This window comes from Parafrankia sp. FMc2, from assembly GCF_041008525.1.
Classification (GTDB): domain Bacteria; phylum Actinomycetota; class Actinomycetes; order Frankiales; family Frankiaceae; genus Parafrankia.
The window spans coordinates 1-57,671 of the sequence record NZ_JBFLUG010000033.1 but is presented as its reverse complement, the minus strand read 5'-3'; the positions used below and the strand labels follow the sequence as shown (position 1 = coordinate 57,671).

Annotated in this window: 45 protein-coding genes (1 of these 45 running past the window's edge); 24 read left to right on the top strand and 21 right to left on the bottom strand. The window is 73.2% G+C overall.

From position 1 onward, the window contains the following. On the top strand, positions 1-2,027 hold the 3' portion of the coding sequence (locus tag AB1460_RS14200; RefSeq protein ID WP_368961673.1) for a HelD family protein. The gene continues 637 nt to the left of window position 1, outside the view; only the last 2,027 of its 2,664 coding nucleotides appear in the window; the start codon falls outside the window, past its left edge; it ends in the stop codon at positions 2,025-2,027. 124 nt (positions 2,028-2,151) lie between these two features. Here the strand turns inward: AB1460_RS14200 and AB1460_RS14195 are convergent, their stop codons facing one another. Then, positions 2,152-2,394: a hypothetical protein gene (locus AB1460_RS14195; protein ID WP_018640105.1), complete on the bottom strand. Its 243-nt coding sequence runs from the start codon at positions 2,392-2,394 to the stop codon at positions 2,152-2,154. 384 nt (positions 2,395-2,778) lie between these two features. Here AB1460_RS14195 and AB1460_RS14190 point away from each other — a divergent pair, with 384 nt between their 5' ends. The 5 genes from AB1460_RS14190 to AB1460_RS14170 all read left to right on the top strand — a co-directional run bounded on the left by AB1460_RS14190 (position 2,779) and on the right by AB1460_RS14170 (position 13,717). After that, positions 2,779-5,322: a DEAD/DEAH box helicase gene (locus tag AB1460_RS14190; RefSeq protein WP_368961672.1), complete on the top strand. Its 2,544-nt coding sequence runs from the start codon at positions 2,779-2,781 to the stop codon at positions 5,320-5,322. 903 nt (positions 5,323-6,225) lie between these two features. Then, on the top strand, positions 6,226-7,074 hold the full coding sequence (locus AB1460_RS14185) for a helix-turn-helix transcriptional regulator (RefSeq protein ID WP_368961671.1): 849 nt from the start codon (positions 6,226-6,228) through the stop codon (positions 7,072-7,074). Between the two features lie 674 nt (positions 7,075-7,748). Continuing rightward, positions 7,749-11,183, top strand: coding sequence for an MMPL family transporter (locus tag AB1460_RS14180; RefSeq protein WP_368961669.1), 3,435 nt, complete (start codon positions 7,749-7,751; stop codon positions 11,181-11,183). A 188-nt stretch (positions 11,184-11,371) separates the two neighbouring features. Further along, on the top strand, positions 11,372-12,223 hold the full coding sequence (locus tag AB1460_RS14175) for an acyl-CoA thioesterase (RefSeq protein ID WP_368961667.1): 852 nt from the start codon (positions 11,372-11,374) through the stop codon (positions 12,221-12,223). Positions 12,224-12,385: 162 nt separating this feature from the next. Continuing rightward, a complete protein-coding gene (locus AB1460_RS14170; protein ID WP_368961666.1) occupies positions 12,386-13,717 on the top strand; it encodes an alkaline phosphatase PhoX in 1,332 nt (443 codons plus the stop codon). A 98-nt stretch (positions 13,718-13,815) separates the two neighbouring features. Here AB1460_RS14170 and nagA read toward each other — a convergent pair whose 3' ends face one another. After that, entirely contained in the window at positions 13,816-14,997 is a 1,182-nt protein-coding gene (gene nagA, locus AB1460_RS14165) for an N-acetylglucosamine-6-phosphate deacetylase (RefSeq protein WP_368961664.1), read from the bottom strand. 196 nt (positions 14,998-15,193) lie between these two features. Between nagA and AB1460_RS14160 the strand changes: the two genes are divergently transcribed. Next, positions 15,194-16,861, top strand: a complete 1,668-nt coding sequence (locus AB1460_RS14160; RefSeq protein ID WP_368961662.1) for a diguanylate cyclase domain-containing protein — start codon at positions 15,194-15,196, stop codon at positions 16,859-16,861. 81 nt (positions 16,862-16,942) lie between these two features. Here the strand turns inward: AB1460_RS14160 and AB1460_RS14155 are convergent, their stop codons facing one another. After that, on the bottom strand, positions 16,943-17,383 hold the full coding sequence (locus tag AB1460_RS14155; protein WP_368961661.1) for a cold-shock protein: 441 nt from the start codon (positions 17,381-17,383) through the stop codon (positions 16,943-16,945). Positions 17,384-17,480: 97 nt separating this feature from the next. After that, positions 17,481-19,091: an MFS transporter gene (locus AB1460_RS14150; protein WP_368961660.1), complete on the bottom strand. Its 1,611-nt coding sequence runs from the start codon at positions 19,089-19,091 to the stop codon at positions 17,481-17,483. 114 nt (positions 19,092-19,205) lie between these two features. On the opposite strand from AB1460_RS14150, the gene AB1460_RS14145 reads away from it, so the two are divergent. Together AB1460_RS14145 and AB1460_RS14140 are read left to right on the top strand one after the other, a co-directional pair. Beyond that, entirely contained in the window at positions 19,206-19,679 is a 474-nt protein-coding gene (locus tag AB1460_RS14145) for a MarR family winged helix-turn-helix transcriptional regulator (RefSeq protein WP_368961658.1), read from the top strand. 406 nt (positions 19,680-20,085) lie between these two features. Continuing rightward, positions 20,086-20,760 carry a SnoaL-like polyketide cyclase gene (locus AB1460_RS14140; protein WP_368961657.1) on the top strand — a complete coding sequence of 225 codons (675 nt, stop codon included), beginning with the start codon at positions 20,086-20,088 and terminating at the stop codon, positions 20,758-20,760. On the opposite strand, the gene AB1460_RS14135 is transcribed toward AB1460_RS14140, so the two are convergent. After that, the gene (locus AB1460_RS14135; RefSeq protein WP_368961655.1) at positions 20,729-23,002 is read right to left on the bottom strand and encodes a PAS domain-containing protein; all 2,274 of its coding nucleotides are present in this window, start codon (positions 23,000-23,002) and stop codon (positions 20,729-20,731) included. The two genes, AB1460_RS14140 and AB1460_RS14135, sit on opposite strands and share 32 nt — an antisense overlap. 230 nt (positions 23,003-23,232) lie before the next feature. Between AB1460_RS14135 and AB1460_RS14130 the strand changes: the two genes are divergently transcribed. From AB1460_RS14130 to ppk2, 3 genes are all read left to right on the top strand, one after another. After that, positions 23,233-24,210: an aminotransferase class IV gene (locus AB1460_RS14130; RefSeq protein WP_368961654.1), complete on the top strand. Its 978-nt coding sequence runs from the start codon at positions 23,233-23,235 to the stop codon at positions 24,208-24,210. A 46-nt stretch (positions 24,211-24,256) separates the two neighbouring features. Next, the gene (gene larC, locus AB1460_RS14125) at positions 24,257-25,495 is read left to right on the top strand and encodes a nickel pincer cofactor biosynthesis protein LarC (RefSeq protein ID WP_368961653.1); all 1,239 of its coding nucleotides are present in this window, start codon (positions 24,257-24,259) and stop codon (positions 25,493-25,495) included. Between the two features lie 215 nt (positions 25,496-25,710). Continuing rightward, on the top strand, positions 25,711-26,523 hold the full coding sequence (gene ppk2 / locus AB1460_RS14120) for a polyphosphate kinase 2 (RefSeq protein ID WP_368961690.1): 813 nt from the start codon (positions 25,711-25,713) through the stop codon (positions 26,521-26,523). A 256-nt stretch (positions 26,524-26,779) separates the two neighbouring features. Here ppk2 and AB1460_RS14115 read toward each other — a convergent pair whose 3' ends face one another. After that, on the bottom strand, positions 26,780-27,001 hold the full coding sequence (locus AB1460_RS14115) for a hypothetical protein (protein ID WP_026311544.1): 222 nt from the start codon (positions 26,999-27,001) through the stop codon (positions 26,780-26,782). A gap of 373 nt (positions 27,002-27,374) precedes the next feature. Here AB1460_RS14115 and AB1460_RS14110 point away from each other — a divergent pair, with 373 nt between their 5' ends. Further along, the gene (locus AB1460_RS14110) at positions 27,375-28,961 is read left to right on the top strand and encodes an ABC transporter substrate-binding protein (protein ID WP_368961689.1); all 1,587 of its coding nucleotides are present in this window, start codon (positions 27,375-27,377) and stop codon (positions 28,959-28,961) included. Between the two features lie 12 nt (positions 28,962-28,973). Here AB1460_RS14110 and AB1460_RS14105 read toward each other — a convergent pair whose 3' ends face one another. Then, a complete protein-coding gene (locus AB1460_RS14105) occupies positions 28,974-29,966 on the bottom strand; it encodes a ParA family protein (RefSeq protein WP_368961651.1) in 993 nt (330 codons plus the stop codon). Positions 29,967-30,291: 325 nt separating this feature from the next. Between AB1460_RS14105 and AB1460_RS14100 the strand changes: the two genes are divergently transcribed. After that, the gene (locus AB1460_RS14100; protein ID WP_368961650.1) at positions 30,292-31,395 is read left to right on the top strand and encodes a DUF2637 domain-containing protein; all 1,104 of its coding nucleotides are present in this window, start codon (positions 30,292-30,294) and stop codon (positions 31,393-31,395) included. 82 nt (positions 31,396-31,477) lie between these two features. Here AB1460_RS14100 and AB1460_RS14095 read toward each other — a convergent pair whose 3' ends face one another. Together AB1460_RS14095 and AB1460_RS14090 are read right to left on the bottom strand one after the other, a co-directional pair. Beyond that, complete coding sequence (locus tag AB1460_RS14095) at positions 31,478-32,473, bottom strand: NAD(P)-dependent oxidoreductase (protein ID WP_420497266.1); 996 nt, start codon at positions 32,471-32,473, stop codon at positions 31,478-31,480. A gap of 37 nt (positions 32,474-32,510) precedes the next feature. After that, positions 32,511-33,116, bottom strand: a complete 606-nt coding sequence (locus tag AB1460_RS14090) for a MarR family winged helix-turn-helix transcriptional regulator (RefSeq protein ID WP_368961647.1) — start codon at positions 33,114-33,116, stop codon at positions 32,511-32,513. Positions 33,117-33,250: 134 nt separating this feature from the next. Here AB1460_RS14090 and AB1460_RS14085 point away from each other — a divergent pair, with 134 nt between their 5' ends. Next, positions 33,251-34,765, top strand: coding sequence for an MFS transporter (locus AB1460_RS14085; protein WP_368961646.1), 1,515 nt, complete (start codon positions 33,251-33,253; stop codon positions 34,763-34,765). Between the two features lie 9 nt (positions 34,766-34,774). Here AB1460_RS14085 and AB1460_RS14080 read toward each other — a convergent pair whose 3' ends face one another. The 3 genes from AB1460_RS14080 to AB1460_RS14070 form a co-directional block, all read right to left on the bottom strand. Further along, positions 34,775-36,262: a histidine kinase gene (locus AB1460_RS14080; protein ID WP_368961644.1), complete on the bottom strand. Its 1,488-nt coding sequence runs from the start codon at positions 36,260-36,262 to the stop codon at positions 34,775-34,777. After that, complete coding sequence (locus AB1460_RS14075; protein ID WP_368961642.1) at positions 36,259-38,037, bottom strand: sensor histidine kinase; 1,779 nt, start codon at positions 38,035-38,037, stop codon at positions 36,259-36,261. Before AB1460_RS14075 ends, AB1460_RS14080 begins: the two co-directional genes overlap by 4 nt. Positions 38,038-38,280: 243 nt before the next feature. Beyond that, the gene (locus tag AB1460_RS14070; RefSeq protein ID WP_368961640.1) at positions 38,281-38,415 is read right to left on the bottom strand and encodes a hypothetical protein; all 135 of its coding nucleotides are present in this window, start codon (positions 38,413-38,415) and stop codon (positions 38,281-38,283) included. A 328-nt stretch (positions 38,416-38,743) separates the two neighbouring features. Between AB1460_RS14070 and metK the strand changes: the two genes are divergently transcribed. Next, positions 38,744-39,967 carry a methionine adenosyltransferase gene (gene metK, locus AB1460_RS14065; protein WP_368961688.1) on the top strand — a complete coding sequence of 408 codons (1,224 nt, stop codon included), beginning with the start codon at positions 38,744-38,746 and terminating at the stop codon, positions 39,965-39,967. A gap of 79 nt (positions 39,968-40,046) precedes the next feature. Here metK and metX read toward each other — a convergent pair whose 3' ends face one another. Together metX and AB1460_RS14055 are read right to left on the bottom strand one after the other, a co-directional pair. Continuing rightward, positions 40,047-41,303, bottom strand: coding sequence for a homoserine O-acetyltransferase MetX (metX, locus tag AB1460_RS14060; RefSeq protein WP_368961638.1), 1,257 nt, complete (start codon positions 41,301-41,303; stop codon positions 40,047-40,049). Next, entirely contained in the window at positions 41,300-42,595 is a 1,296-nt protein-coding gene (locus AB1460_RS14055) for a bifunctional o-acetylhomoserine/o-acetylserine sulfhydrylase (protein ID WP_368961636.1), read from the bottom strand. The genes metX and AB1460_RS14055 overlap by 4 nt, the downstream gene beginning before the upstream one ends. Before the next feature lie 486 nt (positions 42,596-43,081). Between AB1460_RS14055 and AB1460_RS14050 the strand changes: the two genes are divergently transcribed. Together AB1460_RS14050 and AB1460_RS14045 are read left to right on the top strand one after the other, a co-directional pair. After that, on the top strand, positions 43,082-44,242 hold the full coding sequence (locus AB1460_RS14050) for an isopenicillin N synthase family dioxygenase (RefSeq protein WP_368961634.1): 1,161 nt from the start codon (positions 43,082-43,084) through the stop codon (positions 44,240-44,242). Beyond that, positions 44,239-45,711, top strand: a complete 1,473-nt coding sequence (locus AB1460_RS14045) for a bifunctional o-acetylhomoserine/o-acetylserine sulfhydrylase (RefSeq protein WP_368961632.1) — start codon at positions 44,239-44,241, stop codon at positions 45,709-45,711. The genes AB1460_RS14050 and AB1460_RS14045 overlap by 4 nt, the downstream gene beginning before the upstream one ends. 20 nt (positions 45,712-45,731) lie before the next feature. On the opposite strand, the gene AB1460_RS14040 is transcribed toward AB1460_RS14045, so the two are convergent. Continuing rightward, complete coding sequence (locus AB1460_RS14040) at positions 45,732-46,565, bottom strand: TauD/TfdA dioxygenase family protein (protein ID WP_368961631.1); 834 nt, start codon at positions 46,563-46,565, stop codon at positions 45,732-45,734. Between the two features lie 194 nt (positions 46,566-46,759). Here AB1460_RS14040 and AB1460_RS14035 point away from each other — a divergent pair, with 194 nt between their 5' ends. Beyond that, positions 46,760-47,815, top strand: coding sequence for an aldo/keto reductase (locus AB1460_RS14035; RefSeq protein ID WP_368961630.1), 1,056 nt, complete (start codon positions 46,760-46,762; stop codon positions 47,813-47,815). 67 nt (positions 47,816-47,882) lie between these two features. Here the strand turns inward: AB1460_RS14035 and AB1460_RS14030 are convergent, their stop codons facing one another. Then, positions 47,883-48,794 (bottom strand): NAD(P)-dependent oxidoreductase, encoded by a 912-nt coding sequence (locus tag AB1460_RS14030; RefSeq protein ID WP_368961628.1) that lies wholly within the window; start codon positions 48,792-48,794, stop codon positions 47,883-47,885. Positions 48,795-48,990: 196 nt separating this feature from the next. Next, positions 48,991-49,755 carry an SDR family NAD(P)-dependent oxidoreductase gene (locus AB1460_RS14025; protein WP_368961627.1) on the bottom strand — a complete coding sequence of 255 codons (765 nt, stop codon included), beginning with the start codon at positions 49,753-49,755 and terminating at the stop codon, positions 48,991-48,993. 207 nt (positions 49,756-49,962) lie between these two features. On the opposite strand from AB1460_RS14025, the gene AB1460_RS14020 reads away from it, so the two are divergent. After that, complete coding sequence (locus tag AB1460_RS14020) at positions 49,963-50,616, top strand: TetR/AcrR family transcriptional regulator (protein WP_368961626.1); 654 nt, start codon at positions 49,963-49,965, stop codon at positions 50,614-50,616. A 64-nt stretch (positions 50,617-50,680) separates the two neighbouring features. On the opposite strand, the gene AB1460_RS14015 is transcribed toward AB1460_RS14020, so the two are convergent. Together AB1460_RS14015 and AB1460_RS14010 are read right to left on the bottom strand one after the other, a co-directional pair. Next, complete coding sequence (locus tag AB1460_RS14015; protein ID WP_368961625.1) at positions 50,681-50,821, bottom strand: hypothetical protein; 141 nt, start codon at positions 50,819-50,821, stop codon at positions 50,681-50,683. 111 nt (positions 50,822-50,932) lie between these two features. After that, positions 50,933-51,577, bottom strand: a complete 645-nt coding sequence (locus AB1460_RS14010) for a class I SAM-dependent DNA methyltransferase (protein WP_368961624.1) — start codon at positions 51,575-51,577, stop codon at positions 50,933-50,935. 216 nt (positions 51,578-51,793) lie between these two features. Here AB1460_RS14010 and AB1460_RS14005 point away from each other — a divergent pair, with 216 nt between their 5' ends. Together AB1460_RS14005 and AB1460_RS14000 are read left to right on the top strand one after the other, a co-directional pair. Next, a complete protein-coding gene (locus tag AB1460_RS14005) occupies positions 51,794-52,135 on the top strand; it encodes an ArsR/SmtB family transcription factor (protein ID WP_368961622.1) in 342 nt (113 codons plus the stop codon). Further along, on the top strand, positions 52,132-52,605 hold the full coding sequence (locus tag AB1460_RS14000) for an SRPBCC domain-containing protein (protein WP_368961621.1): 474 nt from the start codon (positions 52,132-52,134) through the stop codon (positions 52,603-52,605). Before AB1460_RS14005 ends, AB1460_RS14000 begins: the two co-directional genes overlap by 4 nt. Positions 52,606-52,674: 69 nt before the next feature. Here the strand turns inward: AB1460_RS14000 and AB1460_RS13995 are convergent, their stop codons facing one another. Next, the gene (locus AB1460_RS13995) at positions 52,675-53,079 is read right to left on the bottom strand and encodes an SSI family serine proteinase inhibitor (protein WP_368961619.1); all 405 of its coding nucleotides are present in this window, start codon (positions 53,077-53,079) and stop codon (positions 52,675-52,677) included. Positions 53,080-53,621: 542 nt separating this feature from the next. Between AB1460_RS13995 and AB1460_RS13990 the strand changes: the two genes are divergently transcribed. Next, on the top strand, positions 53,622-54,821 hold the full coding sequence (locus AB1460_RS13990) for an esterase-like activity of phytase family protein (protein ID WP_368961618.1): 1,200 nt from the start codon (positions 53,622-53,624) through the stop codon (positions 54,819-54,821). 136 nt (positions 54,822-54,957) lie between these two features. On the opposite strand, the gene AB1460_RS13985 is transcribed toward AB1460_RS13990, so the two are convergent. Further along, positions 54,958-56,829, bottom strand: a complete 1,872-nt coding sequence (locus AB1460_RS13985) for a protein kinase domain-containing protein (RefSeq protein ID WP_368961617.1) — start codon at positions 56,827-56,829, stop codon at positions 54,958-54,960. A gap of 260 nt (positions 56,830-57,089) precedes the next feature. On the opposite strand from AB1460_RS13985, the gene AB1460_RS13980 reads away from it, so the two are divergent. After that, a partial coding sequence (locus AB1460_RS13980; protein ID WP_368961616.1) for a pyridoxamine 5'-phosphate oxidase family protein occupies positions 57,090-57,671 on the top strand: 582 nt, incomplete at its 3' end.

Sequence of the window (57,671 nt, the reverse complement as noted above, 5' to 3'; positions counted from 1 at the left end):
CACTGCTCGCCACCCTCGGCGCCCAGCGCACGGGCCGGATGCGCGACATCGTCGCGACCATCCAGTCCGAGCAGGACCGGATCATCCGCTCCGACCAGGACGGCGTCCTCGTCGTCGACGGAGGGCCGGGCACCGGCAAGACCACCGTGGCACTGCACCGCGCCGCCTACCTGCTGTACTCGCGCCGGGAGCACCTCGCCCGCCGCGGTGTGCTGATCATCGGGCCGAACCCGGCCTTCCTGCGCTACATCGAGCAGGTGCTGCCCTCCCTCGGCGAGACCGGCGTGCTGCTGTCGACGATCGGCGACCTGTTCCCCGGGGTGCGCGGGCGTTCCAGCGAGAGCACCCTGGCCGCCGAGGTCAAGGGACGTTCGATCATGGTGGACGTCCTCGGTGCCGCGGTGCGTGACCGCCAGCGGCTGCCGGAGCAGCCGCTGGAGATCACCGTGGCCGACGGGGTGGCGCGCCTCGACGAGACGATCGTCGTGCCGGCGCGGGCCGCCGCGCGGCTCACCGGCCGGCCGCACAACCTGGCCCGGCCGGTGTTCGTCCGCGAGGTCATCGCCGGGCTGACCCGCCAGATCGCCGATCGCTACGAGGCATCCATCGACGAGGTCGACATCCCGGACTTCGTCGACGACTTCATGCTCTGGCCGGACACGGACGCCGCCCGCGAGCACCAGAACGACAGCACGGCCGTGGGCGCCGACTGGTCGGACACCGCCCTCGCCGCGGCCGCGGCCGCCTCCGAGCGCCCGGTGCTGGATGCCGCCGACCTCGCCGACCTGCGCCGGGACCTCAGCTCCGACCCGCGGCTGGCCGAGGCGATCGACAGTCTGTGGCCGCTACTCAGCCCGCAGGCACTGCTGACCGACCTGTTCGCCGACGCCGACGCGCTGGGCCGCGCCGCCCCGGAGCTGACCGGCGACGAACGGGCGGCGCTGCTGCGCCCGCCGGGCCGCCAGGACTGGACCGCCACCGACGCCCCGCTGCTCGACGAGGCCGCCGAACTGCTCGGCGACGACCCCCGGCTCGCGATCGACGCCGCGGTGTCGGCGCATCTGGAACGCCGGGAACGCATCGAGTACGCCGGCGGAGTCCTCGACATCCTCGCCCGCGGCGACACCGAGGATCCTGACGGGGAGGTGCTGATGGCCAGCGATCTCATCGACGCCGACCGTTTCGGCGAGCGGCACGCCGAGATCGACGCCCGCACCACCGCGGAGCGGGCGGCCGCCGACCGCGGCTGGGCGTTCGGCCATGTGATCGTCGACGAGGCGCAGGAACTGTCGCCGATGGCCTGGCGGATGGTGATGCGCCGCTGCCCGAGCAGGTCGATGACGCTGGTCGGCGACGTCGCGCAGACCGGCGACGCGGCCGGGACATCCTCGTGGGAGCAGGTCCTCGCCCCGTATGTCGGGCAGCGGTTCGTCCTCGAGCGGCTGACCGTGAACTACCGCACCGGCGCCGAGATCATGGAGGTCGCCGGAGACGTCCTGGCGCTGCAGGGCCGAGGGCTGCGGGCACCGCGGTCGGTCCGCCGGTCGGGCCACGCACCGTGGCGCCTCGCCGTCACCGAGCAGGAGCTGACCGCCCGCCTCGCCGACCTGGTCGCCGAGGAGCACGACGCCTGCGGCGGTGGGCGGCTCGCGGTGATCGTGCCGACGGCGCGCCGCGACCAGCTGGCCGGTCTCGCGCGGGCGCTCACCGAGGGCGTGCCCGGCACCGTGTCCCGCGACGGAGCGGCGGGTGACGGGGCGGCGGGGCCCGACCCGGAGCAGCCGGTGGTGGTCCTCACGGTGCGGGAGTCGAAGGGGCTGGAGTTCGACGCGGTGATCGTGGTGGAGCCCGAACGGATCCTGGCCGAGTCCCCGCGGGGCGCCGGGGACCTGTACGTGGCGCTGACCCGTCCGACGAACCAGCTTGGCGTCGTTCATGTCGGTGGGCTGCCGGCCGCGCTCGGGCGGCTGCGCCCTCGACCGACGATGTCCGAGGAGGTGCCGATCGGTCCGTCCCAGGGCGGGTGAGAGTGCGCCCGCCCTGGGACGGAGGGGACATTTCAAGATCAGATTTCACCATGGGCGGCCGTCAACAGCGTTGACTATCTTGTGCCGGAACGGGCCGGCGATCAGACGATCAGCTCACCGCTGATCACCCGCTTCGGGCGGTCGAGGCCAGCAGGCGGTGCCACCGGTCAGGCTCGAGGTTCAGCCACCGGTCGATGTCCTCGCGCCACCAGATACGGGTCCCGTTCCAGGCGGACGTCCGGTTCACGACCCCCGCGGCCGCGGGCGCCGCCGGATCACTGCGCAGACGGTGATCGACAGCCTGTCGGGTCACGCCCAGCGCACGGGCGATGTCACCCGACCCGACGAGCAGAGGGAGCTCATCCACCTCGCCGACGCTAACCGCACACCGGGCATCACCGGCCGCCCGCGGACCCCGGTAGGTGGGGCGGGCACCTCATGCCAGAACCAACGGACAACACACCAGCACACACCTGCCCTGCTCACCCGCGGTCGCCGTGCCGCGCCGCGGGAGCTGTGACGACTCCGTCACGACACCGCCAGGGAACCGCCCCGGAACCGCCGTGGGCGCCCCGCGCCCCGCGGAGCGGCGGCGTGCGGCACGATCGAGGACACCATGACGTACCAGCCCCAGACCCCGCCCCGGACCCCGCCACCGAGCAGTCCCCGCAGCGAGCCCCAGCCCGAGGCCGGACCGCCGGCCGGGCCACAGACAGCGCAGCCCCAGCAGCCGGTGGCCCCGGTGGCCCCGGTGACGCTGACAGCGCGCCTGCCCGCCGGTGGGCCGGACCCGGAGGCGGACGCCGACGCGCTGTTCGACGCGTTCGGCGCCTGGGTGGTGGATCAGGGCCTGGAGCTGTACCCGGCGCAGACCGAGGCGCTCATCGAGGTGGTCAGCGGCTCGAACGTCATCCTGGCGACGCCGACCGGCAGCGGGAAGAGCCTGGTGGCCACCGGCGCGCACTTCGCGGCACTCGGCTGGGGCCGGCGCACCTTCTACACCGCGCCGATCAAGGCGCTGGTGTCGGAGAAGTTCTTCACGCTGTGCGCGGTGTTCGGCGCCGCCAGCGTCGGGATGATGACCGGTGACGCCTCCGTCAACGAGGGGGCGCCGATCATCTGCTGCACGGCCGAGATCCTCGCGAACATCGCGCTGCGTGACGGGGCCGCGGCGGACGTCGGCCAGGTCGTCATGGACGAGTTCCACTACTACGCCGACCCCGATCGGGGCTGGGCCTGGCAGGTGCCGCTCATCGAGCTGCCGCACACCCAGTTCCTGCTCATGTCGGCGACGCTGGGCGACGTCACCCGCTTCGAGGAGGACCTGACCCGGCGCACCGGGCGGCCGACGGCCGTCGTGCGCTCGGCGCAGCGACCGGTGCCGCTGTTCCACCGCTATGTGATCACCCCGCTGCACGAGACGATCGAGGAGCTGCTCGAGACGCGGCAGGCCCCGATCTACGTCGTGCACTTCACCCAGGCCTCGGCGCTCGAGCGGGCGCAGTCGCTGATGAGCATCAACGTCTCCACCCGGGCGGAGAAGGACGCGATCGCGCAGATGATCGGCGGCTTCCGGTTCGCCTCCGGGTTCGGCAGAACGTTGTCGCGCCTGGTCCGGCACGGGATCGGGGTGCACCACGCGGGGATGCTTCCCAAGTACCGCCGGCTGGTCGAGCTGCTCGCGCAGGCGGGGCTGCTCAAGGTGATCTGCGGCACCGACACCCTCGGGGTCGGCATCAACGTGCCGATCCGCACGGTCGTGTTCACCGCGCTGTCCAAGTACGACGGGACCCGCACCCGGATCCTGACCGCGCGGGAGTTCCACCAGATCGCCGGTCGGGCCGGCCGGGCGGGGTTCGACACGGTCGGCAACGTGGTCGTGCAGGCGCCCGAGCATGTCGTCGAGAACGAGAAGGCCCTGGCGAAGGCCGGCGACGATCCGAAGAAGCGGCGCAAGGTGGTGCGCCGCAAGCCGCCGGAGGGTTTCGTCTCCTGGGGCGTGCCCACGTTCGAACGACTGGTCGGCGCCGAGCCGGAACCGCTGGTGTCCCAGTTCGCCGTGAGCCACTCGATGCTGCTCAACGTGGTCAACCGCCCCGGGGACGCGTTCACCGCGATGCGCCACCTGCTCACCGACAACCACGAGCCGCGCCCGGCGCAGCGCCGGCACATCCACCGCGCGATCGCGATCTACCGGGCGCTGCTGGCCGCCGGGGTGATCGAGAAACTCGACACTCCGGACGAGACCGGCCGCTCGGTGCGGCTCACCGTCGACCTGCAGCTCGACTTCGCGCTCAACCAGCCGCTGTCCCCGTTCGCGCTGGCCGCCATCGACCTGCTCGACCGCGAATCCCCCGCCTACGCGCTGGACGTCCTCAGCCTGCTCGAGTCGACGCTGGACAACCCGCGGCAGGTGCTGTCCGCGCAGCAGTTCCGCGCCCGCGGCGAGGCGGTCGCCGCGATGAAGGCCGACGGTGTCGAGTACGACCGGCGCATGGAGCTGCTGGAGGAGGTCACCTGGCCCAAACCGCTCGAGGAGCTGCTGCACGCCGCCCTGGCCACCTACCGGCGCGGCCACCCCTGGGTCGACGACTACGAGCTGGCGCCGAAGTCGGTGGCCCGCGACATGTTCGAGCGGGCGATGACCTTCGCCGAGTACGTCGACTTCTACGGGCTGGCCCGGTCGGAGGGCCTGCTGCTGCGTTACCTGGCCGACGCGTTCAAGGCGCTGCGCCAGACGGTGCCGGAGGAGGCACGCACCGAGGAGCTCGTCGACCTCACCGAATGGCTCGGGGAGCTCGTCCGCCAGGTCGACTCCAGCCTGCTCGACGAGTGGGAGGCGCTGCGCGACCCCGATGCCGGCGACGGAGCCGGCACCGGCGGTGGCCCGGGGGCCGCGGGCATGCTGGTGGAGCGGACCTCCGCCGTCACCGCGAACACCCGCGCGTTCCGGGTGCTGGTGCGCAACGCGCTGTTCCGGCGGGTGGAGCTGGCCGCACTGCGCCGCTACGACCTGCTCGGCGAACTCGACGCCGAGGCCGGCTTCGACGCGCAGGCCTGGCGGGAGGCGCTGGAGCCCTACTTCGAGCTGTACACCGAGATCGGGACGGGGCCGGACGCCCGCGGGCCGGGTCTGCTCATCGTCACGACCGCCGCCGACCGGTGGACGCTGCGGCAGATCTTCGACGACCCGGCGGGTGACCACGACTGGGGAATCAGTGCCGAGGTCGACCTCGCCGCCTCGGACGAGGCGGGAACAGCCGTCCTGCGGGTCACCGCCGTCGACCAGCTCTGACGCCGAACCGTATCGCGGCAAAGGCGGGCGGCGGCAAAGGCACAATGGGCATGGCACCGAAGTGTTCACACCCGTTCGGGCCGCCCCGCAACCGGCACTTTCGGTCCAGCCCTCTCGCGTAGGTTCGGGAAAGGGCGCCAACGCGGTGCGGTGTGGCGCAGTGACCGAACGACGCCGGGAGGTGGGCCGACCGGCCGGTGTGGCTTTCCCGCGGGCGCCGGTCCGACCGGGCCGCCCATCGCCCACCGGCGTCCACCCACGACCAGGGGTGACGGCGGCAACGGCACCGGCGGCCGACAGCGGCGGCCACCGGCTGGTATTTACCCACCTTCCACCACCGACATTCCCATCCCGAAGACACCGGATTCACAACCGCCGTGTGCCCCAATAGCGGATTCACCCACCTGGCGACGGCCCTCGTGGCGCTGTATCAACGGAGAACGAACGCAGGATCACCGGCACCCCCGCCCCGGCCGGTCGACGGGGAGCCGGCCTGGGCGGGGCGGACGGGCCCGCGGCGGCCAGGAGCCGGCCGAGGCGGCGGCGACCGCGACGGCCCTCGCCCACCGGCCGGCCCGGGCGGGCGCGTCCGGGCCACCCCATACACCTCCGCCCGATCACAACCCTCACTGCGCGCGTTCGGCACCACGGTGCACAATGCGCCGATTGCCGGGACGAAGATCCCCTTGCTAGTGTCATTTCTCGGCAAGGAGATTTGTCTGTCGTAAAGGGCAGCGCCGACCCGGCTGCGCCGGCCCCTCGACACGGAACCGGTTTCCGCGGCCCACCTGCGTCCCCGGCCGCTTCAGGCGGCGGAAACCGGGCAGGCCGGCAACACCTTTTGCCTGCTTTTCCGTTTTGTTTCGTTCTTAGTCCGCGAGACCCCCGGACGAGAGGAAGACGATGACATCGGGCACTACCGATGGCTGCTCGGTCGAGGCGATGCTGCCTCGGGCCGTCACCCGGCTGCGCGCCCGTACCGGCGCCGATCTGGCCTACGGCGGATCGGTCGATCCCCGCTCGCGCTACCTGACCATCAGCGCGCTTGACGGGAACCGCACGAACGCGTTGCGCGGGATGTCCCTGCCGCCGGGCCACGGCGTGGGCGGACGGGTCGTGGCCCTGGGCCGCCCCGTCGTGATCGACGCGGGCACCCGCCCGCGCTATACCGAGGACCAGCGCGACTGGGCCGTCCTCGGCGAGGACATCTCCTCGGTCGTCGCCGTGCCGGTGCGCGCCGGCGGCATCGTGCACGCGGTGCTGTACTGCGGGGTGCGGGCGGACAACCCCGTTCCGCCGGCCGCGGTGGAGACGGCGCTCGGTGTCGCGCGCCGCTTCGAGGCGCTGCTCGCCGAACGTGCCATGGCCGCCCGGCCCGACACCGCCGCGGCGACGCCGGGCGCCTCCCGGCTGCGGACACTGTGCCGCGTCGACGCCGAACTGGAGGAGCTGACCTTCCAGACCAGCGACCAGGCGCTGCGGGAGCGGATCGTCGCGGTCCGCGACCTGCTGGAGGACCTGTTCCCCGACGCGGCGCCGCCCACCCGCGCGCAGCCGTTCGGCCTGTCGCCGCGCGAGCTGGACGTCCTGCGGCTGGTCGCGGAGGGCATGTCCAACGCCGAGACGGCCCGCCGCCTCGCGGTCAGCCCGGAAACGGTGAAGGCCTACCTGCGCAGCATCATGAACAAGCTCGGCGTGCACAACCGGACCGCGGCGGTCAACGTCGCGCGCCGCTCCAGCCTGCTGCCGTGAACACGGCACCGGGCCGGTCCTAACAGGTCCGAAACAAAAACCGGGTGCGGGCGAGATTCTCGCCCGCACCCGGTGGCTTTCACACGGCACTGGTGCCCGTAACCTGCGGGACAAACGCCTTTCCCGCCCCGGGACGTCCTTCACCTGGGGCGGCTCGGCCTGGGGCAGAACGGACGCCCGACGGGGCGTCGGGCCGGGCCGCCGGCCGCGGGCCCCGGTGCCGGCAGGGCCAACGGCCCGGTGATCGCGGGGCTGCCCGCGCCGCCCGACTCGCCGGCCGCTCCCTGCTCCTGACCTGGTGGTGGCGCCTGACCAGGGCCACCGCGTCGCGGCTGGGCGCCGGGGCGCGGCCGGTCGGTGTTGTCCGAGCCGGCCTCCTGGCCCCGCTGGGCATCGTCTGGACGGCCCGCCCGCTCTCCCGTACCACCCCCGTGCGGCTGGGCTCCGTACCGCGGCCGGGGACACCTCCCCCGATGCGACGGCGATCCGCCGCTGTTGTGCCGTTCGAACTTGTCTGCCACGACGAACTCCCCCTCCTCCGGATACCGACTGGCGTGACTCACGACGTCATCGCGGTACTGGCGCCATCGGCGTGAACATTAAAGAGGTATTCGCGGCTTTGGTACCCCTCTCCGGGGGTAACACCAAATCTTTTGCACTTCTACGTTGAACTCATGCCATTTCCCGTCGATGTCACGCGGCGGTTCAGGGGCTCGACGGGGCGCCCCGACAGCCACCGGTCACCCGCCCACGCGGGAACGGTCGGCGCGGCAGCGGAGGCATCGCCGCCACCGTTCACCGCGCACACACCGCCGCCCACCGCCACCGCGCTGCCGGCGGCCACCGCGCTGCCCGCCGGCGGCGTCCGGCCGTCGGCGACCCTGACGGCCTTCACCACCGGCCTGCCGGCAGCCACCACGCTGGCGCCGGCTCCGGAGCCGGCGCACGGTTCCGCCCGTCCCGGCTCCGCGCGGCGGGGCACGTCCCGGCCCGGTGCGCGGGCCGGTGCCGCCCGCCCGGGGCACCGGCGAGCGGACCGGATCCACGAGCCGGCCGGCCGCACGCCGGCCCCGCCGGGCAGCTCGGGCCGATCCGGCGGGGCCGGCAGGTCCGGCAGGTCGGGGCACTCGGGCGGCGGCGGCACGATCGGCGACGCGGGTGGCGGGAGTGGCGCGGCCTCCGGCAGCGCGGGCGACGCGGGCAGCGCGGGCAGCGCCGGTTCCGGCAACGCGGGCAGCGCCGGGAACGCGGGAAACTCGGGGCGGTCCGGCGGGGCTGGTGGGCCCGCCAGCGCGCCGGCGGGAGGGCGTGGCGGACTGTTCGCCCTGCTCGCCCGGCTGGCGGTCAACCGCCCGGGACGGGTCCTGACCATCACCGGGCTGCTCGTCATCTGTCTGCTGCCGTGGGCTGGCGGTGTCTTCGACCGGCTCTCGACCGGCGGCTTCTACGCCGCCGGTGACTCCGCCACTCATGCCGAGGCGCTGCTGGACGCCGAGTTCCCCGGCGCCCCGCCGAACGTGGCCATCATGGTCACCGCACCCGGCACCATCGAGGGGCCGACCGCGCGGCGGGTCGGTGAGAACCTCACCAGCCAGCTGCAGCGCGAGCCCGGCGTCAGCGCGGTGACCTCCTACTGGTCACCGGACGCGCCGGCGGGCCTGCTGCGCTCCCAGGACGGGCGCAGCGCCCTCGTCCTGTTCCGGCTGACCGGCTCCGAGGACGCGATCGCGCGCCATGTGGCCGACCTGCACGACCGCTACGCCCACGACGGGCCCGGGGTCACCGTCCGGTTCGGCGGGGCACCCGCGGTGATGCTGGACGTCACCGAGCAGAGCCGCGCCGATCTGGAGCGGGCCGAGCTGGTGACCGCACCGCTGGTGCTCGGCGTCCTGCTGTTCGCCTTCGGGGGGACGGCCGCGGCGCTGCTGCCGGTGGTGGTGGGCGGCAGCGCGGTCATCGCCAGCCTCGCCCTGCTGCGGCTGCTCTCCGAGATGACCCACATCTCGGTGTTCTCGCTGAACCTGACCACCGCGCTCGGGTTCGCCCTGGCGGTGGACTACTGCCTGTTCATCCTCCGGCGGTTCCGTGAGGAGCGCGAGGCCGGTGTGCAGCGGGAGGTCGCCCTGCACACCAGTCTGCGCACCGCCGGGCGCACCGTGCTGTTCTCCGGGCTGACGGTGGCGCTGTCGCTGACCGGCGCGCTGCTGTTCCCCCTGCCCTACCTGAAGTCCTACGCGTACGCGGGCATCGCGGTGGTGGTCACCTCGGAGCTCGCCGCGCTGCTGGTGCTCCCGGCGGCGATCATGCTGCTGGGCGAGCGGGTCGAGCGGAGCCGCCGCCGTGGGCTCCGTCTCGGCTTCGGACGGCGCCGGGGCGGTGCCCGCAAGCGCCGCGAGCCGGGGGCGGTGTGGACGGCCGTCGCCCACCGGACGATGGCGCACCCGCTGCTGTTCGGCGGGGCGGCGGTGGCGCTGATGGTCGTGATGGCACTGCCGCTGGGCGGCCTGCGCGTCGCCCTCGCCGACGACACCGTGCTGCCGACAACGGCGCACTCGCACGTCGTGAACGACGCGATGCGCGACGACTTCACGGTCTGCCTGCCCTGCCAGATCCCGGTCGTGGTCCCCGGGGTCGACGCCCGCGAGCCGACCGTCGTGGCCCAGCTGGGCGGGTACGCCGCCGCCCTCTCGGACGTCCCCGGCGTCGCCCGGGTCGACACCGTGGCCGGCAGCTTCACCGACGGGCGGATGATCGCGCCGGCACCGGCCGGCGGCCAGCAGTTCGTCGGCACCCACGGTGGTGCCTGGCTGTCGCTGTGGCCGACCGAACCGGACCCGATCTCGGCCGCGGCGCAGCGCACGGTCGGCCTGATCCGCGCCATCCCGACGCCCTACCCGGTCGAGATCGGCGGCCTCGCGCCGCACCTGGTGGAGACCCGCGACACCGTCATCCGCGGCCTGCCCGGCGCGATCGCCGTGGTGGTGACCGCGACGTTCGTGCTGCTGTTCCTGTTCACCGGCAGCCTGCTGCTGCCGCTGAAGGCGCTGCTGCTCAACGCGCTGAACCTGGCGGCGGTGATGGGGGTGATGGTGCTCGTCTTCCAGGACGGGCACCTGCAGTCGCTGGTCGGGCACTTCCAGGTCTCGGGGACGGTCGAGCTGACCAGCCCGGTCCTGATGTTCTGCGTCGCGTTCGGGCTCAGCATGGACTACGAGATCTTCCTGCTGGCCCGTATCCGGGAGGAGCACCTGCGCGGTGCCGGCAACCGGCGGGCCGTCGCCCGCGGCCTGGCGGCGACCGGCCCGCTGCTGACCTGCGCAGCGCTCGCCCTGATCGTCGTCATGATCGGCGTCGCGACGTCCCAGATCAGCATCATCAAGATGGTCGGGCTGGGCCTCGCGCTGGCCGTGCTCCTCGACGTGACCGTGATCCGCGCGGTGCTGGTCCCCGCCTTCATGGCCCTCGCCGGCCGCTACAACTGGTGGGCGCCGACGCCGCTGCGTCTCCTCCACGAGCGCCTCGGCCTGCGCGAAGGTGCCGAACCCGGCGAACCCGGCGAGCCGGACGGGCTGGCCGTCCCCCGCGGCGTGTTCCCCGCGGTCCTGCCGGCTGTCCTGCCCACCCGGGGAACCGCGGCATCCTCACCCCCCGCCGGGGCGCCGCCCGTCCGGACCCCCTCGGCGGCGGAGACGGCCGCGGCGGGACAGCCGGCCCACGCGGGCGGGGACGTCCTGGCCGGGTCGCCCCGGCACAGCGGCCTCGGTCCGCCCGGACCACGGCCCCCGGCCCGATCCGACGGCGCCGGGCCGGCCCTGTTCTCGGCGAGTACCTACGGCCGGGCGGAGGACGGGCTGTTCGATCCCGACGGGTACGGCAGTCTGGCCGGGCCCGCCGAGCCGTCCGGGGTGCACCGGCCGTCGGACCCGCCCGCGGGCCCGGCCCGATCGGGCCAGGCTCCGGAGCGGACCGTGGGTGAGCAGGACGCCTCCCCCGAGAAGTACGTGCCCACGCTGGGTGAGCGGGAGAAGGCCGAGGGCTGCTGGTCGGCGGACGCCTGGTTCTCCCCGCACGGCGACGCCCCGGCCGCCGATCCCCGCCGGGACGGCTGACGCGGAGGGTGGGGTACGGCACAACGCCGGGTGCCGGGCGGCCGTGGTGCAGTATTCCGGAGCTGTGGCCCGCTCCGCGCAGGGCCGCGACCGGGGACGTTCCCGCCGCACAGGGTTGGCGGGGCTCCCGGGCACCCGGCCGGCCGGGTGCCCGGGTGACCCGCGCCCGGCCGACCCGAAGGTGGAAGATGCGACCTGCTGCCGTCACCCGTCCGGTGAGCGTCACCCCGTCCGCGCCGACGGTGCTGGACCTGATGGACCTCGAGGAGATCGACCGTGATCTCTTCCGGGTCCGGGTGGTGTTCGACGACCGGTACGCGCTGTACGGGGGGCAGGTCGCGGCCCAGGCCCTGCTCGCGGCGGGGCTCACCGTGCCGGAGGGCCGGGTGCCGCACTCGCTGCACGGCTACTACCTGCGCCTCGGCGACGCCTCCCGACCGACGATCTTCCGGGTGGACCGTGACCGCGACGGCCGCTCCTTCTCCGCCCGCCGGGTGGTGGCCGTCCAGGGCGGCAAGGTGATCTTCAACATGTCGGTGTCGTTCCAGGTTCCCGAGCCGGGCGTCGACGTCACCGCCGAGCCGATGCCGCCGCTGGCCGCGCCGGACACCCTCACCGAGGTCAGGCTGTCACGGCCGGTGTCCTTCGAGGCGCGGGCGGAGCGGGCACCCGCGCCCGGTGTCGACTTCCCGACCCGGCTGTGGGCACGGTGCACCACCGCGCTCCCCGACGACCCGCTGCTGCACGCGGTCATCCTGACCTACCTGTCCGACAGCGTGGCGGGGCTGGCGCCCTACCATTCCGCCACCGCCCGTTCGGGCTCCAGCCTGGACCACGCGGTCTGGTTCCACCGGCCCATCCGCATGGATGACTGGGTGCTGATGGACCATGTCCCGCGCACCATCGCGGGCGGCCGGGGCTGGTACACGGGCACCATCCACGCGCGGGACGGTGTGCTGGGCGCGAGCCTGGCCCAGGAGGCGCTCTTCCGCCCTCCGGTGGATCACCCGCGGCGTCCCTGGAGCGGCGACCAGCCCTGACACCGGCGGGGGCAGGGACGGGGCGCGGGGCGCGGCGTCCCGCGGGCGTGCCGGAGTTGGCGAACCGGACCGCCGGCCGTGCATGTGCGTTTGCATCCGGGTCGCGTCCTGGTCATCTGCAACTGCGAACGTGCGGACCGTCCTTGCTAAGGAGGGTCCTACATGGCAGTCAACCGCCGCCAGGTGGTCATGGGCACCGGCGCGGCCGGCCTCGGCTTCACGCTGTCAGGTGCCGTGAGCTCGGTCTTCAGCGGCACCGCGAACGCCGGCGCACCGAAGAAGTTCAAGGGGTACGGCGAGCTCGTCGCCGACCCCCGAGGTCTGCTCGACCTTCCACGCGGCTTCCGGTACACCGTCCTGTCCCGGGCGGGCGTCGACCAGCTGCCCCGCGACCAGGGCCCGCTGCCGGGCGCACCGGACGGGACCTACGCCTTCGCCGCCGGTTTCGGCCGCAGTGTCCTGGTCCGCAATCACGAGCTGTCCGGCTCGGCCGTGCCCGTCCCGCGGCTGCCCGGGATCACCTACGACCCGGCGGCGCCGGGCGGCACCACCACCGTCACCGTCGCCGGGGACCGGGTGCTGTCCACGGTCCCGAGCCTCGCCGGCACCATCCGTAACTGCGCCGGCGGGAACACCCCGTGGCAGACCTGGCTGTCCTGTGAGGAGACGGAGGACACCCCGGCGACCGTCCCCGCGCTGACCAAGCGACACGGGTATGTGTTCGAGGTCGACCCGTTCGGCCGGCTGCGGGACCGCGAGGCGGTGCCGCTGACCGCGCTGGGCCGCTTCGCCCACGAGGCCGTCGCCGTCGACCCGCGCACCGGAGTGCTGTACCTGACGGAGGACGCCTCCGGCCCGTACGGGCTGATCTACCGCTTCCTGCCGCACCGGCCGCTCGGCGGCCCCGGCAGCCTGCGCGCCGGCGGGAAGCTGCAGGCGCTGAACATCCCCGGTGTGCCGGACCTCTCCGCCCCCAGCGCCCTGGGCACCAGGCTGAAGGCGACCTGGGTGGACGTCCCGGACCCGGACGCCACGACGGTGTCGATCCGCCGGCAGTTCGGGACGGGCAAGGTCACCCAGGTACCCAAGGGCGAGGGGATCTTCTGGTCCGACGGGCACGCCTACATCGTCTCCAGCTACGCGGAGACCTCCGGCGGGGCGGCGCGCAACCACGCCGGGCAGGTCTGGAAGTTCGACCCGAAGCACTCCACCCTGACGCTGATCCTCATCATCGAGCCGGGCGGCCGCTTCGACGGCCCGGACAACATCACCGTGTCGCCGAACGGCGGCATCGTGCTGTGTGAGGACGGCGACGGCGAGCAGTACCTGGTCGCCGCCTCCGAGGACGGCACGCCCTACCCCCTGGCCCGCAACGCCGGCAGCGGCAGCGAGTGGGCCGGCGCCACCTTCTCCCGGGACGGCCGCTGGCTGTACGCCAACATCCAGGGCGACGGCATCACGGTCGCGATCACCGGCCCGTGGTGGCGCGGCTGAGCGGCGCCGACGAGCCGGGCTCCGGTGGCGTCACAGCGCGGTGACGCCGGGGCCCGGCCACCGACCCGCGGCGGATGCGGGGGGACATCCGCCGCGGGTCACCCACCTCCGGCGCGGGGCGCCCCGCGCCCGCCGACCCAGCGCCCGCGTGCCATCACGGCGGTGACGGCAAGCTCGGCGTCGAGGACGACGAGGTCGGCGTCCAGGGCCGGGGCGATCGCCCCGCACCGGGTGTCCAGGCCGAGCACCCGCGCCGGGTTCGTCGCCGCGGCGGCGGCCGCCACCTCGATCGGCAGACCGGCGGCGACGGACCGGCGCACCGCCTGGTCCATCGTCAGGGTGCTGCCCGCGAGCGCGCCGCCGGCGACCAGCCGGGCCTGCCCGTCGCGCACCCGCACCGGGTGGCCGCCCAGCACGTACTCCCCGTCGCCGGCGCCGGCGGCGTCCACCGCGTCGGTGACCAGCACCAGCCGCTCCGGTTCGGCGGCGATGAGCCGCAGCAGCGCCGGGTGCACGTGCACCCCGTCGTTGATGAGCTCGCAGGCCACCCCCGCGTCGAGGGCCGCACCGGCGGTGCCGGGCTCCCGGTGGTGCAGCGGGCGCATGCCGTTGAAGACATGGGTCGTCAGCGTGATCCCGGCGGCGAAGGCGGCGCTGGCCTGCGCGTAGGTGGCATCGGTGTGACCGGCGGCGGCGACCACTCCCGCCTCGAGCGCGGCCGCGACGACCGCGGCGGCGCCGGGTAGTTCCGGGGCGACGGTGATGACCCGCAGCGCACCGGCGGCCGCGGCCTCGAGGTCGGCGAACACCGCCCGGTCGGGCCGGCGCAGATGCTCCGCGGGCTGCGCCCCGCGGCGCTCGGCCGCCAGGAACGGACCCTCCAGATGGGCCCCCACGACAGGGCCGTCCGGCCCGGGCCCGGCCGCGGCCAGCGCCGCGACCCAGCCGAGCTGCTCGGCGAGCCGGGCCACCGGCGCCGTCACCAGTGAGACCAGGGTGCGGGTCGTCCCGTGGGCCTGGTGGAAGGCGACCGCCCCGGCCATGTCCGCCGCCGACGCGGCGACATCGTGCCCGCCGCCGCCGTGCATGTGCAGGTCGACGAAGCCGGGCAGCAGCCAGGCTCCCGTCAGGTCGACGCGCTCCACCTGCTCCACCCGGCGCGGGTCGAGGTCGAGGTCGCCGCGGCCCACCTGCGCGATCAGCCCGTCGCGGACCAGCACCCGACCCGGGTCGAGGACACCGCCCGGTGTGACCACCTTCGCGCCGGTCAGCAGGGTCATGGCGCCACGTTAGCGAGGCCGTACGGGCGCCCGCCGTCCGGTGCCGTCCGGTTGAAGAACCGCCCGGTCGGACGTCCACTGGAAGGCGAGGTCCGGGAGGGCCCGGTTCCGGGAGATGCGGTGTCCGCCGGCACATCCGTGCCGGTGGGACCCGGCCACGGCGCGCCGCTCGCCGGTGACGCCGGACGGGAGGGCGATGCCGGACGGGACGGAACACGCGGCCCGGCGCCGCGACGGCTCGGCGGACGCATGCGCGGTGGCGCCCGTCCGACCACGCACCTTTCGCACGATCGCCGTCGTGGGTCTCGCCGTCGTGGCGGGGGCGCTCCTCGCGACGCTGCTGCTGCCACCGCACGCGGCCCGGCAGACCGCGCAGGCCACGATCGGTCTGGTGGCCGTGGCCAGTGCATGCTGCTGCACGGCCACTGCCCGCCGGGTCCCGCGTGGGGAGCGGGCCTGGCGGCTCTGCGAGGCCGCGGCGATCTTCTCGAGTGTGGCTGCCGGCATCGTCATCTCGCTGACAACGGTCGGGGCGGCGGTCATCCCCGAGTTCGCCTCGACCGGGGCCGCCCCGCTGCTCGGCTACCCGCTGGGCCTGGCCGCGCTGCTGACGTTCCCGACCGCGCGGGCGTCCCCCCGCCACCCGCGGCCACACCGCGGCCTCGGCGCGACCTGGTACCTGGAGACTCTGCTCGACTGCCTGCTGGTCGTCGGCTCGATGCTGCTGCTCGCCGGGGTGATCCTGGTCCGCCCGCTGATGGAGTCCCGGGACCTGGCCGGTGCCTCGCTGGGATTCGCCATCGTCAGTGCCGCCGGCAAGCTTGTCCTGCTCTGCACCGTGATCTTCATCATCATCTTTCGCCGGCCGACGGGGTCGGGCTCGCTCAGCCTGCTCAGCGCCAGCCTGCTGGTCTTCTCGGTGACGGACGGTGTCTCGCTCAACGCCTACGCCCAGGGTTACGACGGCCCGGCCCCGTCCGTCCTGCTGGGGTTCGCTGGCGGCAGCCTGCTGACGGCGCTGGCCGTCTCGGCGCCGCGCGACCACCTGCTCACCTGGATGCGGCACGGGCCACCGGGCATCCGGGTGCATGTCACCATCCCGAGCCTGCCGCTGGGCTGTGTGTGCGCGCTGCTGGCCGCGCAGCTGATCACCGAGGCCGACATCTCGGGACGTCAGATCATCGGGATGTTCGTCCTGGTGCTGCTGGCCCTGGCCCGCCAGCTGATCACCGCGGTGGACAACGCCCGGCTGCTCGCCCGCTTCGAGGGCAGCCGGGCCCAGCTGCGTCAGCAGGCCTTCCACGACCCGCTGACCGGCCTGGCGAACCGGGCGCTGTTCTTCCACCGGCTCCGGCGCGCGACGGCGCGGCACCGGCGCACCGGCCAGCCGGTCGCGCTGCTGTTCTGCGACCTGGACAACTTCAAGACCATCAACGACAGCCTGGGGCACGGGGCCGGCGACAAGGTCCTGCGGACGGTCGCGGACCGGCTGCGCGGTCTCGCGGGACCGGCGGACACCGTCGCCCGGCTCGGTGGCGACGAGTTCGCGGTCCTGCTCGACACCACCCGCGCCGCCGGCCCGGACGGCTGGGCGCCGGACCGGGGACGCCCCGGCTGCCAGCAGCCGGATCTCGATCTGCGGGCCGCGGCGGAGCGGGTCCGGTCAGCGCTGCGCGCGCCGGTGGACCTCGCCAGCCCGCCCCGGACGGTCGGCGCCAGCATCGGGCTGGTGGTCATCGGCTCCGACCATGAGGCGGTGGAACCCGACGAGGTACTCAGGGAAGCCGACCATGCCATGTACGCGGCGAAGCGCAGCGGCAAGGGCTCGCGCGCCGCACGGGCGGACGGGGTCGGGCGCGCCTGACCTACCGCCGGAAGCGGCGTCCACCGCGGTGGACGGCCGAGCCGGCCCCGCCGCGGCCTGGCCGGGCGGGGCCGGCTCCGGTCAGTTCTCGACCCAGCCGTACTTGCGCGCCACGCTCGCGAGCTGGCGGCGCACATGCAGGATCTGCGTGCCGGTCAACGCCGGCTCGGTCCCCAGCAGCACCTCGGTGATCTCCTGCGTGAACTCGTCCAGCGGCAGGACGTCACACAGCCCGTCACCGCCGTCGTCCGGCCGCACCGGTACCGACACCGGGCCGGCCCCGCCGATCGAGGAGACACCCGCGGGCACCGCCGCGGGGCTGCGCAGGATCCTGGCCGACGACGCCTTCCGGCCGCGGTCACTGTCCTCGACGTCGAACTCCATCACCACGCCCGGGACCACCAGGCTCTTCTCGACGAGGAGGTCGTTCGCGTGCAGGAAGACGTCCTCACCGCCGTCACTCGGGGCGATGAAACCATAGCCACGGACATGATCAAAACGAAGAACTTTACCCGTACTCACAACTCACCCACAACCCCTAGGAAAACCCCATATCGGCACACTGCCGACCGCGCCCGCCCGTCACCACGAGACCGGACCGTGGCAGTCGCCCGACATCTTAGGCAAGCCACGCTCCGGCGTCGCCCGGTTTCGACGCCACGGGGGCGGCGGGGTGGGTCGCAGGGGTGGCGGGACGCCGCGGGGCCGGCGTGACCGCGCCGGGACCCACGTCCTGCCGGGCGTCGCTCCCGACCACGGCGGCCACGGCGGGCGCCGGCGCCCGCGCCGCCTCGGGCCCGGGGCCCGGACCGGGAATGCACAGGCCGAGCAGCACCGCCAGGCCCGCCGCACCGGCGCCCAGCAGAAAGACCGCCTGGAATCCCGCCGCGGACGGCACCTGCCGACCGTCGAAGGCGACGGTCATGCTCGCGAGCATGGCGCCGACGACAGCGGCCGACGACGAGGTGCCCAGGGAGCGCATCAGTGTGTTCAGGCCGTTCGCCGCCGCGGTCTCGGTGTCGGGCACCGCCGCCATGATCAGGGTGGGCATCGAGGCGTACGCGAGCGCGACCCCGACCCCGGAGATCAGGCCGATCAGTACCGTCTGCCAGATCGCGTGCATGAACCACGCGCTGACGAGGTAGCCGACACCGATGATCCCGGAGCCCAGCACGAGGGTCACCCGGGCACCCCACCGCGCGGAGACCCGGGCGGTGAACGGCGAGGCGAGCATCATGACGACGCCGAACGGGGCGAAGCACACCCCGGCGACGATCATCGACTGGCCCAGCCCGTAGCCGGTGGCCGTCGACAGCTGCAGGATCTGCGGCACCGCCAGCCCCATCCCGTACATGGCGAAGCCGACGACCACCGAGGTCAGGTTGGTCATCAGCACCTGGGGGCGGGCGCTGACCCGCAGGTCCACCACAGGGGACGGGTGCCGCAGCTCCCAGGGCCCCCAGAGCAGCAGGAGCACGGCCACCGCGGCGAGGGCCGTACCGACGGTGGCGGGAGACAGCCACCCCCAGGTGCCGCCCTTGGAGATCACCAGCAGCAGGCAGCTCACCCCGGCCGCGAGCCCGATCGCCCCGACGACGTCGAAGCGGCCCGGCGCCGCCTCGCGGACCGGCGACTCGGGCACGACCCGCCAGAGCAGGAGCAGGATCGCCAGGCTGAGCCCGGCGGCCATCCAGAACAGAACGTGCCAGGTGAAGGTCTGGGCGATCACCGCGGCCACCGGCACGCCGAGCGCGCCGCCGATACCGAGCGAGGAACTCATCAGGCCGAGGGCGGAGCCGAGCCGTTCGGCGGGCAGCTCGTCGCGCAGCAGGCTGATGCCCAGCGGGATCAGCCCGGTCGACAGGCCCTGCAGCCCGCGGCCGACCACCATCGGCGCCAGCGAGGTGCTGAGCGCGCAGACCAGCGAGCCGAGGACGAGCAGCCACACGCTGCCGAGCATGACCCTGCGCTTGCCGTACATGTCGCCGAGCCGCCCCGCGACGGGCGTCGCGACCGCACCGGCGAGCAGGGTGATCGTGATGATCCAGCTGGTGTCGGCTGCCGGGGCGTGGAACAGCCGCGGCAGCGCCGGGATGATCGGCACGACCAGGGTGTGCATGAACGAGGCGACGGTACCCGCGATGGCCAGCACGGCGATCAGCAGCCGGGGGCCGGGGGTGGTGGAACGGGACCGCCGCCCCCGGAAGGCCGATTCCGCTTCTGCCGTCACAAATATGTATGGTACACGCACCATGCATCATGCACATCCGCGAACCCGTCGCCGTAGACTGGGGAAAAGTCACACCCTCCGCCCCGGCCGCGGAGGCGTCGCACGGAGGCACGGGTGCAGGACAGCCTGCGGGATCTCGAACGAGAGCTGATGCTGCTCAGCCGGCATCACATCCTGCCCGCGGCGGCCCGCCGCCGCACCCCGCACCTCGACCGCTCCGCCTACCTGCTGCTCAGCCGGCTCGAGGCGGAAGGGCCGATGAGCATCGGCCAGCTCGCCGAGGCGTTCTCGCTCGATGTCTCCACCGTCAACCGGCAGACCGCCGCGATGCTGCAGGCCGGCCTGGCGGAACGCATACCCGATCCGGACGGCGGCCTCGCCCGCAAACTGGCGATCACCCCCGAGGGCACCCGCCGGGTCGCCGAGAACCGTGAGATCGTCCTGAGCCACCTCGGCGACCTGGTCGGCGACTGGTCACCGGACGAGGTACGCACCTTCGCCGACATGGTCGAGCGCCTCAACGCCGGCATCGAGACCCGGCACGGGCAGCGCGTCTGGCCGCGCCCCGCGCGGCTGCCCGCACAGTAGGAACCCACCAGCACCCACGAGGACGTCCACCCGACAGAGGCGGGCGCCCGTCCAGCGCACGCCACGGAGGGTGAAACCAGGGCACCCCTGGGCTACCCTTCGGCCCTCCCCGATGGTCCATGTGCCTCTGCCGGCAGGACCTTCGACGTTCCGTGGAGGACAAACGGCGCGGACCTGGCAGGTTGTTCTCCGTCCAGACTCGAATTAGACCTGATTTGCGCTGAATAGCCGCAATTTGACGGGACGCCATCGCCGTCCTGAGCAGGGCCTGGGCACGTCACCCGATCGCACGACACACCCGCAGGACACACCCGCAGGACACACCCGAACAGCACACCCGCAGCACACCCCCGACCGCATGACGTACCCGAGCGCACGGCGCATCGGAACCACGGAGGACGACACGGTGAGCGACGACAGCCCGACCGGCACGACTCCGCTGCATCTCCAGGGCCGGGACGCGGTCATCGCCGCGTGCCCCGACGCCCGCTGGCGCCACGGCGCCCCGCCCGACTACCACCTCTCCCGGGAGGTCATGCCCGGCGAGCGCACCACCCGGCACGAGCCCGGATCGCTCGCCGACGTCGTCGAGCAGCTCGTGCAGGTCTTCGAGATGGAGCTGTCCCACAAGGCCGACCCCGCGCAGTGGGTCAGCATGGTCACCGACCGGATCAAGGTCAGTCTCAACGGCGGCCCGCCCGCGGACGCCGCCGAGCTCGCCGAACGCGGCAGCTACAACATCCTGATCGGCGAGAACCCCTACTACTCGGCTGCCGAGGAGAGCTTCGAGTCCTCGCACCAGGTCTTCCACCAGGCCTTCCCCGGCGGTTTCTTCTGGGAGGTCCTCGAGGTGTACTCGCCGCCGCCCGTGATCACCTTCAAGTGGCGCCACTGGGGCACCTTCAGCGGCCCCTACAAGGGCACCGAGCCGACCGGTGAACGCATCGAGCTCTACGGTGTCACGGTCGCCCGCTGCGCACCCGACCTGCGCCTCGTGGAGACCGAGCACTTCTACGACAACACGACGTTCCTGGGGAGCCTGTCCGGCGTCACACCCCGGCCGGGGTCGGCCCAAGCCTGAAGATCGTCCGCCGGATGTCGTCGATGGTCGAGTCGAGTCCGGTGATGGCGGCGTTCAGCCGGGCCGCGGTGACGTCACCGACGGCCCGGCTCAGCGACTGCAGGTGCAGGCCGATCGCGAACAGCCGCTGGATGACGAGGTCGTGCAGGTCCCGGGCGATGCGCTCGCGGTCCTGGACGACGGCGGCGCGGGCACGGTCGCGGTGCGCCTCGGCGAGGTGCACCGCCATCGCGGCATCGTGCGCGAACGCGCCGGCGAGCTCGGTGTCCCGCGCGGCGAACGGGGTGGCGTCCGAGCTGTTCCCCAGAACGAGCGCACCCATCGGTCGCTCCGCGGCCGTGAGCGGGATGACCAGCGCCTCCCGCAGCCGCGCAGCGGTGCCCAGGTTCACCGGCCCGTCCTGATCCGCCTGCCCCCGAGCTGCCCTCCCGCCCCGTGCTGTGTTCCCGTTCCGGCCGGGCTTCCCGTCCCGGGTTCTCGCATCGTCCCGGGTGGGCGCGTCCTGGGCGGCCGGGAGCGGGATCGGGCCACTCCAGGAATCGGAGTCGTCCAGCCCGTCGACGTGGACGGGCCGGCCGGCCAGGAACTCCGCCCGGCTCTCCGCCGCCTCCAGTGCCAGCGCCAGACCGTGCAGCGTCTCCGGATCGCAGTGCCGGTGCGGAGCGGCGTCGACCTCGGTGGCGATCAGGTTGCCCGCCTCGTCGGGCAGCGCGACAGCACCCACGTCCGCGGACGTCACTCCGCGCGCCAGCGATGCCAGCAGCATCAGCGCCTGCTGCTGGCCGGCGACCATCGCCCCGGCGGTGACCTCGGCACGGGCCGCGAGCCACGCCCGGCCCCGCTCGGCCTCCTCGTGGCGCGCCCGGGCGTGACGCTCGGCCGCCTCCCGGTCGGCCGCGGCACCGAGCAGATGCGCGACAGCCTGGACGAAACGGGCCTCGTCGGCGGTGAACCGGCGCGGCATCGTGCTGGCCGCGGCGAGCACCCCGAACGGCGCGGCGGACGAGCCGACCCGGGCCGCGAGCGCCGCCTGCGCCCGGCCCGCGTCCGACCATCCGCTACGCAGATGCGGACTGGCATCGAGGTTGTTCGCGACGACCGGCTCGTCGACGTCGAGCGCGAGGTGGACGAGGGACCGGGCCTCGATCGCGAGCGGCCCGGTGAGGTAGATCGGCCCGGTACCCAGTGCGGCGGGCGTGGCCGACGCGGGCGGTTCAGCCACCCGGGCGAGCCCGCCGGACGCCGCGGCGGCGCGGGCATCGCCGGCCTCGCGGATGACCTCGCAGACCGCGACCTCCAGGGTCGCGGATACCAGCTCGACCGCCTCGGTGAGCAGCGCCGGCAGATCGGCGCCCGCCAGCGCATGCTGCCCCAGCCGCGCCAGGCCCGCCTGCTGACGCTCGGCACGGCGCAGATCGGTGACGTCACACAGCGACACCGCCGCCAGCTCCTCGCCGCCCTCCTCGTACGGGATCACCGAGACCCGCAGTGACCGGCCGGCCCCGCCCGCACCGACCAGCTCCAGGTCACCGAGCTGGGCACGGCCCGTCCGCAGCGCGACCGGAACCAGCCCCCAGTCCCCGCTCAGCGAGCGGGACCGCCAGTCCGCCGGGCGGGCCCGCTCGGCGAGCCGGTCCAGCGGGTCGCCCACCCGCAGCGGTACGTCGACCAGCCGTTCGACCGCGCCCGAGGACCGGCGCAGCCGCAGGTCCCGGTCATAGACGGCCACGCCGGTGGGCAGCTCGTCGGAGCGGCCGGCGGTGACGGACTCCAGCAGCGTGGCGTGCTCCCCGACCACCTGGGCCGCGAACCGTGAGCCGGACACGTCGACGATCGTCCCGGTGTTGCCGAGTACCTCCCCGGCCGGGCCGCGCAGCACCGTCGCCCGGATCTGGACCCGCCGGTAGCCACCGTCACGGGTCCGGTGGCGGGCCTCGTACAGGCACTGGCCCGTGGTGCCCCGCGCCAGGTCAGCGAACACCGCGGACGCGTAGGCGGCCTCGTCCGGGTGGACGTAGTCCAGGAACCGCGCACCCAGGCTGGGGCCGACCTCGTAGCCGGTCAGATCCGTCCAGGCCCGGTTCAGGTAGGTCCAGCGGCCGTCGGCATCGGTCCGGAAGACGACCTCGCTCAGCAGGTCCAGCAGGTGCACGGCCGACGTCTCCGCCGCCGCCCGCCCCGCCCCGCCGCCGCGGGACCAGGGCCGGCCCGCCGCCTGCGCGTGCCTTGTCTCGGACGTCACCGAAGACCTCCATCCATCACGGCTGCAGTCGTCGCCCGCACCCGGCGCGAGGGAACGGGAGATCCTCTTCGGAAATGCCACCGTACGCGCCGGCGGAAGTGCCCGCCGGCAGAACAACATCCTCCTCGGTTCACTCCGTGTGATCTCCCCCGGGGCTCCCCGCCCGCGCCCCGAAACCACTGCGGCCGCAGGCCGCGGAACCTCGCCGGTCACAGCCCGGGCGGTCTACCGTGAGCGCCGTGGAGCGGACGCCGTACATCGAGGTCGACGGCCGTCCCGCCGACGGAACCGGCCTGCGTGACCTCGCGCTGTCCAATGACGGGCACCTGACCACGATGCAGGTCCGCGCCGGCCGGGTCCGCGGACTCGCCCTGCACCTGAGCCGGCTCGACCACGCCAACCAGGAGCTCTACGGCACTCCTCTGGACGCCGGCCTCGTCCGCGACCGGATCCGCCACGCGCTCACGGCCACATCGGCTGCCCCGGCACCTCCTCCGGCCGTGACGGCACCTCCGACCGTCACGGCACCAGACGAGACCGGGCAGGCAGCCGGGGCCGGGCGGGTGGCCGGCGTCCCGGCCGGCGGCGTGGACGCGACCGTGCGGGTGGTGGTCTTCCCGACCGGGGAGGCGGGCGCGGTCTCGGTCCTGGTCTCCGTCGGCCGGCCCGCCGAGCCCGCCACCGCACCGCTGCGGCTGTGCTCGCTGCCGTACCAGCGGCCGTTCGCGCACCTCAAGCACCTCGGCACCTTCGGCCAGCTCCACGGCGGCCGGCTCGCCCGCCGGCGCGGCTTCGACGACGCCCTGCTCGTCACCGCGGACGGCCGGGTCTGCGAGACGACGGTCGCCACCATCGGTTTCGTCGCCGCCCCGGCCCGCCACCGCCCGGCGGACCCGGCCACGGTGATCTGGCCGGAGGCGCCGTCGCTGTGCGGCGTGACCATGACGCTGCTCGACGACCAGCTCCGTGCCACCGCCCTCACCAGCGCGTCGGCGTCCGTGTCAGGCACGGGGCCGCCGACAGTCGCGGGAACGCGGCGGGAACCGGTCCGGTTGGCGGAGGTCGGCGGGTTCCACACCGTGTTCGTCGCCAACGCGCGCGGGCTGGCAGCCGTCGAGCGCATCGACGACACCCTCGTCCCCCCCGACCCCGAGGTGATGGCCGCACTGCGCCGCCTGCACGCCGCCGTCCCCTGGGACGAGATCTGACAGCGGGCGGCAGGGGCCTGCCCGCCGCCGGCCATGATGAGGGGCCATGACGGGCGACTCCCCCGCGGTGACGGTCGGCTGGCTCGACGCCACCGGCGGCATCAGCGGCGACATGTTCCTCGGCGCCTGCGTGGACGCCGGGGCCGACCTGGCTGTCCTGCACTCCGTCGTGGCCGCTCTCGGGCTGACGGACGCCATCACCCTGGACGCCCGGACCGTGCACCGCGGCGGCCTGCGGGCGACGCAGGTTCTGGTCAGGTGCGCGCCGGCGGCCGAGCAGCCCGCGCGCGGGCTCGGCGACATCCTCGGCCTGCTCGACGCCTCCGGCCTCGACCCGGTCGTGCGGCGACGGTCCGCGGACGTGTTCCGCGCCCTGGGAGCCGCCGAGGCACACGTGCACGGCCGCCCGGTCGAACAGATCCACTTCCACGAGGTCGGCGCGCTCGACAGCATCGCGGACGTCGTCGGAGCCGTCGCCGCCCTGCGGGCACTGGGCATCGAGCGCCTGGTGTGCAGCCCGCTGTCACTCGGCGGCGGGCGGATCGGCACCGCCCACGGGGCGATCCCCCTGCCTGGACCAGCGGTGCTCGAGCTGGTCCGTGCCAGCGGCGCGCCGGCAGCCGGCGGGCCGGTCGACACCGAGCTGGCCACCCCGACGGGTGTCGCACTGGCCGTCACCCTCGCGGAGAGCTTCGGCGCGATGCCGCTGATGCGCACCACCGCCGTCGGCCTCGGTGCCGGCGGCCGCGAGATCCACGGGCACCCGAACGTCGCCCGGCTCGTCGTCGGCCAGTCGGATCTCGCCGGGGCCGGGCCGGCGCACGGCGCCCGCCACGGCAACAGCGTCATCCTGGAAACCAACGTCGACGACCTGGACCCACGGCTGTGGCCGCCCACCCTCGAGGCGCTGCTGGCCGGCGGGGCGGCGGATGCCTGGCTCACCCCGATCCTGATGAAGAAGGGCCGGCCCGCACACACCCTCTCGGTGCTGTGCGAGCCGGACGCCGTCGACCGCGTCCGCGACGTGCTCTTCCGCCACACCACGTCGATCGGGGTCAGGGAGCACAGTGTCACGAAGACCGCGCTGGCCCGCCGCACACTGCGGGTCGAGGTGGCCGGCGGCCAGGTCGGCGTGAAGGTCGCGTCCTCCCACGGCGAGGTCGTCAACGTCTCGGTCGAACACGACGACGTCCTCGCGCTCGCCGCGTCCTCCGGCCTGCCCCCGAAGGTCATCCTGGACCTGGCCCACGCCGCGGCGACCTCACACCTGCGCCCGGGCTGCTGATCCGCTCGGGGCGCCTGAGGGCCGCAGGTCCTCCGCCCACGGCCCGGTCCCGCCGGTCCCGAGGTCGCCCGAGGGACGGACAGTCGGGCGGGCCGCGCCTACGCTGGCGGGACTGCCGCGTTCAGCCCGGGGCGAGGGTGCTCCGGAGCCGATCTTCCCGAGGGGCCGCCGTGACCGTCCATCCGAGCCAGGACGGCGCCGCCGTTCCGAAGCACGTGGCCGACAGCGCCGCCGTGGCCGCGCCCGTCCGGCTGTCGAAGGGCGGGTACGAGAAGGAGCTCGTCCGGCTGCAGACGGAGCTGGTGCGGATGCAGGAGTGGATCGTCGCCACGTCGACCCGTCTGGTCGTCGTGATGGAGGGCCGGGACACCGCCGGCAAGGGCGGCACGATCAAGCGGATGACGGAGCGGCTCAACCCCCGGCACTACCGGGTGGTCGCGCTGGGCAAGCCCGACGAGCGGGAGCGGGGTCAGTGGTACTTCCAGCGGTACATCACCCATCTCCCGGCCGGCGGGGAGATCGTCTTCTTCGACCGCAGCTGGTACACCCGCGCCGGGGTGGAGCGGGTGATGGGCTTCTGCTCCGACGAGGAGTACGAGGAGTTCCTGCGGTTCTGCCCGCAGTTCGAGCGGGCCCTGGTCCGGTCGGGCATCAGGCTGGTCAAGTACTGGCTCTCGCTGAGCGACGCCGAGCAGGAGCGCCGCTTCACCGAGCGGATCAGGAACCCCGAGAAGCGGTGGAAGCTGTCGGACCTCGACCTGCAGGCCCGGGCGCACTGGGTCGACTACGCCGAGGCCAAGGACCAGATGTTCGCCTACACCGACATCCGGGAAGCGCCCTGGTCCGTGGTGGACGCGGACGACAAGCGCAGCGCGCGGCTGAACCTGATCAGCCATCTGCTGTCGACGGTGCCCTACGAGCGGGTCTCCCACCCGGAGGTGACGCTTCCGCCGCGGCAGAACCGGGGTTACCAGCGACCGCCGATCGACAGCCAGACCTGGGTCCCCCGCCGTTACCTCGTCGGATAGGCCGGACATCTCGCCGGGTGGACCAGACGGTCACCGAACTCGGCGCCGACCGACCTCGGCGCTCGCCGAACCGGGCCTTCGCCGGGCGCAGCGTTCGCCGGGTAGGGCGCGCTCACGGGACACGGCGGCCCTCGGGACCGGCACCGGTTTCCGGCGTCGCCGAAGGCCGGCGGCACCCGACCCGCGGCGCCGCCTGCTGACTGCACCGGCCACCGACGTCGCCCAGTGAACGGACGGCGCCGGTGCGCCGGCGGTGTCAGAGGTGGGACATGCCCTCGAAAGGGCTGGGGATGCGTTCCTGGCGGGAACCGAAGTCCACCAGGACGGCGCTCTCCCCCTCGACCCGGGTGACCCGACCGAGCCCGTAGGAGTCATGCACGACCCGGTCACCCTCGGCGAACCGGGGGGTCGGCACCACCACGGGTGCCTTGAACGGGCTGGTCGGCAGGTGGCGTCTGGGAACTGCTGACTGGCTCATCTCTGCCAGTATGCAACGCGTGGGCCCGGCGCGGTTGGTGGCACACCGCCGGATCCGGGCCACCGGCCCCTCCGCACCGCGTCCGCAGCGCATCCGCCCTGGTCACCAGCGTCTCAAACGGTCGTTCAGCATTTCGCGAATGTTGCCGGATCGGACCCGGTGCTCCGTCTACGCTGTGACAGACAGGTGACTTACCGCCAGCTGGCCCCGGGCCCGCCGCCTTCCCGGAGTGCTCCGGGCGCACGGCCGGCTCCCCCGCCCCGGTGACGCTGCCCGGTGCGTGCCGCACCGAGCACGCGCCTGGCACGCACCGGGCAGCACCGCGACGACCCGGACGACCCGGACGACCGCCGGCACCCACGAGAGGACGACGATGATCCGTCGAGGACGATTACTCGCCACTGCCGCCGCCTGCTGCGCCGTGCTGGCCCTCGGGGCCGCCTGCGGCGGCGAGAGCGGTTCCACCGCGGCGCCGGGGACCGGCGGCACGGGCGGGCCGGGTGGCGCACCGGTGGCCGGTGGCACCGCGCAGGTCATGCAGATCCGCGAGCCGTCCTCGATGGACCCGGTGACCATGACGAACGCCTGGCAGATCAGCGGTTTCCTCGGCAACGCCCTGTACGGCACGCTGCTCGTCAACGACGCGCGCACGGACGAGATCCACCACACCATGGCCGAGTCGTTCGCCTCGACCGACAACGGCGCTACCTTCACGCTGCGGCTGCGGCCCGGCCTGCGCTTCTCCGACGGGACCGCGCTCGACGCCGCCGCCGTCAAGGTCAACTGGGACCGGCACCGCGACCCGGTGCTCGCCTCGCCGTACCTGTCCGAGGCCTCCCTGATCGCCGCGACCGAGGTGGTGGACGCGACCACCCTCGCGGTGCGGATGACGGAGCCGGTGCCGAGCTTCCCGCGCGCGTTGCTCACGACGTCCCTGAACTGGATCGCCTCCCCGGCCGCGCTGGCCGGTGACCGCGCCGCGTTCGACCGGGCCCCGGTCGGTGCCGGGCCGTACACCCTGAAGAGCTGGACCCGCCAGGACCGCATCCAGCTGACCCGCAACGCCCGCTACTGGGACACCCCGCGCCCCTACCTGGACGAGATCACCATCCGTACCTCGAACGACGCGGGGCAGCGCTACAACACCCTGGTCAGCGACGGCGCCGACATCGTCATCGAGACGAACGCGGACAGCCTCGCCCGCGCGTCGGAGGCCGGGTACACGACGGACGTCACCCCGCTGAGCGGCGGGCTCTTCCTGGCGATGAACATGCGGCGGCCACCGTTCGACGACCTCCGCGCCCGCCGCGCCGTCGCCGCCGCGATCGACCTGGAGGCGTTCGATCTCGCGGTCTACAACGGTGCGGCGACGACCGTCGACACGTTGTTCTCCGAGACGTCGCCGCTACATGTCGACACCCCGCTGCGCCGGGAGGACCGGGCCCTCGCGCAGCGTCTGTTCGACGAGCTGGCCGCCGAGGGCAGACCGGTGTCGTTCACGTTCACCGGTTACAACACCTCGGAGATGAAGGACACCGCCGAGAACATCCAGGCGCAGCTCAGCTCGTTCGACAACGTCACGGTGGACGTCCGGGCGGTCGACTTCGCCGAGAACACCCGCCTGGCGACCACACACGACTTCGACATGCTCGTCTGGTCGTCGAGCTTCATCGACCCGGACCCGCGGGTGTGGACGGCCTTCCGCAGCGACTCTCGGGGCAACTTCCCCGGTGTCGACGACGACCAGATCGACGCCGCCCTGCGGACCGGCCGCACCGCGACCGCCCCGGAGCAGCGCCGGGTCGCCTACGGGACGTTCCAGGACCGCCTGGTCGCCCTGGTGCCCGGCGTCTTCACCGTCCGGGTGAACCCGGGCGTGATGGCCGCTCAGGACGTCGGCGGCGTCACCCAGTACGGGCTGGGCTCACTGCTCCCCGAACGGCTGTGGATCACCCGGTGACGCGGCGGGCGGTCAGGACATCCAGGCGGAGGTGACGGGCACGGCGGCGTCCCCGATCGGGGCGGCCTCGCCGCGGGCCGCCCCGATCCGGACCAGGAACTCCTCGACCAGGCCGAACAGCTCGCGGGCCAGGTCGAGAGTGAGGTCCGGGGAGAGCACCGCCGGCAGCGGCAGGTCGGCGGCACCGGCGAAGCCGCGGTTGTTCACCCGCAGCATCGCGTCGAAGACCGGGATCCCGAGCTGGCGGGCACCTTCGATGTGCGGGCGCAGGAAACGGGTCGGTGCCCCGCGGTAGTACTGCACCATCGTCAGGACGACCCCGAGCAGTCTCGGTTCGAGCGGCTTCACCACCGGGTGCAGCCCGGACTGGAGCTCGGCGACCCGGTTGTACTCCCAGACGAAACGGCCGAGCCGGCGCATCAGGTGCTCGACGCCGAGGGTCGACTGGTTGTCCGGCCGGGACGGGATGAGCAGGTGGTCGCAGGCGGCCACGGCCGCCCGGGTGATCACCCCGAAGTGGGACGGGCAGTCGAGGATGACCAGGTCGTAGTCGGACGGGTCGAAGGACGCGAGCCCCAGCGCGAGCTGCTGGTAGACGTCGAAGTAGTATCGGGTGGACCGGTGCGCCTGCGCCCCGCCGAGCCGCCCGACGAGATCCATCTCGATGTCGCCGAGGGCGGTGTGCGATCCGAGCAGGTCCAACCGGCCCCCGCCCTCGGCGATGACGGCGGCCGCGGCCGGCGGCGTCGTGACATACCCGGCCAGCGGCGGCGGGGTGGTGTGCGGGCGCCAGGACTCGAACCAGGCCTTGACGGTGCGGCGCCGGTCCGCGAGACCGGCCTGCCAGGTCTCGGCGTCGTAGAAGTTCAGTGTCAGGTTCGCCTGCGGATCCAGGTCGACCAGCAGGACCCGCCGCCCCATCCGCGCGATCGCCGCGCCGATGTTGGCGGACAGTGTGGTCTTGCCCACCCCACCCTTGTAGCTGGTGATCGTCACGACCTTCACCGCAGCCTCGCTCCCGGTCGCGCGCCCTGACGAGATGCACACTACGGCCCATTCCACCTCTGTCACGCATTCCGTCCGCAATCGTCACGCATTCCGCCGGCAATACGGCAACACCCGGACAGCGGGCCGCCGCGGCGGGATGCGTGTGCCGCCTGAGGTCACGGACCGGGTACACCCGGGCGCGCACACGCACGGACCGCTGATGCGGAGGGCACCGGAGTGGTGGCCGGCCCGGCCCCGATTTCGCATCGTCCGTACTGCGTGTCATCGTTTGCGGGGAGAACTGCCGGACTTACGGCTCTAAGCCGGAAATCAGGTGATCGGTGTGGAAAACGGCAATGCGGCGGCAGCACCACGACGGGCCGCGGGACGCTCCGACCGGGCGATCCGGATCACGACCGTGGTGGCGGTGGCCACGGTCGCCGCCGTCGCGGCGTTCGTGTCCTATCGGCACATGCGCGGTGTCGCTCTCCTGCACGGCGAGGACACGGTGACCGCCACCGTCCTGCCGTTCAGCGTCGACGGCCTGATCGTGGCAGCCTCCATGGCGATGCTGGCGGACCGGCGGGCCGGGCGGCGGCGGTCGTGGCTGTCCGCCACCCTGCTGGCGGCGGGCGCCTGCGCGTCGCTTGCCGCGAACGTCCTGCATGCCGACCCGACAGCGACCGCCCGCATCATCGCCGGCTGGCCGCCGCTGGCACTGCTCGGCTCGTACGAGCTGCTCATGCGCCAGATCCACCCCGCGCGCCGGTCATCCGCCGCGACCGCTGAGACCCTCACGGACGCCGAGACCGTCGCGGACGCCGAAGCCGCGGCGGACGCCGGGGTCGGCACGGCCGCCGCCGAGTCAGCCCCTGCCACCACGACCGCCGTGGTACCCGTCACGGCCCAGGCGGCTCCCGCCACCCCCCCAGCCGACTCCACGGGCATCCCGGCGGGTTCCGCCGCGGCCGCGGCCGCAGGGGCCGCCGCGGCGGACGCGCAGTCCACGGCGGGGCTGACCGCCACCCGCACGGAGGCCGACCGGCTCGCAGTCGCGGCATCCCCCGCCGCCGAACCAGCCGAACCAGCCGTCCCGGCTGCGCCGGCCGCGTCAGCTGACACGCCCGCGCACGTCGGTGGGCCGCGGCGCCTCACGCCGGTTCCGTTCAACGGTCTCGACACGACGGATCCGTCGGTGAAGCGGGCGGCGATCATCCGGGCACTCGACGAGACCGGTGGCTCGGCGACCGCGGCGGTCGCGCTGCTGGGCCGGTGGGGCGTCACCGTCAGCAAGAGCTGGGTGTACCAGGTCCGCAAGGAGACCCGGTACGCGAACCTGCAGACCGGGCCGCTGCCGGTGCCCGCGCCGCGGGCGCCCCGCGGCGGGAGTACCGGGCGGCGCCGGGGCATGGCGGCCGCACCGTCACTCACGGTCTCCTCCCGCTGACGCCCGCACCGCCGCCAGCCGCGTCCATCCCGCCGGCGCCGGCACCGACGCGGGTGTCAGCCGGCGCCGTGGCGGACGAGTCTCAGGAGCTGACCGCCCCGTCGGAGTCGTCGGCAGCGCGCGGACCGGTCGTGGCTCCGGTGGCTCCGGTGACCTGGGTGCCATGGGTGGCGTCGGAGGCGCCAGGGCCGGCGGCGAGGTGCGGCGGGTGCGTCTCGGAGCGGCGCAGGCGGATGACGGCGGTCGCGTCGAGGCCCCCGTCACCGCGCTCCTGCGCCGCGGCGCAGTCGGCCTCGGCGCGGGCGGCGAACGGGAGCGGGATGCCGCGGCGGGCCGCCTCGGCCAGACAGATGCGCAGGTCCTTGCGCATCCAGTCGACGGCGAAGCCGAAGTCGAACTCGTCGCGGACCATGGTGTGGCCGCGGTTGTTCAGGTACCAGCTGCTGGCCGCGCCGCCGCCGACGGCTGCCAGCACGAGATCGGTGTCGAGGCCGGCCTCGACGGCGAAGTTGAGGGCCTCGGCGGCGCCCGCGATGGCGGCCGCGACGAGGATCTGGTTGACCATCTTGGTCAGCTGGCCGCTGCCGACCGGCCCGATCCGGGTGATCGTGCTGCCGTAGGCGGCCAGGACCGGGCGGACCGTCTCGAGCGTCCGCGGGTCGGCGCCGCACATGATGCTGAGCCGACCGGCCTGCGCCCCCGCCTGACCGCCGGAGACCGGGGCGTCGACGAACCCGACACCGGCCCGCGCCGCCTGGCCCGCGATCTCGACGGCGAGCTCGGCGGAGGTGGTGGAGTGGTCGACGACGGTGGCGCCGGGGCGCAGCGCAGCGAGCGCGCCCGCCGGGCCCGTGAGCACCTCGCGGACGTCCGCGTCGGCACCGACGCAGACACAGACGACGTCCGCGCCGGCCGCGGCCGCGGCGGGGGTGGGAGCGGTGGTGCCGGAGTGGCGCTCCAGCCACCGGTCGGCGGTCGCCGCGGTGCGGTTGTGGACGACGGTGGTGAAGCCCGCCGCGGCGAGATGCCCCGCCATGGGAAAACCCATGGTGCCGAGACCGATGAAGGCCACCTTCATGCCGGCACGCTCCTGTCCCGCCGCCACAGCGGCTCGGTCACCGCTGATGCCCGGCGTGCCCGGCCGTGCCCTCGGTCTCGGTCGCCCGGGCCGGCGCCGGCGCCGGCCAGAGGACACCCAGCAGGGTGCGCAGGGCATCGTCCAGATGCTGGCGCTGTTCCGGTGTGAGATGGTCGGCCAACCGGGCGAAACGTGTCACCTGCTCGGTGAACGCCGCGTCGATGATGACACGCCCCCGCTCGGTGAGCCCCACCCGGAAGCTGCGCCGGTCGGCCGGGTCCAGCCGACGCTCCACCAGCCCGGCGTCCTCCAGCCTGTCGAGCCGGTTGGTGATGCCGGCCCGCGACATCATCAGCTTCTCGGAGAGCTGGGAGGGGATCAGCACGCACGGTGGGCCGGACGCGCGGAGCGCGGCAAGCACCTCGAAGTCGCCGGGTGTGAGTCCGTACTGCTCCAGGGGGTCGCGCTGCGCGCCGAGCGCGGTGACGAACACCTTCATCCGCGCGAAGGTTCCGAGGGCACTGATGTCGAGGTCGGGGCGCTCGCGCTGCCAGTGTTCGACGAGGTCGTCGATCTGGTCCGGAGCATGCCCACCGATACATGCGTTCCAGGCGCCGTCCACGGCACGAGTGTATTTGATCATTGCCCTCTCGCGCGAGAAATTAGTTTGATGCAGTACTATCGACCCTCGTACTGTCTCGTGTCGAACCAACGGCGGCCGCCCCGTAGTGGCCACTCCCGACAGACCGCAACCACCGGACATCAGGAGATCTTTCCGTGACCGCATCCACCGACATCGTCGGCGACGGGCAGTCAGTCGCCTCGGGCGGATCACCGGGGACGAGCCCGCAGGTCGACCCTCGGCGCTGGCTCGCGCTGGTGATCATCGCCATCGCCCAGCTGATGGTCGTCCTCGACGCGTCGATCGTGACCATTGCGCTTCCCCACGCCCAGGCTGACCTGGGCATCTCCACCGCCGACCGGCAGTGGGTCATGACCGCCTACACACTCGCCTTCGGTGGCCTGCTGCTTCTCGGCGGCCGCATCGCGGACTTCCTCGGCCGCAAGCGGATCTTCATCTGGGGGCTCATCGGCTTCGCCGGGGCCTCCGCGCTCGGCGGCGCCGCCCCGAACGCCGAGTTCCTGTTCGCAGCCCGGGCGCTGCAGGGTGCCTGCGCGGCGCTGCTGGCACCGGCGGCACTCTCGCTGATCACCGTGACCTTCACCGAGGGCAAGGAGCGGGCCCGGGCGTTCGGCGTCTACGGCGGTATCTCCGGCGGTGGCGCGGCCATCGGCCTCATCGTTGGTGGTCTGCTCACCGAGTACGCGTCCTGGCGGTGGTGCCTGCTGGTGAACATCCCGATCGCGCTGGTCGCGGCGGCCGCGGCACTGCCGATCGTGCGGGAGAGCAAGGCCGAGGGCAAGGCCAGCTATGACATCCCGGGCGCGGTGACCGTGACCGCCGGCCTGGTCGCGCTGGTCTACGGCTTCACCGTCGCCGCCGAGGACGGCTGGGGCTCCGCCACCACGATCGGCCTGCTCGTCGGGTCGGCAGTGCTGCTCGCCGCGTTCGTCGTCATCGAGACCCGCACGAAGGCCCCGCTGCTGCCGATGCGCGTCCCCCTGGAGCGCAACCGAGGCGGGTCCTTCCTGGCATCGCTGCTCATCGGCGGCGGGCTCTTCGCGATGTTCCTGTTCCTCACGTTCTACTTCCAGTCGACGCTGGGGTACAGCGCGCTGCGCAGCGGCTTCGCCTTCCTGCCGTTCAGCGTGGGCATCATCGTCTCGGCCGGTCTGTCCAGCCAGTTCCTTCCCCGGGTCGGCCCCAAGGCACTGATGATCGGCGGCAGCGTGCTCGCCGTGGCCGGCCTGCTGCTGCTCAGCCAGATCGGCGTCGACTCCAGCTACGTCGCCCTGGTGCTGCCGGCGGAGCTCCTGATCAGCTTCGGGATGGGCTTCGCCTTCGTCCCGATGTCCAGCGTGTCGCTGCTGGGGGTCGCCGAGCACGACGCGGGTGTGGCCAGCGCCCTGGTCAACACCACCCAGCAGGTCGGCGGGTCGCTCGGGGTGGCACTGCTCAACACCGTCTACGCCACGGCCGTGACCGACTACCTCACCTCGCACGGCACCGGCCCGGCCGCCCAGGCGCAGGCGGCGGTGGAGGGGTACACGACCTCGTTCCTGTGGAGCGCGGCGCTGATCGCACTGGCTCTGATCGCCGTGATCGTGCTCGTCAAGGCCGGCCGGGACGACGTGCCGCAGGGTGACGGGATCCCGGTCCACGCCGGCTGACGCCGGTCATCACGGCCTGATGGCGGACAACGGGTCAGGCGGCGGTGGCCATCCCGGCCCGGGGGTGTGTGGCGGTCCGTCCGCCGCATCCCCGGGACCGAGGCCGCGGCCCAGGTCGCGGACCTCCTGGTTGGCGGCGAGCAGTCCCTCGTGCAGCTGGCGGAGCACCGTCCGGGTACCGGCCGGGTCGGCGGGCTGGGCCTGGGCATCGGCCGCGACCAGCACGAGCTCCATCAGCCGCCGCTGCATGCCGTCGTGCAGGTCGGCGGCCATCCGGCGGCGCTGGGCGGCCCGCGCGCCGGCTACCTGCTGGTGGGCCGCGTGCGCCTCGACGAGCCGGGCCCGGGCGGCGACCTGGAGCTGGGCGTTCTCCAGCGCCAGCTGCCCGGCCCGCAGGGCGGCCTCGGTGTAGGCGTTGTCGGTGCCGAGGGCCGGGTCACCGGTCATCACGGCGAGCACGGCGCCGTCCCTGGTCCGCACCTCCCGGGCCCAGCGGGGCTCCGCGGCCAGGCCACGACCGCCCACCTCCGCGAGGTCCCTGCCGGCCAGGTTGAGGTCGGTCAGGTGCAGGTGGGCGGGGCGGCCGTCGACGTCCACGTAGCCGGGCAGGTCGGGCAGCCGGAACCAGATCTCGACCGTCGGGTCACGCAGCACGGTCCGCAGCGCCTCCCGGACGCTGCGGACGGTGGCGGGGTCGGCGAGGCGCAGCACCCGGTCGGCCGCGGTGACCACCCCGAGTGCCCGGCGCGCGGCGGCGACCACGAGCACCACCGGGAACACCGCGAGCACGATGCTCTGGACCGCGATCCCCCGCATGACACTGTCCAGGCCGTCCACCTCGATCGGCGGGGTGAGCACCGCGACGGTGACGATCGCGCCGCCCACCATGCTCAGGACGAGCGGGGCCACCACCCGCTCCGGGCCGCGCAGGCTGCGGACCCGCCGGAACAGCAGGACCGCGAAGCCGACCGCCAACAGCGGGATGATCACCTGGAATCCGTCGCTCAGCATGCCGAACACCGACCGGTGCACGAACCAGCCGGGCCACCAGGCGTCCGCGGCGTAGCCGTTCCACTGCGGCCGGGAGGTGACCACGCTGAGGGCCATCACCGGGCCGAGCGCCACGGCCATCGCGACGGCGAGCACCCGGTCCGCCCGGCCGGCCAGCCGCCCCTGGGGGTAACGCAGCAGTGCCAGGCCGAACAGCACGTAGAAGGCGCAGTTCCCGGCGATCCCGAGCACCGGCAGGATCCCGGTGTTCCAGCTCATCGCCCAGGTCGCGAGCCAGGACAGGCCCGCGCCGACGAGCGGGCGGCCACAGCCACGCAGCGGCCCGGCGCGCAGCATCAGCACGCCGGCGCCGGTCAGGCCACCCGCGATCAGGACGTTCACCACCGCGATCGCCGGGGCACCTCCCAGATAGGGCCACCCGACGGCCAGCGTCGCCGCGCCAGCCGCGGCACCCGCACCGGCCGCGGCCACCACTTGGCCGTTCACGGCGCCGCGGCGGTCGGGACGGTGACCCGCACCGTCGTCCCGCCTCCCGGCGGGCTGGCGAGGTCCACGCTGCCGCCGGCCGCCTCCGCCCGGTCGCGCAGACCCGCCAGTCCCCCGGACGTCCCCTCGGCGGCGCCGCCGCGCCCGTCGTCCCGCACCTCCACCACCAGCCGCTGCGCGCCTCCCGACAGCCGCACCCGCGCCGAGGTCGCCCCCGCGTGCTTGACGACGTTCGCCAGCAGTTCCGAGACGGCGAAGTAGACCGTGCGCTCGGCCAGGTCACCGTAAGGCCCGGGCCCGGTCAGGGCGATCTCGACGTCGACCGGCAGTGTCAGCCGACCGGCGGCGGCGCGCACCGCCCCGGCCAGGCCCCGGCTGCGCAGAATCTCCGGGTCCAGGCCGCGCGCGATCGTGCGTACCTCGTCGTTCGCGGCGAGCAGGCCGGCGCGGATGTCACCGAACACCGTCTCCGCCGCCCCCGGGTCGTCCGCCGACCACTCGGCGGCACTGACCATCATCGCCAGTGCGAGCAGCCGCTGCTGGACGCCATCGTGCAGGTCACGGGCGATCCGGTTGCGCTCGGCTGCCTCGGCCTCCTCGACCCGCCGCTGCGCCGCCCGGGTCTCGACCAGCTGCGCCTGGATGGCCACCTGCAGCTGGGCGTTCTGCAGCGCCAGCCGGGCGGCCCGCAGCGCCGACCCGGTGAACGCGGCGTGCCCGCGGCGCAGCACCGACCGGCCAGTGACGAGGGCGAGCATCTCACCGGACGGAGCTGACACCGGCTGACGCCAGGCCGGTCCGGGATCGCCGTCGGGCTCGGCGGGCTCCCCGTCGACGTCGACGAAGCGGCGCTCGTCCGGCAGCCAGAAGTACAGGTCGACGGTGTCGTCACGCAGCACCCGGCGTAACGCGTCCCGGACGGTGGTGACCGTGGTCGGGCCCCCGCCGGGGCGCAGCATCCGGTCCGCGGACGTCGCGACCGTGACGGCGCGCCACAGCTCGCACAGCACCAGCGCGAGCGGAAGCACCGCCAGCGTGGCGCCCTGCTCGGCGACGTTGTCGGCGTTGTGGCCGGGTTCCCGGTTGTCCAGGGTCGGCGAGAGCACCGCCAGGCTGATGACGACAAGACTCAGCGCGGCCAGCGCCGGGGCGAGCACCGACCGCTCCAGGCCGTACAGCCGGGCCCAGTGCCGGCCGACCAGCCCCACGTACACGGCTGCCAGCACCGGGTTGGCCACCAGGTAGCCGTCGCTGATCGCGCCGAACAGCGCCTCGCTGGCCGCCAGCGTCGGCCAGGACGCATCCGCGTCGAAGCCGTTCCACTCCGGCTGGGAGACCAGGATCGACAGCGCCGCCAGCGGGCCGTAGACGAGGGTCGTGAGGGCGCCGGCCCACCAGTCCAGGCGGCCGGTCGGGATCCCGTCCGGGTAGAGCAGAACGCCCCAGCCGAAGGCCACGAAGAACAACGCGTTGGCGAGGAGGCCGAGGGCCGGCAGCGGGCCGACGTCCCAGCCCAGCAACCAGGTGAGGGCCCAGCACAGGCCGGCGGCCACGGCCATCCAGCCTGTTCGGCGCAGCGCCGGGTTGCCGGCGAGCAGGACCCCGGAAACGACGAACGCACCGGCCACGAAGGCGTTGACCGCCGCGAGGGCGGGCTCGCCGCGCCAGTAGGGCCACCCGGCGGCCACGGTGAGCGCCGCGGCCGCCGCCCCGCAGGCGATCGCGGCCAGCAGCAGGCGATACCGGGACCAGCGGGGGACGGAGCTCGTCGACACGGATCCCTTCCTCAGCCAGCCGGCACCGCTGTCCGGACGACCGGGGCCGCCATACGCGCCGGGGCCGCCGCTCCGTGCGACGATCATTCCACGCACACCCGGCTGCCGGCCGGCCGGGGAGCACAGGTCGGGCATCCGGGACGTCGCCGATCCGCACAGTTGACCGGGTGTCCCTTCCGATGGTGCAATCGGGCCCATGTGGAGTTCGGCGCGACTGAACGCGCCCCGACTGGTCACCCGGAGTCACATCGACTTCGGCCGGGTCAGCTCCGCCGTCTGTACCGCCGCCGTCTGCACCGCCGCGTCGGCGCTCCGGTAGCGCGCGCCTCGACCGCCCGCCACCCGGCGGCCCGGCCGGCGGGTGTCCTCCCTGGGCACGTCGGCCCCCTCCTCAGGCACGCGCGCCGCGGGTCGCGGCCGCCCTGTCGGGTTCCGGCCGGGTAGCCTGCCTCCTCACACGCGCGAGCCGGCTGCCCGCAGCCCTGTTCCGCGCCGCGGTCGCGCTGCCCCCTGTGCCGCCCCCGCGACGTCCCGTACCGGCCCTGCGGCGTCCTGCACCGGTTCCACGGCGTCCACCCCCTTCCACCGGTCGCGCCGGTGCGCCGGTGCGCCGGTGCCGCCGTTCCGCGCCTTCGTCCCCTGTCCCGCGGGCAACGACTCCGCTCCGGCCCTGCCCGCGCCGCCGAGAAACAGAAAGCAGGTCATGATGCCCCGTCGGTTGTTCACCTCCGAATCCGTCACCGAAGGCCACCCGGACAAGCTGGCCGACCAGATCAGCGACGCCCTCCTGGACGCCTATCTGAGCGCCGACCCGACCTCCCGGGTCGCGGTCGAGACGCTGCTGACCACCGGCCACGTGCACGTCGCCGGCGAGGTCACCTCCGCGGCGCTCATCGACGTCACCGCGGTCGTGCGCCGCACGCTGATCGAGATCGGCTACAACGCGGCGACCGGCTTCGACGGGGCGACCGTCGGTGTCCTGGTGTCGATCGGCGCGCAGTCCCCCGACATCGCCCAGGGTGTCGACCACGCCTACGAGGCACGGCGGTCCGCCGCCGCCGGCGGGACGGCCGCCGACGACGCGCTCGGCCGGCAGGGCGCGGGCGACCAGGGGATCATGTTCGGCTACGCGACCGACGAGACCCCGGACCTGCTGCCACTGCCGATCACGCTGGCGCACCGGCTCGCCGAGCGCCTCTCCCGGGTCCGCCACGACGGGGTGCTGCCCTACCTGCGCCCGGACGGCAAGACCCAGGTCACCATCGAGTACGACGGCGATCGGCCGGCGCGGCTCGACACCGTGGTGGTCTCCGCCCACCACGCCGCCGGGGTCGACCTCGAGGGCCAGCTCATCCCGGACATCCGCACCCAGGTCGTCGAACCGGAGCTCAAGCGGCTGGCCGAGGAGAGCCTGGGCCTCGAGGTCGACGGCTACCGGCTGCTCGTGAACCCGACGGGCCGGTTCGAGATCGGCGGCCCGCAGGGTGACGCCGGCCTCACCGGCCGAAAGATCATCATCGACACGTACGGCGGGTACGCCCGGCACGGCGGCGGTGCCTTCTCCGGCAAGGACCCGTCCAAGGTCGACCGCTCGGCGGCCTACGCGCTGCGCTGGGTGGCCAAGAACGTCGTCGCCGCGGGCCTGGCCCGCCGCGCCGAGCTGCAGGTCGCCTACGCGATCGGGAAGGCGGAGCCGGTCGGGTTGTTCGTGGAGACGTTCGGTACCGAGCAGGTACCGGTGGAGCGGATCGAGCGGGCCGTGGACGAGGTGTTCGACCTCCGCCCCGCCGCGATCATCCGGGATCTTGACCTGCTGCGCCCCGTCTATCGGCGGACGGCCGCCTACGGCCACTTCGGCCGTTCGCTGCCCGAGTTCACCTGGGAGCGCACGGACCGCGCCGACGCGCTGCGCGCCGCCGCCTCCGCCTGACCGCCTCCGCCTGACCGCCTGGGGCGCAGCGGCCTCGGCGCGAGCGACACCGGCCGCGAACGGCACCGGGCTGGCCGCCTCAGCTACCGGCGTCGGCGAGGGCGGCGCGCACGAGCTGGCCGACCGCCGCCGTCTCCAGCAGGAAGCCGTCATGGCCGAACTCGGACGACACCAGGTGCGCCTCGGTGCCCAGGTGCCGGGCGAGCTCGGCCTGCAGCCGCGGCGGGTAGAGCCGGTCACTGTCGATGCCGGCGACCGTGACCGGGACCCGGCAGCCGCGCAGGGCTGCCGGGACCCCGCCGCGGCCGCGGCCGACGTCCTGGCTCATCATCGCCGTGGTGAGCGTGACGTAGGTGCCTGCGTCGAAGCGGCTGATCAGTTTCGCCCCCTGGTGCTCCACGTAGGACGCGGCTGCGTAGCGGCCGTCGCTCTGCACGGTGTTGCCGAACCGGTGGGCGAACTCGGCCTCGCTGCGGTAGCTGACCTGGCCCATCTGGCGGGCGAACGCCAGACCGGTGTGCGGGCCACCACCAGCCGGCCGGTGGTGGTAGTCCCCGCCCAGCCAGTGCGGGTCGGCGCGGATCACCGCGAGCTGGGTCGCGTAGAGCGCGATCTGCTCGGCGGTCGCCGCCGCGCCGCACGACAGCACGACCGCCCTGGCCACCCGCTCGGGCAGTGCCACCGCCCACTCCAGTGCCCGCATACCGCCCATCGAGCCGCCGACGACCGCCGCCCAGCGGGTGATGCCCAGCGTGTCGGCGAGCAGCGCCTCGGCCCGCACCTGGTCACCGACGGTGATCTCCGGCCACCGGCTGCCCCAGGGCTGGCCGTCGGGGGCCGGTGCGGCCGGTCCGGTGGTCCCCTGGCAGCCCCCGAGGACATTCGGGCAGACGACGAAGAACCGCTCGCTGTCCAGCGGAGCGCCCGGGCCGATCAGGGCATCCCACCAGCCCGCGGTGGGATGGCCCGGCCCGGCCGGGCCATGGACGTGGCTGTCCCCGGTGAGCGCGTGCAGCACCAGCACCGCATTTGACCGGTCCACGGCGAGACGCCCCCATGTCTCGTAGGCGATTGTCAGGCCGGACAGCGAGCCGCCCCGTTCCAGCGCCAGCGGGCGGGCTGGTGTGGCGAACCGCCGTAGCCCGACCGGGTCACCGACCCGCCACGCGGCGGAGGCCGGCGGCCCGGCTGCCGCGGGCGCGGGCGGTGCGGGCGCAGCCGCGGGCGGTGCGGGCACGGAGGCGGTCCGGCGCTCGGACCCGGATTCGGACGAGCGCGGTCGCGCGGGCGGCTCCGGCGGGACGGCGAGCGGGCGGTGCCCGGGCTGCGCGGTCATCCGGCCTTCGCGGCGCGGAACCCGGCGTCGAGGTCGGCGAGGATGTCGTCGATGTGCTCGATGCCGACCGACAGCCGGATCAGGTCCGCCGTCACGCCGGTCGCCGCCTGCTCGGCGTCGGTGAGCTGCGAGTGGGTGGTCGTCGCCGGATGGATGACCAGCGAGCGCACGTCCCCGATGTTCGCGAGGTGGCTGAACAGTTCCAGCCCCTCGACGAACCGGCGGCCCGCCGGCGCGCCACCGGAGATGCCGAACGCGAGCACCGCCCCGGCACCCCGCGGGAGCACCTGCTCCGCCCGCCCGTACCAGGGCGAGCTCGGCAGCTTCGGGTAGGCGACCCAGCTCACCTCGTCCCGGGCCGCCAGCCACTCGGCGACCCGCAGCGCGTTGGCGCTGTGCCGCTCCAGGCGCAGCGACAGTGTCTCCAGGCCCTGTAGGAAGAGGAACGAGTTCAGCGGCGCGATGGCCGGCCCGAGGTCACGCAGGAGCTGCACCCGCGCCTTGGCGATGTAGCTGCCGTGGCCGAGCGCGTCCCAGTAGACCAGACCGTGGTAGCTCGGGTCGGGGGTGGTGAAGTTCGCGAACCGCCCGCTCGCGCCGTAGTCGAACCGGCCACCGTCGACGATGACCCCGCCGATGGACGTGCCGTGCCCGCCGATGAACTTGGTCGCCGAGTGGACGACGATGTCGGCACCATGCTCGAACGGGCGATACAGGTACGGGGTCGCCAGGGTGTTGTCGACGATCAGCGGCACGCCGGCCTCGTGGGCGACCCCGGCGATCCCCGCGGTGTCGAGGACGTCCAGACGCGGGTTGCCGATCGTCTCGCCGTAGAACGCCCTGGTCTCCGGGCGCACCGCCGCCCGCCAGGCATCCAGGTCGTCGGGGTTGTCGATGAACGACACCCGCACCCCCAGTTTGGGCAGGGTGTAGTGGAACAGGTTGTACGTGCCGCCGTACAGGTTCGCCGAGCTGACGATGTGGTCCCCGGCCTCGGCCAGGTTCAGGATCGCCAGCGTCTCCGCCGCCTGCCCGGACGCCGTCGCGAGCGCCCCGACCCCGCCCTCGAGGGCGGCGACACGCTGCTCGAAGACGTCCTGCGTCGGGTTCATGATCCGGGTGTAGATGTTGCCGGGTTCCCCCAGCGCGAAGAGCGCCGCCGCGTGGTCGGTGTCGCGGAAGACGAAGCTCGTCGTCTGGTAGATCGGGACGGCGCGCGCACCGGTCGTCGGATCGGGCTGCGCACCCGCGTGGATCTGCTGCGTCTCGAACGACCAGGTCGGCTCGGTCATGGCGGGGCTCCCCTCGGACATTGCCGGCACGGGACGGTGCTGGCACGAGACATTGCTGGCACGGGATGGTGCTCGCGCGGGCGGCTGCCGGTCAGGCCGTGGCCGCAAGAAGGATGCCCCGCACGGAACGGAATCGCGCGCATACACGCCCGGACCCCTCCGAACGGGCCGTCACGTCACGTCGGACGCTGGAGGCAGGGCTGCCCTCGGGAGCTCTCAGCTCCTCGGACAGGCGGCCGACGTCACCCGGAGCAGGTCGATGTACTCCCGACGCACGAGTTTGCGCTGCCTCGGCATTCCCGAACCGAAACATGCCCACCGCACGGCGACAACGAGCTGTCGACGTGACCCAGGGCACACTACGGAGGGGCGTCGCTCACACACGGCGCACCGGCCGGGCGAGTGGTGTCAAAAAACATATCTTCGATCGAAAAGATGGGTAAGGTCCCACGGACACGTCCTGTCGCCACCAGGAGGGAAGGCCGCGTGCCCGTCTCCCCCGGCCCGGGCCGACCGAGCGCCGCGGCGCTGCCGGTGCTCGACCTGCGCTCGTACGGCGCACCCAGCGCCCCCGCCGACCGCGCCGACTTCCTCGCGGCGCTGCGCGCGGCCTGCCGCGACCCGGGCTTCTTCCAGCTCACCGGCCACGGCGTCCCGGCACGGCTCACCGAGGGAGTACTCGCCGTGAGCCGCGAGTTCTTCCGTCTGCCGACCGCGGTGAAGCTGGAGATCGAGAACATCCACTCGCCGCACTTCCGCGGCTACACCCGCCTCGGTCACGAGATCACCCGGGGCAGCCCGGACGTCCGCGAGCAGATCGACATCGGTGACGAGCGGCCCGCCCGGGTTCCCGCTCCCGGTGACCCGCCGTACCTGCGGCTGGACGGGCCGAACCAGTGGCCGGCACGCCTCCCGCAGCTGCGGGAGACCGTCCTGGAGTACATGGCCGCGCTGGGCCGGCTGGCGCGGGTCGTGGTCCGGGCGCTGGCGGAGTCCCTCGGGCTGCCGCCCGGGCAGCTGGACCCGACGTTCGCCGCCGATCCCCGCTCCCACGTCAAGCTGCTCCGCTACCTCGCCGCGCCCGCCGGCTTCACCGACGGCTACGACCAGGGTGTCGGCCCGCACAAGGACGGCGGGTTCCTCAGCCTCGTTCTGCAGGACGGCCTCCGGCCACGGGACGAGCAGGACGAGCAGGACGAGCAGACAGAGCCCGACCGACCGGCCGCGCCGCCGGCCCAGCCGCCCGCGCTGCAGGTCGCTGACGGTCGCGGTGGCTGGATCGACGCGGTGCCACGCGCGGGCGCGTTCGTGGTGAACATCGGCGAGATGTTCGAGTTGGCCACCCAGCGCTACTACCGGGCGACCGTGCACCGGGTGGTGAGCCCACCGAAAGGCCACGAACGCGTGTCCGTGGCGTTCTTCTACGGACCGGGCCTGTCAGCGACCCTCGAACCCGTGCCTCTGCCCGCCGACCTCCGCGCCCAGCTCCCCCACACCGAGGAGCCACCCGACCCCGACAACCCGATCTTCGCGCAGCACGGGACGAACACGCTGAAAAGCTGGCTGCGCAGCCATCCCGCGGTCGCTCGCCGGTACTATTCCGACCTCGCGGCCGACCCGGCACCGCTGACCGGAACCGTCCGGTGAGCGAGCAGACCGATGCCGCCACCACGCCCACCGGGCCGCCCGGCGCGAACCCGTCGGCGCCCCGAGCCGCGCACCCGACCGACCGGACCGCGGATCCGACCGACCGGGCCACCGAACCGCCCCCCGTGCCACCCGCCGGGCGGCCCGCAACGCTCCCGGGCGTCACACCCGCGCAGCGCGGGCCCGCCGTCTCGTCATGGTCGTTCGAGACCCGCCAGATCCACGCCGGCGCGCAGCCCGATCCGACGACCGGCGCGCGCGCCGTCCCGATCTACCAGAGCGCCTCGTTCGTCTTCGCCGACGCCGAGCAGGCCGCCGGGCTGTTCGCCCTGACCGAGACCGGCTTCACCTACACCCGGGTCGTGAACCCGACCCAGGACGCACTCGAACAGCGCATCGCCGACCTGGAAGGCGGCGTCGCGGCGCTCGCGACGGCCAGCGGGCAGGCCGCGCAGACCCTGGCCCTGCTCAACATCGCCTCGGCCGGCGACCACCTCGTCTCGTCCGCCTCGCTGTACGGCGGCACCTACGCCCTGTTCCGCCACACCCTCGCCGACCTCGGCATCGAGACGACGTTCATCGACGACCCCGACGACCTGGCCGCCTGGCGGGCGGCGGTGCGCCCGAACACCGCCGCGTTCTACGGGGAGACGATCGGCAACCCGCGCGGCAACGTCCTCGACATCGCCGGGATCGCCGCGGTCAGCCACGACGCGGGCATCCCGCTCGTCGTCGACAACACGCTCCCCTCTCCCTACCTCACCCGCCCGCTGGAGCACGGGGCCGACATCGTCGTGCACTCGGCCACGAAGTTCATCGGCGGGCACGGGACGTCCATCGGCGGCGTGATCGTCGACGGCGGCCGGTTCGACTGGGGCAACGGCCGCTACCCCCGCTTCACCCGGCCCGACCCGTCCTACAACGGCCTGGTGTTCCTCGACGAGTTCCCGGAGACCGCGTACATTCTGCGCGCCCGCGCGCGGCTGCTGCGTGACCTGGGCCCGGCGCTGTCGCCGATGAACGCGTTCCTGCTGCTGCAGGGCCTGGAGACACTGTCGCTGCGGATGGAGCGGCACTGCGCCAATGCGCTGCGCGTCGCGACCTGGCTGCGGGGCCACGAGGAGGTCACCCGCGTCGCCTACCCCGGCCTGCCCGACAGCCCCTGGCGCGACGCCGCTGCACGGTACCTGCCACGTGGGGCGGGCGCGGTGGTCGCCTTCGGGCTGCGCGACGGCGAGCGCCGCGGCCCGGCCTTCATCGAGGCGCTGCGCCTGCACAGCCACCTGGCGAACATCGGGGATGTCCGCTCGCTCGCGATCCACCCCGCGTCGACGACCCACGCCCAGCTCACCGAGGCCGAACGGGTCGCCAGCGGCGTCCCCGCCGACCTGATCCGCCTCTCCGTGGGCCTGGAGGGCGTCGAGGACATCCTCACCGACCTCGACACCGCGTTCCGCGCGACCCATTGACCCCGCCGGACGACCGCGGCTCAGGCCACCGCCTCCTCGCCGACCAGGGTGGTGCGGTGCATGAGGCGGCGGGACTCGGCCGTGTAGGGCTGGGCCCGGTGCAGGATGCCGGTGTTGTCCCAGATAACCAGGTCTCCGTGGTGCCAGTGGTGCCGCAGCGAGAACCGCGGCTGGGTCGCCCAGGCGAGCAGGCGGTCGAGCAGCTCTCGGCTCTCGGCTTCCGACAGGCCGACGACCTGTTCCGCGGTGGCCCCGACCAGCAGCGACCTCCGGCCATTGCTGCGGGTCCACACCAGCGGATGCTCCCGGGACGGCACCTTGCCCCACGATGTTCGCATCCTCGGCGACGCGTCGGGATGCGCCAGCCGTTGCGTCGCGGCGAAGCTGTGCACCACGCGAAGCCCGGCGTACCGCGCCTTCTCCTCGGCGGGCAGCCCTTCGTAGGCCGCGTAGAGGTTGGCGAACTCGGTGTCGCCGCCCTCGGTCGCGACCTCGAGCGCGGTCAGCAGGGTCGCCTTCTGCGGGACGAGGTCGTTGGCGCCGTCGATGTGCCAGAAGAACGTGCCCGCCCGGTAGGCGGCCAGCGCGCTCTGTGACGGATCGAGGGAGATCGCGGAGACCTCGGGATGGTCCTTCTCCCCGCCCATGGGGGCGACCACCACCTCGCCCAGAAGCCGGCTCACGGCGACCAGGTCCGCGTCATCGATGTGCGCCTCGCGGTAGACGACGACGCCGTACTGGTCGAGATACTTCCTCGTGTCCGCGGCCATGGCCGGATCCGCCAGCTGGCGGCCGGTCAGGCCGGTGATTTCTAAACCCACCTCGGGACTGATCGGGTGTGTGGTGACGGGCATGAGTCGCTCCTCGGCTGACTGCGGGTGCGGTCTGTCGGTCTCGCTCGGTGGACAGGTCATCCGTCTCGAAATATACTTTTGCGTATACTTATGGTCAATGCTCGCGGATCAATGTTCGTGGAAGGGTCTGACACCTACCGCAGGTCCCGGCCCCCAGGCACGCACCACCTCTCAGCACGCGGAGGACGAAGAGCATGACCGAGCCGCGCACGACGGAGATGACAGCCCCGGCAGGGGCCAGGCCGCGACCGACGAGAATCGAGCTGTGCCAGCTCGGGCGCAGCGGCCTGTATGTCTCCCGGTTCGCCCTCGGCACGATGACATTCGGCATGAAGGACTGGGGTTGCGACGAGGAGACCTCGATCGCGCTGGTTCACCGTTACCTCGACGCGGGCGGTAACTTCCTCGACACCGCGGACGTCTACGGCAGCTCCGAGGAGATCGTCGGCCGAGCTCTGAAGGGGCGCCGCCACCGCGTGGTCGTCGCGACCAAGGCCGGGCTTCCCGTCGGTCATGGCCCGCACGACAAGGGCACCGGCCGCCTCCACCTTCGCAGGGCCTGCGAGAACAGCCTGCGCCGGCTGCAGACCGACTATCTCGACCTCTACCAGGTCCACTTCGACGACCCGACCACTCCGATCACCGAAACTCTCGACACTCTCGACGACCTGGTTCGCGAGGGCAAGGTCCGCTACATCGGCGCGTCCAACTTCCATGCCTACCGGCTCATGAAGGCACTCGCCATCAGTGACGCCCGCGGCAGGGAACGTTTCGTCTCACTGCAGGGCCAGTACAACCTGATCGTGCGCACGCTGGAACGTGAGCATCTGCCGCTGCTCGAGGAGGAGGGCCTGGGCTTCATCGCGTGGAGCCCGCTCGCGGCCGGCATGCTCACGGGGAAGATCTCGGCCGAGGCAAAGCCGGAAGGCACCCGGCTCGGCCAGCGCGAGGGCGAACTCGACGTGCTGGTCAAGAACGACCGTGGCTTCGCCATCGCCGCCGCCGTGGCAGAAGCCGCCACCGAACTCGGCTGCACCCCGGCCCAGCTTGCTCTCGCCTGGCAGCGCACGCGCCCGGTCACCTCCACCATCATCGGTGCCCGCACCATGACCCAGCTCGAGGACAACCTCGCCGCCCTGACCATCGCGATCCCCGACGAGACCCTGACCGAGCTGAACCGCCTCACCGGCCTCCCCGACGAGTACCCCGGCGCCTTTCTCCGAACCATGCACAGCTGGCTCCGCCGCTGACGAACCCTGCCGCCAACGAACCCTGCCGCCGCGAGTCCTGCCGCCGACGCGAAGTCTTCCTCGGCCATCAGCCGGCGGCTGTGTCCTCAGGGCCGACGAACGGGTAGATCGCGGTGAAGTCGGCTCCCGGCCGCTGGTCGGCGAACCTCCGCCACAGGGCGGCCACGGGGCGCCCGACCTCGTCGGATCCGCCCGCGGCGGCGACCTCGTCGAGGTAGAGCCCGACGTCCTTGGCCATCAGGCTGTTGGCGAAGCCGGCAGCGTAACGGCCGGTCAGAACGTGGTTGGGGAACTTGTCGCTGGTCGCGGAGTTCTGCCCACTGGAGGTGTTCAGCACGTCGAGCATCGTTGTCATCGACAGACCCGCCGCCGTTCCGAAGGCGATCGCCTCGCTCGTCGCGGCGAGCGCGGTGGCGGAGAGGTAGTTGTTCGCGAGCTTCATCGCCTGGGCCAGGCCAGGCCGGTCACCGACCCGGATACGACGGTCGGAAAGACCCGCCAGCACGGGCATGGCCCGAGCGCAGCTGGTCTCGTCGCCCGAGTACATCACCGTGAGAGTCCTGGCCCGGGCGCCCGCGACCCCGCCGGAGACCGGCGCGTCGACGAGGCTCATGCCGGCGGTCTCGAGGAGTGCCGCGTTGTTCCGCGCGTGGACGACGCCGATCGTCGAGGTCTCCACGACCGTCAGGGCCGTCCGCGACACGGTGCCGACGATCTCGCCGACCACCTGTGCCGACGCGAGGCCGTCCGGAAGGCTCAGGACAACCGTGGTACTCGCGGCGGCGACGGCGCCCACCGATTCCACGAAGGTCGCACCAGCCGGTGCGCGCTCGGCTCCGGCGATGTCGTGGCAGACGACCGCGTGACCTGCCTCGACCAGGTTGCGGGCGAGGACGCTGCCCATGCTGCCGAGACCGATGAAGCCGACCGCGGTGGTCTCCGCCGGGACCGCCGCCCGCGGCGGACGTTGCTCAGACATCTCCGCGACTCCGCATCCGCAGCGGCATGCCCCGGCCGAACGCGAGGTCGGCGGCGGAGAAGTCGATCTGATCGAGTGTGTCGGACACCCGGGCCTCCGGTCGGTGGTGACGTCGTCATCGTGCGTGCGCTGGTCGTCGTGCGGACGCTGGTCGAGCTGCCGGACGACCGAGGCGTCGCCTGCGCGGCCAGGCCGGTCAGGTGTTCCGGCCGCCGTTCACGCCGATGATCTGGCCTGTCACGTAACCGGCCTCGTCGGAGACGAGGAACGAGCAGGCCGCGGCGATGTCCTCCGGCCGGCCTGCGCGCCCGGCCGGAGTCCGGGAGATCGCTTCGTCCATGCCGCCGGGACCGAACCGCCCCTTGCCCTCGTTGCGACGGGTCATCGGGGTGTCGATGAAGCCCGGCGGAATGGTGTTGACAGTGATCCCCGCGGGGCCGAACTCGAGTGCCAGCGACTTGGTCAGGCCGACCATACCGGACTTGGAGGAGACGTAGTGCGCCATGTACGGCTGCCCGCTGTGCGTGCTGGACGACGAGATGTTCACGATCCGCCCCCAGCCCGCCTCGATCATGTCGGGAAGCACGAGCTGGCAGCAGTGGAACGTACCGGTGAGATTGATGGCGAGCAGCTCGTTCCACGACTCGGGCGAGATGTCGAGGAACCGGCGGAAGCCCTCCTTCCCGGCATTGTTGACCAGAACCGTGATCGGGCCGAAGGCCTCGCGCACCCGCCGAAGGCCCACGTCGATCTGATCACGGGAGGCGACATCGACACCGACCGCCATCGCCGCACCGCCATCGCTGCGGATCTTCGCGGCGGCCGACTCGGCTGCGACCGCATCGAGATCGAAAAGACCGACCGCGATGCCGTCGAGGGCCAGGCGCTGTGCGATTCCCAGCCCGATACCGGATGCCGATCCGGTGACCACGACCACCTTCTCGGTGGGGCTTTCGACCATGGCAATCCTTTCGGGGGCGGTCAACGTGATGTGCACTGCATACTGATGAGGTAGTCACCTGGAATACAGTGAAGTATACGATAACGTATACTTTTAGTCAATGATCAGAAGAGGGTTCAGGCCGCCCGCACGCCGGAGCCGAGCGCCGGCACAGCGGTGCGCGGGCTCCGGCGCGGGCGGATTCGGCCGGTGCGAGAATCGAGGACCATGACGCACCCCGCGCGCACCGGCCGGCCGACCCGGACCGGGTCGGCCGAACTCGAACAACGGCTGCGTCAGGCCGCCTTCGAGGTCTTCTGTGACCGCGGCTTCGAAGCCGCGTCCATGGAGGAGATCGCGCGGGCCGCGAACATCACCAAGCGCACGCTCTACGCAAAGTACCCGGACAAGCACGCGCTGTTCACAAAAATTCTTCCCTGGGCGATGTCGTCGCTGCAGTGGGATCCGCCGCTCGTGGCGGTGCCCGAGGGCGACCTCCGTGGTGAGCTCATGATGATCGCCCAGGCGGCGGTCGCCCGGGCTGTGGATCCCTCGATCGCGCAGCTGATCCGGATGGCCATGAGCGAGGCGCGCCGCTTCCCCGAGTTCGCGCACGCCGCTCACTCGATGGCCTGGTCGCCGCGGCTGCGTTCGGTCATCGAGCTCCTGGAGCGGCACGCGCGGGCCGGCACCATCGTCGTGGATGACCCGGAGCTCGCCGCCGAGCAGTTCCTCGCGATGGTCGCGGGTTTTCCATCCATGCTCGCCGTCTTCGACCTGCGGCGCGACACCGACGTCGAGCAGCGTCACATCGAGCACGCGGTCGAGCTGTTCCTCGCCGGCGTCGAGCCGCGGCCCGAGCGGGCGCCAGGCAGGCGCTGACGGATCGGCCCAGCCGGGCCCCCGCGGGGCCGATCCGATCCAGGCGGGACGGGCGAGACGGGCGCTAGATCGCGGGTTCGACCACGGCGTCGATCGCGGAGGGCCCCGAGTCAGGCACCCGCGCCTGCCGCCACACCTCGACCGGGAACGAGACGGTGCACAGCGCCGAGAAGAGCCAGGTCAGGCGCTCGTCCTCCTCGTCCATGTCATCGGTGTAAGCAGCGGCCTCACACGGCCTCGATCGGAATGTCTTCCTACCTGCCTACGGACTGGCGGAGGCCGACACTGGCAGCTGCGATGCCTCCCGCCCCGGGTCTCAGGAGCGGCGGGCCAGAAGCTGGGCCTGCCGTCCCCGTTCGTCCTCCACCGGGGCTCGCACCAGCTGGGCGACCTCGACAAGCCCCGCCTGCCTCGCCACCTCGGCGAGATGGCCGGGCGCCCAGCGGTAGGCGGGCGCCACCCGGTGGTCGTAGGCATGCACCGTGGCCGTGGGCTCGTCCGCGGCCAGAAAGCCGATCAGCAGGTGGCCGTCGGGCACCAGAACGCGGTGGATCTCAGCAAGGACGGCGGGAATCTCGGTGGGCGGGATGTGGATGAGCGAATAGCGGCAGAGGGCACCGCCGAGAGCGCAGTCCGGCAGGTCCAGCCCGGTCAGCGTGCCCACCTCGAACCGCAGCCCCGGGTGGGAGCGTCGGGCCAGGGCGACCATCTCCGCCGACAGGTCCACGCCGAACACGTCCAGCCCCAGCCCGTGCAGGTGGGCCGACGCATACCCTGGCCCGCAGCCGAGATCCGCCACCGGCCCGGCAGCGTCACGCACCAGATCGGCGAACGCGGCCAGCAGCGCACGCTCCAGCGGCTGACGGTCGAGAACGTCAGCGAAAAGCTCGGCATAGACGTCGGCCACGCGGTCATACGCCGCCGCGACGTCAGCCAGACAACTCGGAGCGGGCTCGGCCATGGCCGACGACGCTACCCCACCGGCCTCACCCACCCACCGGCCTCACCCACCCGCCTGCCCGTCTGCCCGCCTGCCTGCCCAGGTCACCCGCCTGCGCCGGGTCGCGGTACGCCTGCCCTGACGGAGCCCATCCGCCCGGTCGGGTCACCGGCGGACAGGCGGCGACCCGACGCTTAGCCCTTGCGCTAAGCGTTCGGACACACGATACTTAGCTTCGTGGAACAGTATTCGGTGCAGCTCGACGGGCTGCTCGTCGCCCTGGCCGATCCGACCAGGCGCGCCGTACTCAGCCGGCTCGGCCGCGGGCCGGCCACCGTCAGCGACCTCGCCGAGGGCTTCCCGATGGCCCTGCCCTCGTTCCTGAAGCACGTGCGCACACTCGAGAGGAACGGCCTGATCCGCACGGCGAAGTCCGGGCGGGTCCGCACCTGCGAGCTCAACCGTGCGGGCCTCGCGCCGCTCGAGGGCTGGCTGACCGAGCAAAGACGCATCTGGGAAGACCGCACCGACCGTCTCGCCCAGTTCGCCACCGCCCCCGCCCCCCAGGAGCAGGAATGAACGCCGACCTCGATCTCTGCCTCGAACGCCTCATCCGGGCACCGCGCGCCGTCGTCTGGAGGGCATGGACCGACCCGGCCAGCCTCGAACAGTGGTGGCTGCCGGCTCCCACACAGTGCCGCGTCGACCGGCTCGAGATGCGACCCGGCGGAGCGTTCGTCACCCGTCTCAGCGACGACGGCACCGCGTTCAGCCCCCACCTGGACGCCTGTTTCCTGGTCGTCGACGACCTCGAACGCATCGTCTTCACGAACGCGCTCGACAGTGCCTGGCGCCCCGCGGCCCCCGAGCCGGTGTCGATGACCGCCGAGATCACGTTCCGCGACCACCCTGACGGCACCGACTACCGGGTCGTCGTGCGCCACGGCGACCCGGCCGCCCGCGCCCGGCACGAGGACCTCGGCTTCCAGGCCGGGTGGGGTGCGGTGACGGCCCAGCTCGCGGGCTTCGCCGAGACCAGTCGCGTCTGACGGCCGAGCAGCCGCCAGCCACGGCCCGCGGGGAACCACCGGTGCCAGTCACACCGGGGCCGGTTGCCGTCAGAAGACCGGGTTGGTCTCCGCGTACAGCAGGCAGCTGTTACCGAAGGTCTTCGTCCAGTGGACGGTCTTCGTTCCCCAGCGGCCGTCGGCCGTCGCCGTGACCGGGTCGTAGACGAACGGACAGAGCACGGCGGGATCTACCGGGAGTTTGTCGAAGTCGCCGCCCGCCTTCGCGAGGGCCGCGCAGGCCCGCACCGGGTTCGGATGGGTCGTCGCGGCGTTCGGCGGGCAGGTCAGAACAACCGGCTTGCCCCGGTAGGGCTTCTCTCCCGCCGAGACGGTGAGAATGAACGCGCCTCGCACGGGGCCGGGCCCCGCCTGCGCGGACGCCGGCGCAATGGTGACGACGGCGATCGCGGCCGCGAACGCGAAGGCCGTCCACCGGGCCGCAGATTTCGACACAGACAACAGAAACCTCCGAAATCGGAATCCTCTTCTCCCCGGAGGGAGAACTTCTCACCACGCCGGATGTCTGGAAGGTGACGAGGGATTGAACGGAGAAAAGACTGGAATCGCGCGAAACGACCAAACACCGACGTCAATCACAGGGATATCGCCACACAAGCTAGAGCAGCGCTCGACGAGCGTCAAGGGTCGTATACGTTCAGTCAACACCGCGGTCGGCGGGCACCATTACCCTGGAACAACTCCGCCGCATGCGGCCTGACGAGACGTCTGTGCTGATGACCGAGACGTCTGTGCTGATGGCGAGGCGCCGACCAATTCCCGGGCCGCCGGGTCGGGTTCCCCCGGTTCAAGAAGCGCGACCGGCCCCGCGACTCGTTCCGGTACACCACCGGCGTCTACGGGCCGGCCGGCGGCCGGCGGGTGAAGCTGCCCCGGACCGTTGATTGCGTTCATGGAGTGGACCCGCGACGGACACCGGCGGGCTCTGTTGGGGTTCCACGGGTTCGGCAGGGTGGAATCGATCCGGAGGAGGACTGATGGCCCATCTCCCCACCCGTGCGACGGCGCCCGCCAGGTCCACAGGGACCGGGACCAGGTCTGCTCGCCGCCGGGCCGGCGTTGCCGCCGCCGTCCTGGCAGGTCTCGCCGTCGTGACGCCCAGCACCGCCGCCGGCGCAGCATCCGCCCTGTCCGACCAGCCCCACCCGGATGGCGGGCGCCCGGCGATCGCGGCGGACGGGCCAACGATGGACTGCCCTCCGGGCGGCCTCGCGCTCGGGTTCAGTGACGCCTTGGACAAGGCCGTCGTGGACGGCGAAACGGTCGGCGGTCTCTCCGCGCTGGCCTACGACGCCCGACGGCACGCCTACGCGGCGATCGTCGACCGCACCGGAACCCTGCCCGCACGGATCTGGTTCCTCTCCGACCCGGCCAGGCCGAGGATCGTGGGCAGCCTCCAGCTCCGGACATCCACGGGCGCCCCGTACGACGGTACGAACTTCGACGGTGAGGGTCTCGCCGTGCTGCCCGACGGGCGATATGTCGTCAGCTCGGAGCGCGAACCGTCCATCAGGATCTTCGACCGGACCGGGACCGAGCAGACGGCCCTGCCAGTACCGGACCGTTTCCGCGTGGCTCCGGCGGGAGAGTCCACGGACAACGCCACGCTCGAAGGGCTCGCCGTCTCCCCGTCGGGGCGTTTCATCTACGCAGCGATGGAAGGCGCCCTCGCCGGTGACGCTCCCGCGGCCGGTGAGGCCCGGACGCGGCGGATCCTGGTGTACCGGCTCAGCGTCACCGGTCGGTACGAGCTGGTCAGGCAGCTCGGCTACCTGGTCGAGCCCGGACAGCGCATCTCCGAGGTCGCCGCCTACGGTGATGGGAAGCTCCTCGTCCTGGAGGCCTCGTTCACCGCCGGCCTGGGCAACCGGATCGCCCTGTACGCGGTACCGGCCGCCGGTCGCGGCGCGGACGTCTCCGCCGTGCCCAACCTCTCGGTGCTCCCGGCGCGCGCCCTGGTGGGCAAGCGGCTCGTCGCCGACCTCACAACCTGTCCCACCCTGCATGCCACGAACCCCGGCACCCAGATCAACCCGCTGATGGACAACTACGAGGCCCTCGCCGTCGATCCTCGGGGGCCCACGCGTGGCAGGACCGTCGTCACCGTGCTCAGCGACGACAACTTCGGCGCCACCCAGGTGACCCGCCTGCTCCGGGTCGCGGTGCGGCTGCCCTGAGCCCGGCGGATCCCGCGGCGCTGGATCGTGGCCGGAGCGCCGCCGCCCCGCGGTCCCGGGCGTAGCCCGCGCGACCCCTGCGACCGGCCGCACCCGAGCGGGACTGGCGGACACTGGCGCCCGCGCCGCCTGGGCGCTAGCGCCCGCGCCGCCGGGACAGGTCCGGCAGCGTCACGGGCCGCGCCCCGGCGAGGTCGCCGAGCACCGGGACGGCGGGCGGGTTCGAGAACGCGGCCAGCGGACGCCCCGCCCCCACGGCCGCCCGGAGGTTCGGCAGCGGCATCGTCGGCGCCTCGACGACGGCCACCGTTGCCGCCGTGCAGCCGGCGGCGCGCGCGGAGCGGCCGGCGGGCGGGGCCTGCCCGGCGCGGGCGGCGATGGCCCGCAGCGCGGTGCGGTCAAGCGGGCAGGTCCGCTCCCCCGCACCGGACTCCCCCCACCCACCGGCTCCGCCGAGGACGTCCAGGTCGTCCAGGTCGTCCAGGTCGACCTGGAGGTCAGGGAGCGCCGGGCGCCACCCGGCGAGGATCTCGCCGATCTCGACCCGGGGCAGATCCACGTCGAGGCCTGGGCCGGTGCTGTTACGGGCAAGGCGCACGGGGCGGTGCCGGGGCGCGGGAGCGGCGGGAGCCGTGGCGGTGACCGGCTGCTCCGCCGGGGCCGTCAGCTGCTCGGGCGTCGGGGGAAGCTGTGGAGGGATCTCCACGCCGCTACGCCCACGGTCGCCGCGGTCGGCGGGCGGCGTCATGGCGGCAGCGGCCCCGTCAGCGACGTCCTGCCACAGGTCGTCAGGGCCCGCGGCGGGACCGGAACGCGCCATTCCGAGGGCGTCCCCGAGGACGTCACCCGGGCCGCCGACACCCATCCCGGCCGCGGCGGCGACGATCGCGACGACTCCGGCCGCCGGGACCAGCCGGCGTCCCACCACCGCGGAGCGGCGCCGCCGGGAGGACAGCGACGGTGCGGGGGCATCCGTTTCGCCCGGGGTGGCCGGGGCGGCCGTGGCCGTGCGGGTGGCGGCGACCACGTCCAGGAACTCCAGGGCGGGCTCGCGGCGGCGGGCACTGCCCGACCGCACCCGGCCGACGCCCGCACCAGCCGGCGCGGGCACGCTGCCCACCGGGTCGGCGTCCAGGTCGACACCCACGTCGGCGCCCACGTCCAGGCCGGGGTCGGGGTCGGCCTCCAGGTCGAGACCGTCGGGAGCGGTACCGGAGGCCAGCCAGTGCAGGAGGGCCGCCGCGTCGGGCCGGCGCTCCGGGCTCGTCCGCAGCGCCGTGGTGACCGCGGGGCGCAGGTCGGGCGGGACGCCGTCGATGTCCGCGTCGCCGCGGACCGTGCGCAGAACGAGGGCCTGCAGCGGGCCGTCGCCGAACGGGGCGCGGCCGGACGCGGCGTACGCGACCGTCAGCGCCCAGCAGTAGACGTCCGCCGCGGGGCCCGGGCGGACGTCGCCCGAGATCAGTTCCGGGGCCATGTAGCCGACACTGCCCAGCACCACGCCGGACGCCGTCATCGTCCCGGGCAGGCCGGCGGCGATGCCGAAGTCGATGACCTTCGGGCCGTCGCCGGCGAGGATGACGTTGCTGGGCTTGAGGTCTCGGTGCACGACGTCGGCGGCGTGGATCGCACGCAGCGCCTCGGCGAGACCGGTCGCCAGCGTGCGCAGGGCGTCCGGCGACGTCGGCCCGTCGTCGGCGACGGCGCGCAGCAGGGTCGGGCCGTGCACGTACTCGGTGGCGATCCACGGCGGGTCGCCGTCGGGCTCGGCGGCGAGCAGACGGGCGACCCGCGGGCTGTCGATCGCCGCGATCGCGGCGGCCTCGCGGGTGAACCGGCGGCGGAACCCCTCGTCGTCCAGGAACTCGTCCCGCAGCACCTTCACGGCGCCCTGCCGGCCGCCGGAGTCGACTCCCAGGTAGACGACGCCCATCCCGCCGCTGCCGAGACGGGCCGCCAGCCGGTACGGGCCGACGACGAGCGGGTCACCGGCCCGCAGTGGCCTCACCGGCACCAGCTCCGCCGACGGCCAGCATCCTGTGCCTGTGTGTCGGACGGGAACACGGTCACCACCGGATCGTCGTGGGTCGGACAGGGTCACTCGACGGACCCGCCCGCCGCGGAACGACCACGGGGGCGGCGCCTCCACAGCTAGATACGCGGTGACCGGCCGGCTACCCGCGTATCACCTCGGATCACTTCCAGATCACGTCCGGATCACCTCTGGATCGCCTCGGGCGCAGCCGATCGCGGGCTCATACTTCCCTCATGGGACAGGTCCATGAGTGCATCGACGGCCGGCTGCGCGCGTTCATCGAGGCGCAGAAGATGTTCTTCGTCGCGTCCGCGCCGCTGGCGGGCGACGGCCGGATCAACGTCTCGCCGAAGGGACGGGACGGGTCGCTCACCGTGCTCGACGAGCGGACCTTGGCCTACCTCGACTTCGGCGGCAGCCACGCGGAGACCATCGCGCACCTGCGCGAGAACGGGCGGATCACCCTCATGTGGTGCGCCTTCGACGGACCACCGAAGATCGTCCGTGTGCACGGGGCGGGTGAGGCGGTCTTCCGCGACGACCCGCGCTGGACGGAGCTGCTCGACCGCTTCCCGGGCGGCCAGGCGGAGGCAGGCGGGCTGCGGGCGATCATCGTGGTGCGGGCGCTGCGGATCAGCGACAGCTGCGGCTACGCCGTCCCGCTGATGGACTACCGGGAGGAGCGCGATCTGCACACCCGGTACCTCGACCGCAGGTCCGAGGAGGAGTTCGCCGCCTACTGCGAACGCGCCCCGTTCAACCGGGAGAGTATCGACGGGCTGCCCGCGCTCCCCCTCCCCCTGCCACCCCGGCCC

Coding starts and splice junctions, on each gene's coding strand:
- AB1460_RS14035 (WP_368961630.1), top strand. CDS start 46,760: ATGACCGAGCCGCGCACGACGGAGATGACAGCCCCGGCAGGGGCCAGG.
- AB1460_RS14115 (WP_026311544.1), bottom strand. CDS start 27,001: ATGAGCCAGTCAGCAGTTCCCAGACGCCACCTGCCGACCAGCCCGTTC.
- AB1460_RS14020 (WP_368961626.1), top strand. CDS start 49,963: ATGACGCACCCCGCGCGCACCGGCCGGCCGACCCGGACCGGGTCGGCC.
- metX (WP_368961638.1), bottom strand. CDS start 41,303: ATGACCGCGCAGCCCGGGCACCGCCCGCTCGCCGTCCCGCCGGAGCCG.
- AB1460_RS14095 (WP_420497266.1), bottom strand. CDS start 32,473: ATGAAGGTGGCCTTCATCGGTCTCGGCACCATGGGTTTTCCCATGGCG.
- AB1460_RS14180 (WP_368961669.1), top strand. CDS start 7,749: ATGCCATTTCCCGTCGATGTCACGCGGCGGTTCAGGGGCTCGACGGGG.
- AB1460_RS14010 (WP_368961624.1), bottom strand. CDS start 51,577: ATGGCCGAGCCCGCTCCGAGTTGTCTGGCTGACGTCGCGGCGGCGTAT.
- AB1460_RS14170 (WP_368961666.1), top strand. CDS start 12,386: ATGGCAGTCAACCGCCGCCAGGTGGTCATGGGCACCGGCGCGGCCGGC.
- AB1460_RS14025 (WP_368961627.1), bottom strand. CDS start 49,755: ATGGTCGAAAGCCCCACCGAGAAGGTGGTCGTGGTCACCGGATCGGCA.
- AB1460_RS14175 (WP_368961667.1), top strand. CDS start 11,372: ATGCGACCTGCTGCCGTCACCCGTCCGGTGAGCGTCACCCCGTCCGCG.
- AB1460_RS14030 (WP_368961628.1), bottom strand. CDS start 48,794: ATGTCTGAGCAACGTCCGCCGCGGGCGGCGGTCCCGGCGGAGACCACC.
- AB1460_RS14185 (WP_368961671.1), top strand. CDS start 6,226: ATGACATCGGGCACTACCGATGGCTGCTCGGTCGAGGCGATGCTGCCT.
- AB1460_RS14160 (WP_368961662.1), top strand. CDS start 15,194: ATGCCGGACGGGACGGAACACGCGGCCCGGCGCCGCGACGGCTCGGCG.
- AB1460_RS14000 (WP_368961621.1), top strand. CDS start 52,132: ATGAACGCCGACCTCGATCTCTGCCTCGAACGCCTCATCCGGGCACCG.
- AB1460_RS14040 (WP_368961631.1), bottom strand. CDS start 46,565: ATGCCCGTCACCACACACCCGATCAGTCCCGAGGTGGGTTTAGAAATC.
- larC (WP_368961653.1), top strand. CDS start 24,257: ATGACGGGCGACTCCCCCGCGGTGACGGTCGGCTGGCTCGACGCCACC.
- AB1460_RS14090 (WP_368961647.1), bottom strand. CDS start 33,116: ATGATCAAATACACTCGTGCCGTGGACGGCGCCTGGAACGCATGTATC.
- nagA (WP_368961664.1), bottom strand. CDS start 14,997: ATGACCCTGCTGACCGGCGCGAAGGTGGTCACACCGGGCGGTGTCCTC.
- AB1460_RS14110 (WP_368961689.1), top strand. CDS start 27,375: ATGATCCGTCGAGGACGATTACTCGCCACTGCCGCCGCCTGCTGCGCC.
- AB1460_RS13990 (WP_368961618.1), top strand. CDS start 53,622: ATGGCCCATCTCCCCACCCGTGCGACGGCGCCCGCCAGGTCCACAGGG.
- metK (WP_368961688.1), top strand. CDS start 38,744: ATGCCCCGTCGGTTGTTCACCTCCGAATCCGTCACCGAAGGCCACCCG.
- AB1460_RS14015 (WP_368961625.1), bottom strand. CDS start 50,821: ATGGACGAGGAGGACGAGCGCCTGACCTGGCTCTTCTCGGCGCTGTGC.
- AB1460_RS14055 (WP_368961636.1), bottom strand. CDS start 42,595: ATGACCGAGCCGACCTGGTCGTTCGAGACGCAGCAGATCCACGCGGGT.